Origin of the sequence: Metabacillus halosaccharovorans (assembly GCF_002019635.1) — a bacterium.
Taxonomy (GTDB): domain Bacteria; phylum Bacillota; class Bacilli; order Bacillales; family Bacillaceae; genus Metabacillus; species Metabacillus halosaccharovorans.
In genome coordinates this window covers 160,780-218,450 of the sequence record NZ_KV917373.1, presented here as the reverse complement: position 1 = coordinate 218,450, position 57,671 = coordinate 160,780, and the positions used below count along the sequence as shown (strand labels likewise).

The window sequence follows — 57,671 nt, the reverse complement described above, 5'->3', positions numbered from 1 at the left end:
AATAAATATTCATATACATTTTCCTTATTGTACTTTACTCGACTGACAACCCAATCTAAGTAGGCGCGGCGCTTGGCTTGCTTCTTTAGCTTTGGTACATCTGTAAACAAATTAGCCAGCTTGTAAAATGATTGTTTTTTCCCTTCTTCACTCGCAATTAATGGCTCCCACTTTAACGCCTTTTTCTTTGCTGCATTTGAAAAATAGGCATCGTATCCAGCCATAACGACAAATAAAATTGCCACAAATATATATGTTTGAGAAAAGATGAAAAAGATGACACACATATTGATTGCTAAGCGAACAAGGATATCTGCCCATTTTGCTGATGCTTCTGTAAAGTAACTGATTCTCCAGCTTACCCTTAAATTCCAAAATTTGACCAAAAGTAATAAAACAAGACTAATGAGCAATATGCGTCCATTTGCATTTGTTGCTTTAAAAAACAGAGGTGTAAAAAGGATTAACGGCACGATAACAAAAAAACTTTGAGTAATAAAGCTATACGTAAAAGCTTTTTGGAAGTATTCATTTAGCTTATATTCCATCGGAAGTAGAAACACAATATCTGCTTCTTTTAATAGTGTTCTCACACTCGAAGCGATCATAATAAATGCAAAGGTCACTGTCATAATCAAGACGGCCGGAAAATCCGGTGATAATGTTTCAAGCCATTTCTGATACGTTAAAGCCCCGCCTGCTGCAAGAAATATAAACACAAAAAGCAAATGGTCATTTAACATATATTTCAAATAGGACCTTGTTTCATTTATATGCTGATGAAGTCTTGTTTGCCAAATGTCATTAACTTTCTTCATCTTGATCTTCCTTTGTTAATTGAATATAAAGATCATCTAATGTAGCATCCCTCATACCAAACTGTTCCCTTAACTGATGCAATGTTCCTTTTGCACGTACTTTTCCATTATGTAAAATAACAAACGCATCACAATACCGTTCAGCCGTCGCTAATATATGTGTAGACATTAAAATGCCCGATCCATGGCTTTTCGCTTTATCCATCATCTCAAGCAGGGAGTTTATCGCTAATGGATCTAACCCTACAAACGGTTCATCAATGATATACAATTCAGGTTCAATTAGAAAGGCGCACATAATCATTACCTTCTGCTTCATTCCTTTTGAAAAATGAGCAGGAAACCATTTTAACCGCTTTTCCATCCTGAATTCTTTTAACAATGGTTGTAGACGCTTTTGAAATGTTTCTTTATCAAGTCCGTAGGCCATTGCCGTTAACTCAAGATGTTCATGTAATGTTAGTTCATCATAAAGAATCGGTGTTTCAGGAATAAAGCTGAATTGTGAACGATAAGCTGCTGAGTCTTGCACAAATGTATTACCATTTATGGAAACTTGTCCTTTATGTGCTTCCATCGTACCGATAATATGTTTAATCGTTGTACTTTTCCCCGCTCCATTCAAACCAATTAATCCAACAATTTGTCCTTTTTCAACTTCAAATGATATATCCTTTAAAACAGGATTTCTTGTATAACCACCTGTCAGATTTTCTATTTTTAACAATGCCATTGTTTGTGGATCTCCTTTTTCTTTTTATAGTATCAAAAAACAAAAACACATGCTCATATTGACCGTAATTTTTTTGCATATCCTGTGATCTTTCGGACATTATAATTAGTGAGGAAGGGATCCTTGTCAAAACAAAAAACCTTATAAATGAGGTGTTTGTTCCAGACAATATCTTTTAACTCAAGGGATAAAATGTATGAACCATTGCTTTATAAACAACTTACGGAATGAGGTGTTTACGGGCCGCTATTTTCTTGAAATAAACGCTCGAATGTAACATCATTTTGTAAATGAGGTGTTTGTCAAAATACAGTAATCTTTTCCATATGTTAGGTCGTTTATCACTTAACAAGGGGATGGTTGTATTGAACAATGGCGATTTCACATCAGATGACATTTAAATCTAAATGTTAAATGAGGTGTTTATCAAAGATACTTTTCCCATTATATGAGTTATTCTTCCCTTCTTCAGGAACAGAGTGAACATTCGTTTCACTCTGTTCTTTTTCATATAAAGATGCTTGTGGTAAAATATAGCTGTTCATACATAGATAATTTCTGATTGAAACAATAACATACTTACTTTACAAATGATGTTGAAACATGTTGAACATGAAAAATAATTGAAGGATGTGTGAGTTGATGAGTGACTGCATTTTTTGCAAAATTGTCAATGGAGAAATTCCAAGTGCAAAAGTATTTGAAAATGAACATGTAATAGCCTTTCTTGATATTAGCCAAGTAACAAAAGGACATACATTAGTTGTGCCGAAAGTACATAAAGAAAATATCTATGAACTTACACCTGAAATTGCCGGAAAACTATTTGAGGTTGTCCCTAAAATTGCAAATTCGATAAAAGAACAATTTCAACCAATCGGTTTAAACCTCCTGAATAATAACGGTGAAAAAGCCGGACAATCTGTTTTCCATTACCATATGCATATTATCCCAAGATATGGTAAAGGCGATGGCTTTGGTGCAGTATGGAAACCACATACAGAAGAGTATACTCCACAGGATTTACAGGAAATTGCTTCAACAATTCATAATGGTATATCTTAACTTTTCGGCCGCTTAAAGCGGCCTTTTCTTATACATCTGTATATGTAACCGTTTTATCCATTAACTTTCACAAAGATGAAAATTTTCAGTCTACATTTCCTCCTCTATTCATGATAGGATATGAGTATTATTTTACGTTCTAATCAAGGAGGGCAAGTCATGAGAGCTTATAATTTTAATGCAGGACCAGCGGCAATTCCATTACCAGTGCTTGAACGCGCACAAAAGGAACTAGTTAATTTCCAAAATACAGGCATGTCTGTTATGGAGCTTAGCCATCGCAGCAAAGATTACGAAGAAGTTCACAATCGTGCTAACTCATTACTTAGGGAACTTTTAGGGATTCCTGACAACTATGAAGTCTTATTTTTACAAGGTGGGGCAAGTCTTCAATTCTCAATGATTCCAATGAACTTCTTAAAAGCAGGGCAAACTGCTCACTTTATTATGTCAGGTGCTTGGTCTGATAAAGCGCTAAAAGAAGCAAAATTTTTCGGTGAAACAAGAATCTTAGCGTCAAGTAAAGAAGATAATTATACTCATATCCCAACAGACTATTCATTAGATGAAGTAAAGGATGGAGCTTACCTTCACATCACATCAAACAATACGATTTTCGGAACTCAGTGGCAGAATTATCCGGACAGCCCTATTCCACTAATCGCTGACATGTCCAGTGATATTTTATGTAAGGAAATTGATGTTGAGAAGTTTTCAATGATCTATGCAGGAGCTCAAAAAAACCTTGGTCCCTCTGGTGTGACAGTTGTAATTGTTAAAAAAGAATTTTTAGAATCTGCAAAAGAAGATGTTCCAACAATCTTAAACTATCGAACTCATGCTAAAAATAATTCTTTATTCAACACACCACCTACGTTTGCGATCTATATGCTATCTCTTGTGTTAGAATGGGTTAAAGAACAAGGTGGAGTAAAAAACATTCAAAAAATCAATGAAGAAAAAGCGGGCTATATTTATTCTGCCATTGATAATAGCGACGGTTTCTATAAAGCTCATGCAACAGATGATAGTCGCTCTTTAATGAATATTACGTTCACACTGCCTAGTGAAGAACTTACAAAGAAATTCCTTCAAGAAGCAAAAGAACGTCAATTCATCGGCCTGGCGGGTCATAGATCAATCGGTGGCTGCAGAGCATCTACTTATAACGCTGTACCAAAAGAAGCATGTGTGGCACTTGCTGAATTCATGACTGAATTTAAAAATCAAAATAGCTAAACTATTTTCAGAGAAAAGGATTTGATTGTCCTTTTCTTTTTTGTGTTTGTAAATAAATATTTGCTACTTTAATAGGTCATAAGTCTGATGTCTTAAAAATATTCCACAAAAACCTCTCACACAAGCTCTCACTATTTTTTGACAGCATAAATCCTCTGTACGACATGCATAAATGTTGCTATAATAATAAATAAGTTCTCTCGCAATAGGAAATGAGTTCACTATTGGGGAGAAGAGTTTAGGAGATTAGAAGAGGAGAGATGAGAAAATGAACACAAGAGTATTAGTTATTTTATCTTTATTTGCTGCAATTGGAGCTGTATTAAGTATGGTAATGCCTCCATTTTTCGGTGGTATGAAGCCCGACATGATGTTAACTATGATGTTTATCGGAATTATTATGTTTCCTGCAATTAAAAATGTTGCATTGCTAGGTATTGTGACAGGATTTTTATCTGCATTAACATCAGCATTCCCAGGTGGATTCGTTCCAAACATCATTGACAAAGTGGTAACAGCATTCGTATTTTTCGGTCTAGTTCTAGCAGTTAAGAAAATTGCACAAAAAGTTGCAACAGCAACAGTACTCACAGTGATTGGCACAATTGTATCAGGAACAGTCTTCCTAACTGCCGCATCATTAATTGTTGGCCTACCAGGCGGAGCAGCTTTTACAACATTATTCGTAACGGTTGTATTACCTGCTACATTATTGAACGGCGCTGCGATGATTATTATCCTGCCAATTGTTCAAGCTATTTTCAAACGCTCAAGAATTATAACAGTCGCTTAAGACAAATACAAAGCAAGAAAGAGGATGTTTATAGATTCATCCTCTTTCTTGCTTTTTTTATCTCTTTTTATCAATTAAAGATCATTAAAATAATCCCTATAAGCAGCATTGCTGCTCCCCCGGTAGCAAGTACCGACACCTTTTGTTTCACTATTTTTTTAGGTGGATAAGATGCTGATTGCTGCAGTAGTTTAAAGTAATGAAAAGCACCTATAAAGAGTAATAAACTAATGACAAAAAATAAAAAGATGACACCTGACATTCTCATCCCCCCTTATATTTAGTTTGGATTCTATTTGGGAAGAGCTATTTCAGGAGAGTTTACTTCGTGTTTCACTTATGAAGAACATTTCAGAGGGCTGTTCTTTTACTTTTGTCCGTCATCCCTTTTAAGAGGGACATTTCAACGGAAATCCTCACTACTTCTGTCCTTCATCCCTCTCATGAAAGACATTTCTACCGAAGTTCTCCCTTCTTCTGTCCTTCATCCCTCTCATGAAAGACATTTCATAGCGCTCCCTCATCTATCCTGTCCTTCACACCTTATAAAAACCTATTCCCCTGCTCGGTACCTTTTCATCATGAATTTCTGAACATGTCCATGAAGAGCGTGGAACACGGGACTTATAAACGACTTAATAAATAGGTATGCTATACTTTCGATATGTATGTATAATGTTTATAGAAGACATCTTTGGGTATGTTGAAAGTAAGTATGTCCAATTCATTTTACATAGTTATGGAGGGATACAGTTTGTCAAATAATAAATCATTGTTAGTTGGATTACTTGTTGGAGGTGTAATCGGCGGTATTGCCACATTACTCTCAACCCCTTCATCAGGAAAAGAGTTACGCAGTCAAATCAATCTAAACCGTAAGCAAATTGAAGATCTCGTAAACCAACTAAAAAAAGAAAGTAAAGCACTAAAGGTTCAATTAGTTCAAACGGCTAAAGAAAGTTCTGAGGTTGTAAAAGAAGTTTCCGCCGACTTAATGAAGTCCATTCAACAGTATCAACAGGACACTGAACCACATAAAGAAAATATTATGAAAGAAATCGAAGAAATCGATTCCAGAATTAAACAACTTGAAAAAACATTAAACTAGTTTTCAAAAGCGTAAGCGACTTGTTTAGCCTAAGGCAAATAAGACGATTTAGAATAGAAGGCGTTCTTTGCCTACATTCTAAATTGTCTTATGACCTCGAGGGGCTAGGCGCTGGCAGTTTAAGAACGCGACGTCCTGTCGCGAAAACTGCACTTGCACATCCTGTGCTTCGGAGCTGGATGTCGAAGCGCTTATCCGCAGGTTTTAGGAAATTTATAGTTTCCTGTGCAGCTAGAAATATTTTTGAAGTAATAAAAAAGTGTGATAGACAAGCCATGTCTTCACACTTTTTTTAATGGCTGAACCATTGATATAATAGGGTTTTTAAAAATTTTTAAAAATTTCGTAAATTTATATCTTTATTAATCTTTATTTTATTGGCATAATAGAGAATAATACATTTGGAAGATCAGGGGTGACGGCTGATGAAACATAACGAAAGGGAATATACAGTAAAAGAAGCCTTGTTATTTAGTCAACGTGTTGCGCAGCTGAGTAAAGCATTGTGGAAAACAATTGAAAAGGATTGGCAGCAGTGGATTAAGCCTTATGATTTAAATATTAATGAGCATCATATTCTGTGGATTGCTGATCATTTGAATGGTGCATCCATTTCAGAGATTGCTAAATTCGGAGTGATGCATGTTTCTACTGCTTTCAACTTTTCAAAGAAGCTTGAGGAAAGAGGATATCTTGAGTTCTCGAAAAAAGCTAATGACAAGCGAAACACGTATATTAAGTTAACAAAGCAAGGCGAAGAAGTTCTTTCGAAACTGTTAGAAGACTTTAGTCCAGACAGGAACTCTGTTTTAAAAGGGGCTTTACCACTTCAAAATTTATATGGTAAATTTCCTGAAATGATGGAAATGATGTGTATCATTCGAAATATTTATGGCGAAGACTTTATGGAAATTTTTGAACAATCATTCCATAACATTGAAGATTCATTTAATAGTGAACAAGAAAAAGAGTCTAAGTCTGAACAGCTCATTTCTTCTCCTTAATGAAAAAGAAGACTACATTAGGTCTACAAAATCATCCATTAAGGAGCTGTATAAGTTTTGTCTATGTAATGCATGGATTGTTTCATATAAATCCAACTTCGGGTTTAATTGGCCGGCAAATCGCGTAAGGAGGTCTGTAAAGATCACCAATCCTTGCGCTTTTTGTTCTTCATGTAATCTGGAAAGTTCTTCGCAAATCATCAGTACTTCTTCAATTTCTTCTTTACTTAATCCTTTCGACATCACTAAATGGTAAAAGGGGAATTTGGCAGGCTCCACTATTTTTAATAATAACGATTGGTAATATTCCAATGTTTCCAATCTTTTTTCTATCGACTTCATTCCTTACCCTCTCTCTTAACTCACATTGTTGTTCTTTATTGTATAGTATTCCTTACACGAAAGGAAGTTTTTCTCAAAATACATAGGTTGATGAGCTAAATTTCACATTTTCTTTTTTAAATCGTTTACATCTAAAATTCCTTATTGATTTTTTCCTTTCACCATCGTACAGTATGTTAGTAATTAGTTTTGTATTATGTTTGGATGGTGAGACAATGTACTGTTGGAAAACCATAAACCTTTCAAGGGATATTGGTCTACACAGAATTTTATTTATATCGATGATCACAATGATTCTTGTTTTTATTTTAACCTACTTACCTATCAACCTGCTATTTCCAAAGATTCATTTTGATGATGGACATTTCTTATTATTTATGTTTATTTTGGTCTGCATGATGCCAGTTCACAAATTACTACATGTTTTTCCGTTAATACTAACCGGATGTCGTGTATCGTTTAATATTAAATTTTATCGTGTGTTCCCTACTTTCCAACTCAAAGCTTGTGAAGGAATAAAAAAGAAACGAATGATCATTTCCTTATTAACTCCGTTTCTTACCTTCAGCATTTTATTTGTGATTGGAGGCATTTATTTTCCGGCCTATATCCATTATTTAAGTATAGCTTTTGCCTTCCATATTGGCATGTGTGTACCCGATTTCTTATTACTAAGACAACTATTATTCGCTCCAAAGGTTTGTACGATTGAGGAGTATGAGGATGGTTATGAGGTACTAGTCCAAAACAATAGATAAGAAGTGGCAATTACTCTTGTCACTTTTTTACATTTTTGTGCAAATCAGATGTCAATGCTATCTTTTTCATAAATAGTTTGGTAATCTAATATGTATAATGTGGGGAGGGGGATCTCTGGTGATCATTTTCTTTATCTTGTTTGCAGTCTTTATCTTGTTTTACATAAATAAGCTTACAAATACATTGTGTTTAGTTCGCGAGATTCCTGAAGACCGTCAAACGAAGGTTTTTAGAACAATCAATGTACTTATTACAATTCTGCTGATTTCTTCATATATTGAAGTTCTTTACACCTAAAAGCTTTATGTTTTGCCTCATACTGGTTGATCTTCGGGGCCTTATTGCTTAAATACATAGAAAAGCTAACAGGAGAACCTGTTAGCTTTTTTTGTTATCTTATAACCACGCTGCACCAACGATGATTAACAAGATGAACAATACAACGATTAACGCAAAACCACCTGCATAAGCTCCTCCGCCCATAATGACACCTCCCTTTCGTCTTGGTACAATATCCTATGATTTAACCTCTTTAATGGTATAGGCATTTATCCCGTACTAATTGATTTAATTAGTAAAGATAAGAAGCTCCAATAATAATTAACAAAATGAAAAGCACCACAATCAAAGCAAAGTTACCTGTAAAAGCGTGACCCATATCAATTACCTCCTTTATTTCTTTCAATATATCCTATGTAAATGAACCCACCATGATTGGACGATAGCCCAGTTCCAGGTATTTGTTTATATAAATGGAATATCCCTTTTTAACCCTCTGTTTTTCAGGGAAATTCACTAGAATAATTTTTCACCCCTACTAAAAGAGAGCGTTTTCCCCGAAAAAACTTTTTGATCGACACTCATTATGGTATAGTATTTCTTGTACTATCAGAAAGATAAAATTTTATGGGTGATAGTATAAGAAATACTAAGGCTTTCGCCATTAGTGCTTGGCGATAAGCCAAGTTTTTCTAATATAATCTGGCATTACATAGAAAAGCTGGATCCAGTAAAAATCTAATTTAACTAGGAGTTGTAGAAGATGATGAAAAAGTTTGCCATTGTACTAGCAACAGCAACAAGCTTACTTGCGTTAAGCGCATGTAACAATGCTGATTCAGAAGTTGTTGTTGAAACAAAAGCGGGAAATATTACGAAAGATGAATTTTATGAAGCAATGAAAGACCGTTTCGGTGGAGATGTTCTGACTGAACTTGTTCACGAAAAGGTACTTAGCGATAAATATGAAGTAACAGATGATGAAGTACAAAAAGAATTTGATAATCTTAAAACACAATATGGTGCGCAATTTGAAAGTGTCATCCAAGCACAAGGTGAAGATGTTGTGAAACAAATGGTCAAAGTTGATTTGTTAAGAAAGAAGGCTGCAGAAGCTGAAGTTGAAGTCACTGATGAGGATATCAAAGCTTATCACGAATCTTTAGAAGGACAAATTAGAGCAAGCCATATCCTTGTTGAAGATGAAGCAACTGCAAAAGAAGTAAAAGAAAAACTTGATGCCGGTGAAAAATTTGAAGACCTTGCAAAAGAACATTCAATCGATCCAGGTTCTGCTCAAAACGGAGGAGATCTCGGGTGGTTTGGTGAAGGTGCAATGGTAAAAGAATTCCAGGACGCAGCCTTTAAGTTAAAAGAAGGAGAAGTAAGTGCTCCTGTAAAATCTGAATTCGGTTACCATATCATTAAAGTGACTGAAACTGTAAAACCGTTGGATGAAATGAAAGAATCACTAACTGAAGAGGTTCGCAAACAAAAAGTTCAACAGCCAGAAACAATGCAAAGTGCTTTAGACAAAACCCTTAAAGATTCAAATGTTGATGTGAAAGATGAAGATTTAAAAGATCTATTTAAAGCTGAAGAAGCTGCTGAGGAAACTAAGGAATAAGAATTGTTCAAAGGAACAAAAGCGCAAGCGCCTTGATCAGCCCCGACAAGCATAAGACGCAAATGAATAGAAGACGTTCTTTGTCTTCAATTCATTTGTGGCTTATGACCTCGAGGGGCTAGGCGCTGGAGCTGGATGTCGAAGCGCTTTTCCACAGTTCAAGAATTTTATAATTTCCTAAACGACAAATAAGGCTCTCGTTTATTCGAGAGCCTTATTTTTACTATCAGAGCGTATAAGAAAAACTATGGCTTTCACCATAAGGTCTTGGCGACAAGCCAAATTTTCTAATTAGCTTGCAGACTGATCATCTTGTAGTGGTTGCTGTTCGAGAACGGCCTTTTTCTTTTGGCGCTCCTGCTCGATTCGATCAAGATAGACTTGACCTTCTTTTTCAATGAAATCTTCGTCAATCATTTTATCCTGACGCGATGTTTTAAATGCCATATATCCACTGACGAGTATTCCTATCACACATAAATAAATCCACCAAGGCAACATGACCATTACTGCTTCCCCCTTTAACTTGTACAAAAGACAAGCCTTTTTCTAGGAGCATATGATCACATTTCTTATATTATGCCTTTCATTATTCATTTGCATAGAAAATTATTTATGAAAAGAAGGTTTATAAAATGAACGGTTATCTAAAGCAAAAACTCTTTCTGTATACTCACCCGGCTTCACTCGCTCAAGTGCCCGATCAAGCATGTTCATTTTTGCATCAAGATTGTCAATATAATGGAGAATTTCAGCTTCTTTGATCATCGGAGGCTTTGGACTTCCCCATTCTGCCTTTCCATGATGACTTAGTACTAAATGCTGAAGAACAACAATTTCTTCCCCTTCAATTTGTAAATGCTCTGCCGCTTTGGCGATTTCATTCACCATGATCGAAATATGACCTAATAAATTCCCTTCAACCGTGTAGGTTGTACTAATTGGCCCAGACAGTTCAATGACTTTTCCTAAATCATGAAGGATTACACCAGCATAAAGCAGGTCAGTATCCAAGCTTGGATATAAAGTGGCAATGGACTTGGCCAAATCAAGCATAGAGACAACATGGTACGCCAGCCCTGATACAAACTCATGATGGTTCTTTGTTGCAGCAGGATATTCCATAAATGCTGAACCATGTTTCTTTAATAAATATCTTGTTACTCGTTGGATATTTGAATTTTTCATGTCAAATATATACTGAGTAATTTTTTCATTCATCACATCTTTAGCAATTGGTGCTGTCTCTAATAGGTCTGATATTTCAATTTTTTCTTCATCATGTTTTGGACGGATTTTTCGGATTTTCAGTTGATTACGCCCCCGATAGTGATGAATATCGCCTAATACCTTAACAATACTTTGAGGGCTATACATGGTTTCATCTTCTTGAGAAGCGTCCCAAAGCTTTGCTTCTATTTCACCTGAGGTATCTTGTAAGATTAATGTTAAGAATGCTTTTCCATTACTTGCAATTCCTTTTGTTGAAGACTTAATTAATAAGTGAACTTCTACTTGTTCCCCAATGTCATGATGCAATATTCCTTTTCCCATCCTAAGTTCTCCTCTCAATGGTTGTTTATCTGTGCTTCAGCTATTTCTTATTAAGGCTGTTTTCGTAAACTTTATTCCTTTGTACTTGTTTTAGGTTAAGTTGATTGGAGCTCCAGGATGCTCGCTTTCCGTGGGGCGTGCGGTGAGCCTCCTCGTCGCTTTAACGCCTGCGGGGTCTCACCTGCCACGCTGCTCCCACAGGAGTCTCGCACCTTCCGCTCCAATCAACTTTAAATATTTGTACTTATAGAACCTATAATATTTTTAAAATCAATAGCTTTAATCACATTAAAGATTCAAAGATCATTTGTATGGCTAGTATAGCATAATTCGGTTCTATCCTGTTTGAGGAAGTTTAGTACCTTTGTTATTTAGCTAATATTAATCGTTTTAGAGAGATTGACCATATGCTCGGGCTGTGATGATTCGGCTATGTGGTGATGACATGTAAAGAAAATGACTTGTTGATCTTTTTTTAGCTCATGTAATAACTTTAACGTATTCGATGTTCTGCGGTGGTCGAAATGAACAAAACTATCATCAATCATGACTGGCAGTTGTAGTTGCGAATTAATGTTTTTGATGACAGCCAATCGAATCGACAGGTATAGTTGCTCGGCAGTAGCTTGACTAAGCTCTTCTGCAAGAAACTTCACTCCATCTTGACGTTCCACAATAAACGATTGCTTTTCTATCGGTAGATATACCTTCTGATAGGAATTTGAAGTCAGCAATTGAAAATAATACGTGATGGAAGTCAGCAATTCCGGCAGCTTTTCTTCTCTATGTCTATGAACTGTTTTTTGAAGAAGATCCTTTGCAAGCACCCTGACAATCCATTTTTCTGCTTCATCTTTTACCATGGCTTTTTCATTTTCAAAGGCATGTCTCAACTTAGAATATGTTCCACTTTGCTCCATTTCTTTGATCTTGAAACAAATACTTGAATACTCCTGTTGCAAATGAGTTTCCTCTTTTTCCAATTGTTCCATATCATTTATTATTTCTTGTATTCTCACATCCATTGTATCGATTTTTTCATTAGCCAATTTCTCTAGGTCGATATCGCTTTCTGCAGCTAATTGCTTTTCAATCCACTGCAATTGTTTTTGTATTTCTTGACGCTCTTCATGTACTTTTGCCAGCTTTCGAAATTCATCTTCACTTTCACACTTGCTACTACAGATTAAATCATCCTGCTGTTTCTTGATAAACACAATCTCTTCTGATAATGAAGCTAGTTCTTCTACAACCTCTTCCTTTTTCTCGAATATTTTCTCTCGCTTTGCAGCTTTAGCTATTTCCACACTACTTTGTTCACCTAATATATAGATAGATTCTTTAATTGAGGACCGCTCAATTTGGCATAATTCAGCTAATTTCCTTACTTCTTCCTCAAACTCCAATTGCTCTTGGTGAAATAATCTTGCTTCTGAACTATATTTATTCTTTTCTATGATTACACTTTGAAGGTGTTGTAATGCTTCAAAAGCTTCTAAAAGAACTTCAGAAGATGCATTCGAATCAACTTGAATTTGGCTAGCAATTTCAGCAAGCTGTTCTTGTTTAAAAAATTGATCTTTTTCCCATTCTTCATACTGTTTTAACAGCCTCTCATAGACCCTTTCCTGTTGTTCAAGAGTATGCTTTTCATGGTGTAGGGATTGTTTCACCATTTGATCTTTTTCTAATGAAGTCATAATATCAGATAATTCTCTGCCTGATGAAGATTCGCTTTGATGAGCATGATAAATACGTTGCTCTAAATTCTTTAACTTCGTCTCCAAATGCTCAGCAAATGTGTCTTTTTTTGCCTGCAAATTCTTGGTCTGGAAAAGGGCTCCGATACATGCGACGAATAAAATTCCAAAGAATAGCCAATTTTGTTGAAGAAATATCCAAACAGATCCGGCTAATAAAAGAAGAGAAAGTAAGATAAAAAGAAGGGATTGTTGTTTCTTTTCTTCTTTATATTCCTGCTTACGCTTTTTCAGCTCTGTTGATACCTGCTTATGTTCCTCCTTAAGTACCGGAAGATTAGCATCCTTTCTTGAAGCTAGCTCTTGCTCTAAAGAAGACCTATCTTCATCAGTCAAAACATCATTCGTTAATTTCCCTATCTTCCATTCCGCTTCTTCAAGAGAGCTTTGAACCTGTTCAAACTGCTCATCCAGCATTTGTTTTCTGTGTTTTAACTTTACTTCATCCTCAACCAATCTCTTAAGTTTGTCTTTCATCATCATTGTCGCTTGAATAGTTAAGATGTCATCCTCCGTTAAATAAGGATACAATCGTTGCTTTAATACCTCATATTCATGTTGAAGCTGATCAATTTTTTTCTCCACAACTTGCTTGTTCTTTCCTTTTTCTTCATATAATGACATCTGCTCACGAACATATTCAATCTCGCTTTTATGTACAATAAATGCATCGTTTATATGAATCTCTGCTACTTCTTCCTCAAGTTGGGATTTTCGTGCTTGCAAAGCATGTAGCTGCATATTCAGCGGCTGAAGTGTTACATGAAGATGGTCCAACTTCTTAAGTCCAGCTTCAGGAAAATGTTCTGTTGCAGGCAATTGTTTTAACTGGTCCATACACCAATTTTTTTCTTTTGCTAAAGGAAGAACTGTTTTTGCTTTTTCCAAATACCTATGCTCTAACAGTTTATTTCGTTTTGTTTCAATAATGGATGTTAGTCGTGACTGAAGTGACGCTTTTTCATTTTGAAATTGCTCATAAAGATGATTATTACGCTTTGCTTCCTGCAGATCTGCAGCCTGTTCTTTTAGCTTCACAAGCCCTTCATTTACTGTCGGTCTTTTTCCATTTGGTTTATATAAAAGGTCCATTTGCTTTGTTAATTGATCATCAATTGTAAAAAGTGCATCAGCCCCGTAGATACTTGAAAGAAATAGATATTTTCCGATTTGATTGGCATCAAGTTTTTGAATTTGCTGTAGACCATGGACATCAAAGGAAAATATGGAGCGATAGGATTCCTTATCCACCCCACCTAAAAGTGTTTGTAAAAACTCTTCATTCTCTATTGTTCCATCTTCATATTCAATCTTAACATCACCGCCAAATTTACCAGGCAATCGTTCAATTTTCAGACGCTGTCCACTTTCTAATCGGGCGACTACACAGCCGCCATAGCTTGTCGCTCTTTTAGGTTCATAACGGTTTTCCGATTGCTGCTTTGTTGGGAAGCCAAACAGGATACTGTGTATAAATGACATAATCGTTGATTTACCTGCTTCATTTTCTCCATAAATAACGGAAAAATTTGCTTGTCCGAGCATAATATGTTGATTTTCAAATTTCCCATATCCGTAGATCTTCAGTTCTTCTATTCTCAATCTTTTCACCTCACTTATGCTCGTGATGTTGCAGTAATTCACGATGTAGTAGTTGCTCCGCTTTTTTTAGAAGCTGTTTTTGTTCCTCAAGTGTATAACTGCCAATATGCTTACGGAATAATGGATTTTTTTTCAATGGTTCAATTACTTCATCAAATTCGTCATAGCTCTCGATTGTGTTTTCCAGGTCTTGATAAAAAGTCGATAGTTTTTGTGAGGTTGTTCGAGGTTTGATGGTACGATCAATGATTTTAACCACCCAAACAAAATTCTCCTGATCATTATGTTGCTCATTCAAAACATCAAGAAGATCCTCAACAAGATCCTGAGAGTTGAGTTCATTTGCTAATTCACCTGAGTCCACAAATGAGATTGTTAAACAAATCGATTTGTTTTGTCTTTTTAAGTTCTCAATCGATCTTTCACAGGCTTGAATTAAATCGGACAGGTTTTGACATTTGTGGATTGAAACGTCAATCTCTTCCCATCTTATTACTTCTGTTGAAACAAATGTATTTGTTACTTTTCCTTCTTCCATTTCAACTAAGTAACAGCCTTTTCTGCCTGATTCCTTCCGATGACGGCCTTGTATATTACCCGGATATGCAATAACAGGGTGAGTTTCATGTAGTACCTGACGTTTATGAATATGACCTAACGCCCAATAGTCAAAGTCTTTACTTAATAAATCATTTACTTTAAATGGGCAATAAACGTCATGCTCTTTGTTTCCTTCTGCAGAACCATGCAACATTCCGATGTGGAATACATTAGGATATTCTATTTTTATGTATTGTGACGTGATATTCTCATGTACAGCACGCTCAGGATAGCTATAACCGTATATATAGGCTGTCGGTATTTTATTTTTTATATATTCTTTTACTTCAACTTTGTGACTTGAAAACACATGAACATTTTCCGGCCATACTAGATCAAGCCACTTCCCGCCCATATGATCGTGATTTCCATGAATAATATAGACTTGAATATCCTTTTCTGCCAACCGTTCGAATTCTTTTTTTATTTTTAATTGGGCTTTTAAGCTTCTTTCATCTTCATCGTATAAGTCACCTGATAGTAAGATAAAATCCACCTTTTCTTTAATGGCATATGTGATGATGTTTGAAAAGGATGTAAACGTGCTTTCTCTTACTTTTTCAAAGAGCTTTGCGGGCATATGTTTTAGTCCTAGAAAAGGGCTGTCTAAATGCAGGTCTGCAGCATGGATAAATTTAATGGCACTCATATATACCTCTTTCTTTGTTTTCCTTTGTTTACCTATTATTTTACCATCTATGAAATACGAATGCACGTTCTGTTGATTAACATTAGTTATAAACTTTCAACTCGAAAATTGCAGTTTTCTTGTACTTGTTGTTATAAATTAGTTCGTTCCATTGCGCTCCAGACACTATAAGGTTAAGATTCATAAGCAATAATCTTTTGAAAACACCATTAATTAGAGAAGACCATTAAAAAAGAGAATAGCTTTCAAAGCCATTCTCCTTCTATTTTATTTATTCTTAGAAAGCATAAGTGCTCTTTTTAGATCTTTAAAGGATGAGGATTTCCCGTAGATGAGGACTCCACCTTTGTAGACTCTTGCTCCAAACACGGCTAATACGATAATTGATCCGAGCAGGATGGCGATTGATAGTGCAATTTCCCAAAATGGGATATTTAACATTCCTACACGGAGGAACATGATCATTGGTGTAAAGAACGGAATGTACGATGTAACCGTGATGAATGGTGCTTCAGGGTTTGTTAATCCAAACATCGCAATCATAAATGCGCCAACAATGATAAAGATCATAGGTGATATTAATTGTTGGACATCTTCAATCCGGCTGACGAGTGAGCCTAAGAATGCTGCAAGTGTTGCAAAAAGGAAATATCCTAATAAAAAGTAAATTCCTGCATAAATGAATGTTGAGGTTGGAATATCGGAAAACCCAAACATTCCTCCCGTCATTGCCGATAGATCATCCATTTTTGCCTGTATAGAAGCATATCCTACAATTAAAATAACAAGCATTTGCGTTATGCTTAATAACCCGATTCCGATCAGCTTTGCAAACATCTGCTTGACCGGTGAGACACTGGAGATTAAAATTTCCATCACTCTTGAAGATTTTTCTGTTGCGACCTCTGTCGCAATCATGCTCGCATAAAAAATAACAGAGAAATAAATAACAAATAAGAGAACATATACTAAGCCTCTTGCTTGATTTAATTCTTCTTCTGTTTTCGCATTGTCCTCCAGGGCGACTTTTTGAACTTCCACAGGTGTGAATAATTGGTCTAATTCATTTGTTTGCAGCCCGAGCTTTTCTCTTCCTATTTCAAGTTTTGTTTGCTGCAATACTTGTTCGACCTGTGTAAAAACCTGACTATCAGTGATTGAGCTTGTTTTTACAGTAGCTTGCGGAAGTTGATTAGCATCATTGGTTAAAACAATAATTCCATCTAACTCTCCAGCCAGAACACTTTTTTCTAATTCTTTTTCTTCCTTGTCTGACGTTTCAATTGTAAGCGGGAAGCCCGAAGCAGCCAAATTTGCCTCAAATTGATCATAATATCCTTCCGATTGGTCAATTACAGTAAACTCTTTCGTTTGTTCACTGTTATCAAACATATCAATGATTGTTGTAATATTAGATATTCCATACAAAATGAGTGCTGTAATGATAGTTGTGATAATAAATGATTTTGTCTTAAGTTTATTCAAATAAGTATGAGCAACCATAATCCAGAATTTATTCATATGAAGCACCTACTTTTTCTATAAAAATATCATTTAGTGACGGTTCTTCAAGTGCAAATTTCCGGACAAAGCCTTTGTGTTGAAGTTCATGAAAGATTCTTTGTGAAACCTCTTCATTTTCAATTTGCAATTCAACACCCTCGGTAAGCGGCTTACTCTTGATGACACCGGATATTTTCTCTAAAAAGCCCATATCAAAGTCTCCATGAATAAAGAGATTTTTCTTTCCAAATGATCTCTTAATTTCACGTAAAGAACCATGTACCACCGGTTTTCCTTTATGCATGATGCAGAGATGCTGACATAGTTCCTCTACGTGCTCCATCCTGTGACTCGCAAAAACGATCGATGTACCGGCTTCCTTCAAATCAACAACAGCCTTTTTTAACAGTTCAACATTAATAGGATCCAGCCCACTAAATGGTTCATCTAAAATTAAAAGTTTTGGTTTATGTAAAACTGCTGCAATAAATTGTATTTTCTGTTGATTTCCTTTTGATAGCTCTTCAACTTTTTTATTTGCATACTCTGTCACATTAAATCGCTGCAGCCAGTGGTCCATCTCGGTTACCACCTGTTGCTTGGACATCCCTTTTAATCTACCTAAATACATGAGCTGATCTTTGACCTTTAATTTCGGATAAAGACCTCTCTCCTCTGGTAAATAGCCAATTTTGTCGCTTTCTTCATAAGATATTCTATTTCCATTCCATGTAATGGTGCCGTCTGAAGGATTTAACAACCCTAAAATCATCCGAAAAGTTGTCGTTTTCCCCGCTCCGTTCGCACCAAGGAAACCAAAAATTTCATTTTCCGGTATTGTGATCGAAAGTTGATCTACCGCAAGATATGAACCGAATCGCTTTGTGACAGTATCAATCGTTAAACTCATATTTCCCCTCCTCTATATGTACTACGAAAATGGTAACAGAAGGTTTCATCTTTATGCAGGAAAACTCGCGTTCATTAAGAATACTATGAAAGTATAGATCTACAACATGGGAGGAATGGGAAATGGCTATCTATTACTTAACGGTTTTTGAAAAAAACGGAGAAAAATTATTAGATGAAACCTTTGAAGCACAAAGTGAAAAAGAAGCAAAAGAAATCGGCCAACAAAAATTAGAAGAAAATAACTTTACAAATAAAACCCATCGTTGCACATCATCATCGGGTAATCTCGTATTATTTGCACGTTAATCACAAAAGTAGGGGGAGTCATATTTGTGACTCCCCCTTATCTATTGGCCTTTATTTTCCTGTAAACTGTGGTGCTCGTTTTTCTAAAAATGCTGCTACACCTTCACGATGATCTTCTGTTCGTCTCATTTCAAGCTGACTGATTGTTTCAAACTCCAAGGTTTGAATTAACTCTTGTTTTTCTTGTGAGCTAAAGAGTATCTTGGATGCAATCATTGCCTTGATTGGCCTTGCTCCTAATCTTCTTTTCATCAATTCTATTTGTTCTTCGGTGTCACCTCTATAAATTTCATCGATCAATCCCATTTCCAATGCCTTATCACTATCCATGGATTCACCTTTCCAAATTACCTGTTTTGCCAAGTGCTCACCTAAGCGTTTCTTTAAGAAAAAATGTCCTCCTCCATCTGGTACAAGGCCTATGTTGATAAAATTCATAGCTATTTTTGACTTCCTTTCGGCTAACACAGAATCACAAGCTAGCGCAAAGCTTAGACCTAACCCGGCAGCAGGTCCATTGATTAGGCTTACTGTAATCGCAGGCATTGTATAGAGGGTGACAATGATGTTTTTTATGTTGTCCATCACTTCTTTAAATCCATCTTCACTTGGACTTGATAGCATCGATTTTAAGTCTCCCCCAGCTGAAAATGCACGACCTCGGCCTGTAATAAATAATAGAGTGATGTTTGATGTGGATATTTCGCTTAGACATTCCGAGAGATCTCTTAGCATTTGAACGTCCATTGCGTTTAATGAATCTACTCTGTTTAAGTATAGTGTTGCAATGTTCCCCTCTTTGACCAGTTCAAGTGTTTGATAAGACATTTCTTCCACCCCTTATTTTTATTTCAATATATTAATTCTAAAGAATGTGGGCGATATCCTGCTTATTTCGTCTCCAGTCTTAAAAGAAGTCTGTTTTTGCATACTTTTTTGTTAGTTAATGTAGTTTATGATAAAAATAGTTCGTTCTATTACGCTCCAGAAACTCGCTTTCCGCGGGGAGGAAGCTTCGCCTGTGGGGTCTCAGCCTTTCCTCTACTTCCCGCAGGAGTCAAGTTTCTTCCGCTCCATTTCACTATAGAGTTACAATATTATTGAAGTGCAACAATCTCTGCCAAATAAGATAAAACAAAAGCAGTAGAAACTCTACTATGTAAAATTTCTACTGCTCCAGCTATTATTTAGAAAACAATTCCTCTAAAATCTTAATTTTTTCATTGGTGTAGTGTTCAAATCCGTCGTTGTAGGATTTTGGGTCTTTTGGGTTGGCGAAGTGAGTGATTTTTCTTGTTGTTGGGTCGACAAATTTACTTGCTGCTCCACATCCGATTCCAATGATGGTTTGCTGCTCTTCCATGATCATGATGTTATAAATACTATCTTGGCCTTTAAGCGCGTAGCCGACATTTTCTAAGTTACCCAGGATATTTTTTTGACGGTATAAATAATAAGGTGCATAGCCATGGTCTTTCGTCCAAGTGACAGCATGATCCATCATGGTTGTGATTTCTTCACGACTTGCTACCTTGTACTTATGCTTGTTTTGTGTCATTTCTGATGCACGTTTAAATGAAAGAGTATGAACAGTTAATGATTCAGGCATTAGTTTCGCTGATTCAGACAGGGAGTAATCAAATTCCTCCACTCCTTCACCAGGTAAGCCAATGATTAGATCCATATTAATATTGTTCATGCCCTTTTGTCTTGCTAAATGGAATTTTTCAATCGTTTCTTCCACTGTGTGGTGACGTCCGATTGCTTTTAGTGTTCCTTGAGTATATGACTGCGGATTAATACTAATGCGATCGATTTTCCATTTATTTAACACGTTAAGTTTTTCTTCTGTAATCGTATCAGGTCTACCGGCTTCAACTGTTATTTCACGAATATTTTTCACATCTGGAAATGATTCAACCATTTCCTCGTAAAGCATGTCCATTTCTTCTGCTGTAATACTAGTTGGAGTACCTCCGCCGTAATAAACCGTTGTAATCTTGATATCATTTTCTTTTAGCCATTGACCAATTGCTCTCATCTCATGGTGAAGTCCGCCTAAAAAGGATGTGACAGACCCTTGCCTTCCGTTAATTGCATAAGCCGGGAATGTACAGTAAGCACACTTTGTCGGACAAAAAGGAATCCCTACATATATACTGACTTCATTTGCCAGAGAATCAAGGTCTGGTACCACCTCAAGTTGACGCTCAACAATTTGTTGCATAAGATTGATTTTTTCATCTGACAATAGGTATTCTTCTTTAAACATTTTATGAATATCAGATGTTTTCATACCTTCTTGTCTCTTTTTATGGTAAAGCTTTGTTGGACGAATTCCTGTTAGGATACCCCATTTTTGAATCATGCCTGTGTAGTCTTGAAGTAAGGTTAAATAAACATAGGAAAGGGTGTTTTTCACATATCTTAAACGATCTTTCCCAACGAAATGGGAGGGAATTTCCCTTTCCTTGCTTGCTGTAAATTGCTTCCCATCTTCAGAGAGCAATGTTCCTTTAATAGAAACCTTTTCACTTTCTTCTTCAATAAAAAACTCTGCTTCTAGAGAATGATCGTCTTCTGTAAAGCAAGTTTTAGTTTCTTCAAAAAACAAGTTACCAATTAACGTTAGCGGTCGATGGAAACGTTCATCTTCAATGCCTTTTATATAAATTTTCATTATAATCACCTTAACTTTTTTTGTGAAAACTTATTTAAGTGTACAAAATAACTGGTTCACTGGTCAATGTAAACTTATTCTTAGTTTACTAATTATAAATTAGACATGAGAATTCAATTCGTTCCCTTGCGTTCCAATCACTACGAAAAGAGCCTAATATAAAATCATTTAGAATACGACATCTAAAAAGACATAAAATAATCATAATAATTTCCATAAGTAACTTCATAGAATAATAGTACAAGTAAGACAAGGATTAGAATAGGAGGCAGTATTCGTTGAAAAAATTTGCTCCTTTATTATTGGTTGCAATCGCCATAGTTGTAATAGGTTACTTTGATTCTCCTAAATTTGCTGAAAAAGAACAAGCCATTTCAGCTTTTCCTGTACCTGAGGAAGAAACATCCTCAGCTACTGCTGCAGAGGAGGAAGAAATAATGGGAATTCCTGAGCTAGAAAGCAGACTCGTTGATATGTATCTGGAAGACGGATATTCGGTTGAAGTGTATCAGGAGTATGAGGTATATAAGGACGAGCAAGGGAATGTTATTGAGAGGGTTGCAACAGAAAATTATAATTATTTGAGGTATAAGCAATAACAAGCATACGAGATTTCTCTTATGCTTGTTTGCTTTTGAACAGATGAGGGATTAGAAAATAGTTCGTTCCATTACGCTCCAGACACTCGCTTTCCTCTACATCCCGCAGGAGTCGAGTGTTTTCCTTTCCCGTTTCACTATAGAGTAAAAATAATATCACAAGCAACAATGTTTGCGAAAACAGCTTTTTATGAATTACACATTTAGTAAAACTCCAAATATAGTCTAACGTTTTGATAATTTAATCAATTATTATGTTTTTATTAATAGTCTTTTTTACTTGTATGTAAAGGTTTAGTCATGCATTTATTATTAATGAAATTAAATTTCGCATAAAAATCATGTGCATCTGATGTGGCCAGTGCAAATGCAGTATATTTGATGTCTGGATGTTCAAATATACAATTCATAAACCATTTTCCCAGCCCTTTTCCTCTATAATTTTCATCTATTACCACATCTAAAACCCAAGAAAATACAGCTTTATCTGTAACTACCCTTGCAAATCCAATTTGTCTGTCCAAATAATACAATCCAAAAGATAAAGAATTACTAATGCTCTTTTCAATGGTAGCTTTACTTCTGTTGGAAGCCCAATAAGTTGACGACAGCATTTCTGTAACAATATCTAAATTAATTAGATCATCGTTAGTACTAATTAGAAAATCTCCGTTTTCCCATTCCATTGCTCAACCTCCAAAGCACATACATACAATCATTTTTTTCTTTCAAATAAATAAGTAAGTGTATTTTTATTAAAACAACCGCTTTACAAATCCTGTGCTTTTTACGCTATACCCCATTTTTTTATAAAATTTATGTGCATTTTCCCGCTCAGCACGGTTTCCACTATTTAAGCCAATTCCATCTGCACCTAGGTTCTTTGCATATTTTTCAGCTTCACTTAATAGTCGTCGTCCGATCCCTTTATTACGATAATTTGAATCCACCACGAAAGCTATTACACGAGCATATATACCATCACTGTTGTAAAGTACCCCCGTATGAAAACCAATCATTCCTACAACTTTACCATCATATTCAGCGACCAGAGTATAATGATTTGGTGCTTCTTCAATATGTTTAAATCTGATCCTCATTTGCTCAACAGATGTTGGATAACCTAGTTGTTCCATTAGCGACGTTAAATCGTTTATATCTTTTGCACTCGCTCTTCGGATCACCATCTATTCCTCTCCTTAAAAGGATTCCTAATAACAGACAAGACCTCCTACTTTTCTTAGAAAGTCTTCCATTTTGGTCATTGCCTTTTCTTCTTCGTTAAAACCCCGTTCTTTGCAATAACCTAATCTCTCAAATCCTGTATTAGTTTACCTTCTTCATTAAAAAATTTATAATTTCGAAATGTATAATCACTTTTATTTGATTGTGGCAAATCCACCCAAGTTACTGACGCATTGTTTGGAGGGAATTTTTGTTCTACTATTTGTTTATTTACATCTACTTGTATTTTTGCAACTTTATTTCCATAGCTAGATACAAACATAAGCTTTGGTCTTATGTTGTTAGGTAGAATAGGAATAAATGAACTTAACGTTTCATCGTTTCTAACTTCTATGCTTCTCCATTTGTAATTACCCATACTATTTTTATTAAATTCAATATAAGCCGGTTTACCGTCAAAAAGAAAACCAACTACTCTTATATTATTAAAATCCTTAATTTCTAAAATCTCTATTGGCTTATCATCATATCCTTCTATTGATTTTATAACTTTAACAATAGACTCTTTAACATTACCATATAAAGTATTGTTAAAATGGTAGAGTGAAAATCCTCCAAACAAAATGAATACAAGAATAAAGAAAGTTAAGTTCTTCTTTTTCAAAAATTTTTATCCCTCCCTGATACGTCATCATAAATGAATCAAGCCAAAATTGTCATTTCTTGTATCGATAACTCATCACATTACCGCAGACTTCTTCTCTATTTTCAATTCACGAACTATGTAAGAAATTAATGTATCAAGTGGGTTTATTATAGGCTTTGAGGTCTTGAGCTCAACTGCCTTGGATGCATCGACCATTGATAATTGGGCAACAGAGATAGCTTTATCTTCTTTAATAAGTTTGTGCAAGTACGTGGCTATTTCTTGATCGTATTCTTGTTTTAAATCTTGCATGATTAATTCAAACGTATTGTTAATGACTGTTACTTCTATGTCTAAGGATTTTTGGCGATAATTAGCATATTGTTGGAGACGCTCCATTGTCCCGTTAACAGTAGCAGGATTTGTGAATAGAATTGTCTGAGGTTGTTGTATATGACAGATGTATTCAAAGTAAGGTTCATCAATTTTAATAATTGGAATTGATATGGAAAGTTGTTCTTCTTGTAAAATAGCAATATAGTTTGTGCAGGTAATAAGAATTGCATCCACATGACATTGTGCAATCCATTCTATTTGTTCTTTCACTTTCATCTGGGCATCTGCAGCATTAAATGTTTCATCAGATGTAACCCGATACATTAAGGCCGGGTCAACAAAATGGACTAATTCAATTTCATATGAAGAAAGTGCGTTTTCGATATATTCGATATTTGAATAATGTGCGTGTAAGCATCCCAGCTTTTTTTTCAATTCAATTCCACTCCACCTCTTGTTTATTTCAGATTATTCTATCAATATATTTAATAATGTGTCTATCAAAATATGGATAAGTAGCATATTGCTATTTCAATAAACCTAGCAAAAAAACTAAACTTCAAACAAACTGTATTCCTACTTCAATTCTATCCCTCCTTCTAATTCCATATAATGGTATAGTGAGAAACAATTAAGAAAGGAGCAAAAAAATCCATGGGTTTTGTTACATTCCTAGTAGTAATACTTGTCGCATCAATTGTTGACTTTCTTTGGCTTGATACGGAGAGTAAGCGCTGGAACTGGTTAAAAAACCGCTCCAAGCGACAACAATTATTATTTTTCCTTTTCTTTATTGGGGCTTCTTCGATTCTATATATTCTGTTTGGGATTAAATTCTTGAATTCGTAACTTAACAATGATTCAACTTAGAACTTACATAACAAAATGCAAGGATATGGGGGATTTATTTATTTGTTAGCCTTCCACGGTAAGGTAATGAGACACGCAACTCCCTCCATATTCCCTTAAACTTTTATAAACCCTATAATTGAAATCGATCTTTAATAATCTTAGCTACTTCTTCTGCACTCAAGTTCGTATTGTTTATTTTTATATATTCTTCTCTGACAATTTCATCCTTATGGGAATTCAACCTGTATGTTTTTAGTGACTCCTTTAATTCTCTTTCCGACCATTCTACATTTCTTTTTGTTGGCTTATGCTCAAGCCTATTAGGACTTTTATTTCTCTCAAGTCTTTCTTCCAGGTCAGCCTCAAGTTCTACAAAGTAAACAGTCCCTCCTTTTGACTCGAAAATCCGGCAGACTTTATCAACATAATCCCAATCTGATTGGTGATCAAATGCCCACACATATGTAAAAATCATTCCATACAAGCTGCTTTTTGATACTTCTTCAAATAGTTCTTGTCGAAACAAATTGACTAATCTTTTTCCTTCCTGTGTTCCGTAGTTAAAAAACGGATTGACCAAATCAATCGTCATATGATTATGAAACAGCTTTAGCCCAGTCAATTTAGCTAGTTCCTGACCAACTGTCATTTTCCCAACTGCCTGCGGACCAAAAATTAAAACAAATTTCATAAGGTCCCCCCCTTAAAACCATTAGTAAATTAAAGGTATTCTCTTTATCGCCAATAATTCCTCCTTAAACTTCTTTCAATTTCCCCATAAAAAGAAGGCGTTACCCTAGATCAGGATAAACGCCTAGTATGCGGATCAATCCGCTTTTTACATAAAATCAAAAAAATAACGAATCACATGAAAAAACACAGGTGATGTATAAGCTAAACTATCAACACGAGTTAAATAGCTTTTGTGCAGCATTTTTAACTTCTCTTGATCCCCAATTAATAAATCTCTTCGTAAAACAGAAATCGTCAAGCTTCCGAAGAAACCACTTAAACTTATTAAAAGACCTGAAAATAATGCAAATGTACTATCAAATGGTGTTAAGTACGGATAGATGAAATATGCTGCAGCGATTGTGATTATTGTTGCTCCTATATATCCCTCCCACGTGATGGTCGGATTTGCTGAAGGAACAACCTTTCTTTTTCCTAGATAAGTAGAGATTAAATAATGAGCAATATCATTGAGTTGTGTTAAAACAACTAAAAATAAGACAAGATTCGCTCCGTATTCAGGTGTAGCAAATTGAAAGTGAGCTAAATGACTAAGTCCGAAAACCATCAGCATTAAGCCCCATTGAGTTGAACTGACAGATCGAAGAAAACCACTGGTTCCCTTACCTAATAAACGTGGTAACGGCAAAAATAAAAAGACATAAACTGGTATAAAGACAATAAACATACCGTACCATCCGATAAATATCCAATAAAACTGAACAGGAATGGCCAAATATGACCAAAGAAATAACCGTCGATCTGCTTTCCTTGTTTTCATCATTGAAAAATATTCCTTTAATGCAAAAAAGCATAACAGCATCAAGGAAAACAACGAAACAATGGGATTAAATAACGTAGCGATACAAAAGACTGCAAACATACCCCACCATGTTTTGACACGCATAAAAACACCCGAGAAATCTTTTTTCGGTTGCTTTTTGCTCGTAAAGATAAAAATGAGATGTACACAACTTAAACTAAGAAAAATAATACCTAATGTCCAAAGGGTTGATATCACCTTTATTCCTCCAACTTTGTATTTCTATTGTATAATTAAGGATAGAATATTATGGAAGAATTTAAAAGAGGGAAACAAAATGACTTCAAAAACGTTTATTTATATTTTACTAACTGACACGGGGACATTATTTACTAAGTCTATTAAAAAATATACAAAAGCTCCTTATAATCATGCTTCCATTGCATTTGATGCAAATTTAACTGAAATGTACAGCTTTGGAAGAAAAAATCCCAATAACCCTATTAACGGGGGATTTGTGAAAGAAGATATCCATACAGGAACATATAGTAAATATCCTGAAACAACCTGTGTTATCTATAAACTGGATGTAACAAGCCGGGATGTGGAAAAAATGAGAAGGGTATTGAATGTTTTTATTAAGAATCAAAGAAGATTCCTTTATAACTTAATTGGTGTTTTAGGTGTTTCCTTAAATGAACCTGTAGAATTCAGCAATTCGTATTTTTGCTCACAATTCGTTGCTGAAATGCTTCATCGGTCCGGTATTAAGTTATGGGATAAACTCCCCGCCTTGGTAACCCCTGATGACTTTCGCAAAAATCCACATTTCCAGCTCGTATATGAAGGAAAGCTAACGGATTATCCACTAATAAAAAAATAGAAGAAGGGAAAGAATAAACTCCCCCTTCTTCTTATTGATCAATTTTAATTTTGCGTAAAAAATCCTGTCTTTGTTGCTTGCGAAAATGCTCTTTGACCATATAGTCCACACCTTGCTGATTATTAGATCTTGTCACCCAATCAGCAGCACGCTTTACTTCAAACGGTGCATTCCACATCGCAACACCTAATCCTGCTGAAGAAATCATCCCGATATCATCCTCAGCATCACCAATTGCCACCGTTTGATCTAAAGGAATGTTCAAATGACTTGCTAAAGCTCGCAACCCATTCTCCTTGGATACTCCCTTTCTAACGATGTCAAAGCTAGTTGATGAATGACTTCGAATATCGACCATATCAAAAGCTTCCTTTACAACGGTCTCAGCTTCCTGTTTTTCATCTTCATGTTTAAAATGAACATCTATTCTTGTTGCAGAAACCGGTTCATCACGAAGAGTATCTCCTAGGGAATCCACAAACTGAACAGGATAAAACATCGAATCTGATGTATTGAGGATCGATTTGCTTAATAAGTTCGGTGATACTTTTTTTCGATTTCCAATTGAAAATCTTTCATGTGTAAGACGAATATTACAATTGAAATTTTCTAATACTTGCACAACATTGAATGTTGTTTCCTCTGAAATTCGCTTTTCAAATAATGGCTTATCTAAATTTTCCGAGATGAACGCACCACCATGTGTAACAAGTAAAGAATCCAGCTTTAATGCTTTTGCCAGCTTTCTCGCAGATTGAAAATGTCTATTTGTTACAAGCGTCACATACACTTCTTTACCCTTCACAAATTCAATTGCCTCTTTCGTGGATGGCTGAAGACGACCATTTGATCGAAGCAATGTTCCATCAATATTCAAAGCAAGTAATCGATAAGCAGTCACAACAGGTCCCCCTTCTACAGATGTCAAAACCTATTATGAAGTTATGTCCCTTTTAGGAAAAATAGAACAATAGATGGGACATGATAAATTTTCCTCAACAAAAAAACAGAACGGACCCTAGTCCATTCTGCATCAAATTTACAAATGTATATGTATATAGGGTCGTCTTACTGACTTCCGTACATTTCCTCAAGCGGCTTCATAATGATTTTGTTTAATTCTGTTACAACCATACTTAATCGTTGTTCTGCAGCCATTAATTGAGAGATTAATTCATGCTGTTGAACAAGCTGCACAGATTTTTGTGCCTGATCGATTTCATCCTGCGTAATTTCTTCACCTTGCATTTGTTTTTGCTGCAGGTTTAATTGAATATTACGGAAGTTTTCAAACATTCTGCTTGCAGATTCATCTGCATTCACTTCTTCATAAAGTCTTTTTAGGTTTTTGAAATCATCACTTTCACGTAGTGCTTTTTCTAAGTTGTATGCAACATCATATAAATTCTCTGACATATGATGAGCCTCCTTTCTAGTTTTAACCTATGTAGGCTCTTCTTTCACTATAACAAACTCTTTTCAAAATTGCATTTGATGTGAGGAATTTACTGAATAAACATGACAATGATTGCTTGTAATCCTCCAATAATTCCTCCAAGCAGTGCCCCAAGATAGGTAATCATCTTAAACTCTCTCCGGGATATAGAGAGTATAATGTCCTCCAGCCGGTCCACTGCAAATGTTTCCACCTGTTCACGCACAACTTCTTCCAGCTTTAATTTCTTAAGCATTTCTTCAAGATGTGAGGTCAGATATTGAATGGAGAGAGTCACTATCTTCGGAAGCCATTCCTGAATGATTTTATCTTCATTTGGTTTTAAATATGCCGAGATTGGCTTTGATAGCAAATCCTGAACGTTTAATGTCTCAACAACTGTATTAACTAAAGTTGAGCCCTTCTCAAAGATGCCCCATTTTTGATCCAGTTCATCAAGAGTCATGTCTTGAATCTGATTCCATTCCCGACCAATTAATGTTGTGATGAGTACATGTGTTTCTTTGTTTTTCAAAAATTTCAGGACTTCGGGTTGAACCTTGTCTACAAGACTTTCATTTCCTAAAAACATCCCGATCATATTTCCGAGCATTCCTCTAGTCGCCAAAAAGTCTTCGATCATTTTTTTGAGCTTTTGCTTGCCTTCACTACTTTCAAAATAGGAAATACCTTTATCAATAATAAATTGTCCAATTTTCGGGATGGCGACATATGCCTCATCTAACAGGTTTTTTGGAAGCAGTTCTTGAAGAGGTTTGCTTTTATTCTCGTGAACCAGCTCTTCATATTTTCCCTGTAGAAACGTTTTGAGCAGCACATCAGTCTTTTGTGATGGTTCATTTACATTAAAAGACTCCAAAATTTGCTCGACTGTTTTTTCTGAGTTCGTCACCTTTTTTACTTGTGTTTCTCCCCATGAAATGAGCTGATCTTGAAACTGTGCTTGCAGAAATTTGCGCTTAATACCTTCAGCTGTTAACAAATGCTCCACAACCATTTTCCCTAACTGAGTTGCAAGCTCATCTCTTCTTTTTGGAATCAATCCAGGTGTAAAAGGTACTCTTTTCCCTAAAAAATAGATTGCATTATAGGGGCGAAATAACATTTTAATAGCCAGGGAGTTTGTCACTCCTCCAATTGCTGCCCCAACAATTATCATGATTAATGCTGTTATCATTTGATCCATTATCATCTACCTTCCACAACATCACCGATTTTTTTTAGTCACATACGATGTTATATCAACATCTGCCTAAGAACATTATAGAGGTTGGCTTCATCTCGAGCAAATGAGGGAATTACATGATTCGAAAAACGATTGAAATTACAGAAAATGTAACTTCTAAACTTGATATATGTGAAATAAGCGTTGGCCTAAGAGAACATCTAGGTCTCTCCAAAAATATTCATTCCTTGAAAATTAGTTGCGGGATGCATACTGTGTTCTGTCCAATCGTATTTATAGATGAAGAGGATCTTAGTTTGTCCTTACCTGCCCATATCTTTGATGAGCTGCATCTGCCACATCAAACACTGTCACTTCAAGGGCAATTAGTTAACCCAAGAAATCTTAAGCTTGGTCCCATCATCGGTCTTTTAACTGAAATCAAAGAAAAAGATCACCATGTACACTTTGGGTCCATCCATGAGTTTTGCAAAGAGCTTGCTGCATATTGTTATACCAATGGTTGCTTACTCTATATTTTTTCCTTTTCATCTTATAACAAAGAAATGATGCAAGGTTATTGTTTTCTTCAAGATAAGTGGATAAAAACAACTGTGCCGTATCCTGACGTTGTACACAACCGAATTCATTCTCGAACCCTGGAAAAATCAAAGAAGTTTTTGGATCTTACGTCAGATTTAATCGAAAATAAAATTCCGTATTTTAATGATCGCTTTTTAAACAAATGGGAAGTGCATCAAATTCTTTCAGCAAATGAACATCTCCTACCCTATCTACCTGAAAGTCAATTGCTAGAATCGAAGAACATGTTGAAAAGTATGCTCACTGAGAAAAAGGATCTTTTTATAAAGCCGATCAATGGTAGTCAGGGAAAAAGAATCTTTCGGGTAAAACAAACTGAAGAAAACCAATACTATCTTGATTACACAACATTTTCCGGAGATATCAACAAAGAATATCAAAGCTTTGAAGAACTATTCAAAACATTGTATCCCAGATTAAAAAAGGAAGGCTTTCTTTTACAAGAAACAATTCCACTTAAATCCTATAAAAATCGCACCCTTGATTTCCGGTTTTTATGTCATAAAAAAGACCGTCACCAATGGAAGGTTACTTCCGCTGTTGCAAGAGTATCAGCAGAACAACAGTTTGTTGCAAATTTAGCAAGAGGCGGCGAGATATACAAACCAAAAGAAATACTGCAAGAACTTTTCGGAGAGAAAGAAGCAGGTCATTTACGGAAGTTATTAGCTGAGCTTTCCATAGAAATAGTAGAAGTCATCTGCATTCAAGCTGGTGGAGAATTTGGGGAATTTGGTATTGACCTTTCACTAGATGAAGATAGCCACCCTTGGATCATTGAGGTTAATACTAAACCATCAAAATCAGAAGATGATCTTAAATCTGGAAAAGTCCGGCCGTCAGCCAAATCTATCATTCAATATTGTCTATTTTTATACGAACAAAAATAGCCGGCATTTAGACAAAAGGAGTGTTGTGCTTGGAACGGATATCATTAGGAATAATGGCAGTTCACTTATCACATGAACATGGATACGTGACAGAGATTGCCAAACGAAGTACTTCATACGGGATGAATTGTGTTCGATTTGTCCCTGCTTCTATTGACCCTATAGACTTAACGATTACAGGTGAAACGTTTGATCCGCAAACGCAATCCTGGATAAGTGATACATTTTCGATTCCTCCATTTATTTATGACCGCTGCTTTTACAATCAAAGTAAAGCTTCAAAGAGATGTAAACCTATTGTCGAGTGGTTGAAAAAAAATCCCGCTACCACGTTTTTAGGATATGGGTTACCTGATAAATGGAAGGTATATCATACCATTCAAAAAAATAACCATCTTAATTCATACTTACCTGACACTGAGCTGATTTCTACACCTATGCAAATTTTAAATCGCTTAAGAAATGATTCAAGCTGTTTATTAAAGCCTGTTGTTGGATCAAGAGGTATCGGCATTGTTGCCATTCACCAAACTCAAAAAGAAATAACGATCACATACCATAACGGTCCTGATAAAAAAACGAAATCGTTTGAACAAGTAGACCGATTTATGAACTGGTGTGAACGTCTACTAAAGCAACAAAGCTATCTTCTTCAACCTCTCCTTCCACTTGTCGATGGTGAAGGCTATCCATTTGATATACGCATTCTTCTCCAAAAGGATGCTGACGGTAACTGGTCGCTAGTTGAAAAAGGTGTAAGAAAAGGGTACCAAGGGTCATTTTTATCAAATCTAACAACTGGTGGAGAGCCCATTACCTATAAGCAGTGGTCTGAGAAGCTCACACCCAGACAAAGATTTCTTCTTGAAGATGAGCTATCCACGATTACTTCACATCTTCCAACCCTACTTGAAGACAGCTTTGGTCGGCTATTCGAACTTGGAATTGATATCGGCTATGCCAAAGATGGCTCAATCTGGGTATTGGATGTAAATTCAAAGCCCGGGAGAAAAACATTCATTGAAACAAAGCCTGAGTTAAAACACACACTTTATGATTCACCATTAGCCTACTGTAAATATTTGAGCTCGAAAAATAACCAAAAAGGAGCTACGATCATTGACTAAGATATACTTAATCCAACAAACGGATTCACAGGACTTTATCATTCATCTACCAAAACATTCACCGCTGGATGAAGAGATTCACTCTGTATCATTTGGTACGTTCATCATGCCTTGTGAAATTGTTTATGAAGATCACTTACAAGATACGATTCTTGTTTCACAGGAAGTAGCCAAACAGCTTCTTCTTCCGATTGGTGGAAGTACCACTCTTATTACACATGAAAACATTTTATATTTAGGACCTATTATCGGTATTTTCACAGCAGGATTTACCGAGTCACTATTACGACCAATTGGTGAGCGTTCTCTCTTTTTTGCCAAGTTCTTATCAATTGATCATTCACTTGGAATACACTCTTATGTGTTCGGAGCCCATCATATTAATTGGGAGGAAGGAACAATTGAGGGATACACATATGGAAAGTCGGGCTGGAAGAAAGAACTCTTTCCATTCCCTAATGTTGTGTACGACCGTCTTCCTAATCGACGGATCGAAAACCACAACGCACTTAAACTAGTCAAAAAACGGCTCATAGAAGAATACTCTATACCTTGGTATAATCCCGGTTTTTTCAATAAATGGTCCATTCATCAGCTTCTCATTCATGACCATAATGCTTCCTTATATTTACCTGAAACCATTCATACACCAACAATAAGCCAAATGGAAGAGATGCTTGCAAAATACCAAAGCATTTACTTAAAACCTGCAAATGGCAGCTTAGGTTTAGGCGTATATCATCTCATGTATTCTCGTGACGATAATATGTATTACTCCAGATATCGTGACGATCATGAAATCAATCGGCTCAGGAAATATGCTTCACTTGAAAGCTTTCTAAAAGCATGCTTTAAAGACAAACGGCTCTCAAGCTATTTAGCCCAACAAGGAATAAAACTAGCCCGAATAGATGGGAAACCAATTGATTTTCGCATTCATACCAATAAAGATGAACATGAAGAATGGAAGGTTACCGCCCTTGCGGCAAAGGTTGCAGGCAGAGGAAGTGTGACAACCCACTTAAATAATGGCGGTGTTGTGAAAAGCCTGGAGGAAATTTACGATGATCCACAAGAGAGAGTGAAAGCCCTCCATCATTTAACAGAGGCTGCAATCAAATTAAGCGAAAGAATTGATGAACAGATTACAGGCTTTATTGGAGAAATTGGCTTTGATTTAGGAATTGATGTAGAGGGAAGAGTATGGATGTTTGAGGCAAATTCTAAGCCTGGAAGATCCATCTTTTCACACCCTGAGCTAAAAGATGCTGACCTATTAACCCGCAAAGCATCCTTGCAGTATGGCCTTTATTTATCAAAAAAAGCAATCCTTCAACCTGAGGAACTTGTAAATGGAGACCTATAACCAACCACTTGTTGGCATATTTGCAAGTAAAGGACAAAAAAAGGATACGTTCCGTGGAGACATCTCTGTTTTTAAAGCCATTCAGAAGGAATTAAAAGAACAAGGCGTTCTATCATTTGTTTTTACAACAGCCGGCATTCACGAAACAGGCATAACAGGATATGTTTATTTTGAAGGTTACAACAGATGGGGAAAGATCTCTTTCCCTTTTCCAGATCTAATTTATAATAAAATTTCGACAAGATCTGAAGAATTATCTTTTGAATTTAAACATCTATATGAACTGTATCAGCAAACAGAAAAGCCATTCTTTAATCCCTGCTTTTTTAACAAATGGGATTGTCACTTGATCCTTTCCCAAGAGAAAAACCTGCAATCTTACTTACCTGCTTCCTGGAAATACACAATACAATCAGATCTGGTTAAACTCCTTCATACATATCCTTCACTCTACGTAAAACCAGTAAATGGTTATAAAGGCAGCGGAATCATTAAAGTTATGAAAAACGAACATCACTTTACAGTTCAAACAACATTTGAAAAAAGTATACTTTCAAATGAAGAATTTTCAAATTGGCTGGAGAACTCTCTTAAACCTGATTTGTATATAATGCAGGAGGAAGTTCAAACGGACAAGTTTGATGCGTGTAAATATGATTTACGGGTTCTTTGTATGTATACAGAAGGAAGATATACATCTGTTGGCATTGGGGTCCGTAAGGCTAAGAAAGACTCCATTGTTACACATGTGCCTAATGGAGGAGAGATTCTTCCCTTTCATAAAGTCCAAGACCGCTGTTCCCTTAAGGATATTGACTGGTTAGCCAATGAGGTCGGAAACACGTTAACGAAGAGTATTGGGTTCATTGGAGAATTTTCAATGGATATAGGTTTAACATCAACCGGTTCCCCTATTCTTTTTGAAGTGAATTCAAAACCGATGATTTTTGACGAAAAGGATATTCAACTTAAACGGATTGTTCTGTTAGCTAAACTTTTTCTTTCCCTAACCAAAAATTCCAGTATTAGGTAAGAGGAATTTCCCTCTTTTCGCCGTATAGTTTGAATATAACAGGAAAGGAGCGGTTAAGTTGATTACACATTTTCAATACAAACCAATGTTCAAACAAGCAAATTTGCCTGGTTGGCGAATTTCCTTTTACTTTCGGGGAGCACACTATGATGGGGTGTATCATAAAAATGGACAAATTGAGTGGGGATCCCAAAAGCCTCCTAAAGAAGCGGAAACAGACCTCCAATCACAAATTCAAGAATTAATGCTGTTTCATGTTTATGAATGAACATATCTCCTTCCGCACAAACTATATGCAAAAGGAGGGTTAAAAAAATGTCCGATAAAGAATTAGGTGTAAAGCAAGATCTTAATTATGAAGGTAAAGACAAGGCATATTTAGATATAGATCGTATGATTAATGAAGGGTTATCAGGAGGCTCTGTCCACATGAGAGAGGATTCTACAAATATTGAAGAAGCCCGCGATCTTATAGAAGAAGATCCTCCCTATTTAGCTGATAAGTAGACAGTTCATATCGAACTGTCTTTTTCCTTTTATACATGTTGTTTCTTACTTATAATAGAGTTATGGACAACGGATAAAAAGGAGTAATTTCATGTTAGATAACTTGATGAAACATTATAAAAACGCAATGACAACGACATATATTCCACATGATACGACCTATGACTGGTTTCAGACAGATGCAGGTCAAGTTTTTGGAATTTCAAAAACGGCTATACACGCTAATGAAAAAGAATTACTCTCCTCCCTCTTTCAACCATTAGAAAATATTAGTGAAGATTCATTTACAATCAGTCAACAAAAATGGTATACATTTTTATTTTCAGAAGAGATGGGACAATCTCCATTGCCTACTGAAAACACATCTGTTCGTTTTTATTATTTTTTCTTAAAACAACCAATTGATGATAAACAAAACTTTGAAGAAGCTGTAAAAGGAATCATAAACTCCGAGCTTGTTATTTGGTTAAGTTTTTCACACGGTATCATTGTAGAAGACAAACCTCAGGTTACACTTGAAATAGATATGTTAAAAGACTTTAGTGATACACTGACCACTGACTTTTATGTTGAACCGTTTATTTATATAGGGCAGCTTCAAAAAAATGATGAAGATCTAAAGAAAAAGTTTTTATTAGAACAAAGCTGTTTTCATACTTTACATCGAACTAGTAATCGCGAAAAAGTGATGAACTTTTATGAGGCACTTCCGATTCTCATCATGAAAACCCCTACTGCGAGTAAAAAAGACATACTCTCAAATCACTTACTAGAGGCAATAGAGGACAAAGAACTCCACCATACGATTGAAGCATTTTTCCACTCCAATTTGAATGCATCATCTACAGCGAAAAGATTATTTATTCACAGAAATAGTCTTCAATATCGACTGGAGAAATTACTAGAAAAAACAGGATTGGATATTCGTACATTTTCAAATGCAGCCTTTATCTTTCTAGCAAGTATTTTGGTTCATTACGAGAACTAGGATAGCGTTTACAAATTGCACAAAAGAGCCTAGTATTTTTCGTGCAACTTGTACGTTTACTTCTTTAAGTGAAATCCCTTACAATAAAACCAAGTTAAAACGCTTTCAAATAAGGGGAGGAATTAAGAAATGGCTGAGTTAAAATTAGATAATATTTATAAAATTTATGACAATAAAGTAACAGCGGTAGAAGATTTCAATCTTCATATCCAAGATAAAGAATTTATCGTATTCGTAGGTCCATCTGGTTGTGGTAAATCTACTACACTTCGTATGGTTGCAGGTTTAGAGGAAATTTCAAAAGGTGATTTCTACATCGATGGAAAACGTATGAATGATGTTGCACCAAAAGACCGTGACATCGCGATGGTATTCCAAAACTACGCTCTTTACCCACATATGAATGTATATGATAACATGGCATTCGGTCTAAAACTTCGTAAATTACCAAAAGACGAAATCGAACGTCGTGTAAACGAAGCAGCGAAAATCCTTGGTCTTGAGCAATACCTACAACGTAAACCAAAAGCTTTATCAGGTGGTCAGCGTCAACGTGTTGCCTTAGGTCGTGCGATCGTTCGTGATGCAAAGGTATTCTTAATGGATGAACCTTTATCAAACCTTGATGCGAAACTTCGTGTACAAATGCGTGCTGAAATTACTAAGCTTCACCAACGCTTACAAACAACAACTATTTACGTAACACATGACCAAACAGAAGCGATGACAATGGCTACTCGTCTTGTTGTATTAAAAGATGGTCTAATTCAACAAGTAGGTTCTCCTAAAGAAGTGTATGACAAGCCTGAAAATGCATTCGTTGGCGGATTCATCGGCTCACCTGCAATGAACTTCTTCAAAGGTACTTTAACAGATGGCAAATTCTCATTTGGAAAAACATCTGTAGCTGTACCAGAAGGAAAAATGAAATACCTTCGTGAGCAAGGCTATGTGAATAAAGAAATCTTAATGGGTGTTCGTCCTGAAGAAATCCATGATGAGCCTGTTTTCATTGATGCTTCCCACGGTACTAAAATCACAGCAAAAATTGAAGTTGCCGAGTTAATGGGTGCTGAAACAATGCTTTACTCTGAAATCGATGGTCAATCTTTCGTAGCTCGTGTTGACTCTCGTACTGACGTAAAACCAGGTCAATCACTTGACTTAGCATTAGATATGAACAAAGCTCACTTCTTCGATAACGAAACAGAATTAAGAATTCGCCCAGCAGGTGAGAAATAAATCAAAAGCGCAAGCGCCTTGGTCAGCCTTGGGCAAATAAGACGATTAAGAATAGAAGGCGTTCTTTGCCTTCAATTCTTAATTGGCTTATGACCTCGAGGGGCTAGGCGCTGGCAGTCTAAGAACGCGACGTCCTGTCGCAACAACTGCACTTGCACGTCCTGTGCTTCGGAGCTGGATGTCAAAGCGCTAGCCACAATTTAAACTTTATATGATTTACTAGTAAACATTGAGAGAGGTCCATTCCGGCCCTCTCTTTCTTATTCCTGAATAGAAGTAGTTTCTTGATGCTGACAACTTGGACAGTAAAAATAATGTAAGCATAGATGATTTTCCAGTGAAGCAGGTTGACCATCATAGAGTTTCATAATGTCAATATCCATATATGCACTGTAATCATCAAAATAATCCGTTATCTTTCCCTGATCTTCCATAATCGTATGACAATTTGGACATTGAAACGTTCTCTGCTCAAGCCCGTTACACAAAGGACATAAATGCATCATGTCATCCCCTTTATTACTCTCATAGCTATAGAATCCCATAATAAATCATCATTTATGTAAGTTCTCTCGTAAATTGCACCTTTATATATAAACGTATATTTTCTAAAGCATTGACTCATAATACAAACAATCAACCAGATGTTTTTGAATTTCTTTTAAACAAGCAAAGATGAAAAAATTACCATAAAAAAGATGAATATAATAAAAGAAAAAATCCATAATACTTAGTAACAACAGCGCAACACACAACCAACTACCTTTTATCAATGGGTTACGCCGAGTTAGGCTATGAAGGACAACATCCTCCATATGTTGGTGCAATCCCAGCTAACCCAACCATTAAAAACCTTTTATGAGGAGATGAATATAAGATGGCACAAAATAGTTCAAACAGCAATTCGTCAAATCAATTAGTAGTACCAGGAGCAGCACAAGCAATTGATCAAATGAAGTATGAAATCGCTTCTGAGTTTGGTGTTAACCTTGGTGGAGAAACTACTTCACGTGCTAACGGTTCTGTAGGTGGAGAAATCACTAAGCGTTTAGTATCAATGGCTCAACAATCTATGAGCGGTTATTCTCAACAATAACAATTCCATATAATTGGCTAGAGACCAACACATTGTGTTGGTCTCTTTCAGTTGAATGAAAATGTATCAAACAAGTTCTTTCGACCATATAGTATAAGTAAACCCTCAAATGATCTTTATATGATTTCACCATCATTCCTCGTAAAGAAAATGACTTCCCTATTCACATACCTTTTTTGAAAAGGAGCTGAATGATATGTTTGATGCGATTGATTGGAAGCAAGTTGGGTTTGTTGGTTATACATTATTTCATGAATATATGATATATGTTCGTTTTCCACAAATATACTATTGGGATCTAGTAAAGAAGAAGTCAGATTAACAGTCACCCCTCTAATAGGCATGTTTATTTCCATTATTAACGGATATACGTTACATTAATGAAAACACAGCATAATTAAGAGGTGAGTTTTAGTAATGAATATCGCATTATTTGGAGCAACAGGTCGTGTGGGGAAAGAACTTTTGTCTTATCTTTTACGTGATGGGCATTTCGTAACAGCACTTGTTCGCTCTCCTGAGAAAGTGGATGTAGCATCACCCAACTTAAACGTCATAGCAGGTGATGCAGCACAGTATGAGGATGTTTTAAAAACAATCAAAAACCAGGAAGCTGTCATTAGCGCATTAAGCACAGATGGTCAACAGCTTCTCTCAACAGCTACACCTCATATCATCAAGGCGATGGAGTCCAATCAAATCAAGAGGGTTGTAACAATTGGAACGGCAGGTATCCTCCAATCCCGATCTCAACCGGATCTTTATCGATATCAATCAAATGAATCTAGAAGAAAAACTACAAGAGCCGCTGAAGAACATGTAACAGCCTATCAATACCTTCAATCCAGTTCTTTAATGTGGACAATTGTATGCCCAACTTATCTTCCAGATGGAACTTTAACGAAAAATTACCGTTTTACTCCTGACTTTCTTCCCTCAAACGGAAAGGAAATCTCTGTCCAAGATACAGCACATTTTGCCTATCATGAACTTTTAAACAATAAATTTATCTATAAACGAGTTGGGATTTGCTACTAAAAAAAGGGCTGGCTGCCCTTTTTTCTTTTCCATTATTCTTCTACTATAACTGCCGTTCCATAAGCGATGATTTCTGATGCATTTTGCATGACCGCGGATGATTCAAGTCTCATACATACAATGGCATTAGCACCCTTTTCTTTCGCATCCTCAACCATACGAAAGATCGCTTTTTGACGAGCTTCTTCCATCATCTCTGTGTACTCTTTTAGTTCGCCGCCAACAATTGTTTTTAACCCGGCCATTAAATCTTTTCCAATATGTTTAGATTGAACAGTACTGCCTCTAACAAAGCCCTTATATTCCTTTGTTTCTTTACCTGGAACTGTCTCAGTAGTCACGATAATCATTTTTGTCGTCCTCCTTTTTTTCATCTATTCTAATCTTAATAAAAGTTATAACTAAAACAAGCAATGAAAGAAAATAAACAAAAAATAATCCAATGGCAATTTTTATGTTAATAAATAAAAAAATAATTCCAACAATCTGTGTAACAACGGCAGAAAGCATGCTTATGTACTTTAGTTTTTCCATCCCCATCTTCCTTCCTCTCTCACCTTCTACTATACCTTGTTTCCCTTAAAAGATGAATGTTTTTCATCCGACATTATACGTCGTATAGGTACCAAGTACTATCGCAGGACTATTGAAGTATTTTTCTTCAAATAGGTTTCCCACCATACAAGAGGAGGTAAGTAAAGAGAAAACAAACATACAACATTTTTTATGGAGGAATTCATATGAATAAACCCATTACATTACAATTCACATTTAAAAATCATTTACGAATTGATCAAGTGATAAAAATTAGTCAATTAGCAAAATCCTATAACGGAAGTATTTACTTAGTAACAAGAAATAAAAGCGTTATCAACGCTGAAAATTTCACTACCTTTATTACCTATTTATTAACTGTTAAAAACGGACAAGAAATAACGTTCATTATTAACGGAGAATATTCACATTTAAAATTAAACGATTTAAAGAAGATCATTTCTTCAGAAGCAACACTAGCGAAAAAACCAATGTTACAACCAGCTATGAAAGCAAACATGGAATAAGCAAACTAGGAGGAATCATTCATGGTACGAACTATTTTAATGGTCGTTGGAGCAATTGTCGTCATCAGCATTTTACTTAATTTCATTTTTTAATTTGGTCTTATCAAAATCCAATTTGAAAGGATGATTTTACATGAAAGAACTTAACCATTTAATTGTTGCATTTGACGGGACAGACGATAGTAAAGAAGCACTTGAATTAGGAATTAATATGAGTAAAAAAATGAACACTCAGTTATCAGTCGTATATATAAGTAAAGAAAAATCCCTAAATCCCTTAACAGACCAGGAGCAAACACCTTTAATTTCACCCGTTCACTCTTATCCGGTTGGAGAAATGAGAAACTATCCTGCAATACCTGTACCACAGGAACAGGAACTAAACCCTGAATCTTCAGAAGTTTTTCCAGACAAAAGTCAAGAAGAAATCACTCTGGAAACAGAGGCAAATCGTATACTACAACATCACCATGCGAAAGCAAATGTCTCTGTATCCTACGGTGAACCTTCTGACGCAATCGTCTCCTACGCCCAAGAAAACGAAGGTGATTTGATCATCATCGGTAACCGGAATATTAGCGGCTTAAAAAAATTAATTTTTGGCAGTGTCAGTGAAAAGGTCTCACAATTATCAACCATTCCAGTCTTAATTGCAAAATAATTTACTTTTCAAAAGGTAGAATTTAGTTTCTGCCTTTTTTATTTTTGGTAAAAACTAAATACTCTGATCTTCCATGCCGATATACCTAGTAAGTATATATTTACGAAATGGGGAATTATTTTCATGGGTATCTTATCGTTTAGAAAAGAGAAGAAAGCCGTTAATTCAGTACAAAACGAAGATTACGAAGCACTTTTATCAAAAGTTGTTTTACAAATAGACGAACCGGAATTACTCTCACAAATCAACATGCTCGACATCACAAAACACGACCTGGCGATTGCATTGAAAGTTAAACCTTATATTGAAGAAAACATTCAAGAAATTGTTCAAACTTTTTATGCATCATTTGAAGCCGGACAAGGTCTTATTGATATTATTAACAATCACAGCTCTGTTGACCGCTTAAAAGAAACGCTTAAAGCACATGTATTGAAAATGTTTAATGGACAAATGGATGCTGAAGATGTTAAACGAATGAGAAGAATTGCACATATCCATGTAAAAATCGGCCTTGAGGCAAAATGGTATATGGCTGGATTTCAGCAGCTTCTTGCTTCTGTCATTCATACAATTGAGCCACATTTCCACTCAAAAAGTGAAATCATACAAGCCATTCAGAGCATCAGTAAATTATTTAGCCTGGAACAACAGATTGTTTTAGAAGCATATGAAAGTGAATATGCTTCTGTCCGCGCGGAAAGCGAGCATGAAAAACAGCAAATTCGTGCGGAAGTAAACCATCTGGCTGCACAATTAGCAGAGACAACTGATCATACAAAGGCTTTTATTCAGGAAATTCTCGCTCAATCACAAGAAATCGCTTCTTATTCAGTTGACCGTTCGGAAGCTGCCGCAACCGCGGAAGAACAAGCTCACCACGGAAAAAGTGATTTAGAAAAGCAAAGTAAACTAATGACATTCATTGAACAAAGCAATGTTGAAATCCTTGAAAAAATGAAGTCTCTTGAACAAACATCCGAGAAAATTAATCAAGTTGTTTCTATTGTTACATCCATTGCCGAACAAACAAACTTATTAGCATTAAATGCAGCGATTGAATCAGCTCGTGCCGGGGAATATGGAAAAGGCTTTGCTGTTGTAGCAAGTGAGGTTCGCAAGCTTGCAGAAGAAACAAAAAGTTCTGTACAGGGTGTATCTAGCTTAATCACAAATATACACACTCAAATTGACAGTATTTCTGACTCGATTAACAAAGTGGCAGATTTAACAACAAAGGGATCTGATCAAATGGATGATATGAGCTCATTCTTTGATACGATACTTGATATTATGAACAAAAACAAACAACAAAGTGAGCAAGCAAAAACAGACCTGACAAACTTTACAGATGTTATAAATGACGTCTCAAATGCGATCCATTCAATTGCCGACACTTCGGACCAATTAAAAGATATGGCGAAAACAATTTAAAAAAGACTCTAAAAATCAGTGAACTTTTTCACTGATTTTTCTTTTTGTAAATTATTATACCAACAAAACATTCATCAAATTTAGAACATTCAAAATACTGTTTTAAATTGACACAAAAAACTAGACTGGTATAATACTTTTGTACGAAAAAGCGTAAAAGCGTTTAAGTTATAAAGGAGTTTTTCATGAGTAAAGAAAAAGGAACGTTTCATTTTAAAGAAGCTGTCGGGCTTCTCCTTCTTATATTAGCTGTTATTTTTTTAAGTTTATTTTTATTAAAAACTGAACCACATATAGCACTACTCAATTGCTTATTGGTCATATTACTAATTGGATTGTTACGAGGATTTGGATGGAAAAAGTTAGAAGAAGGCTTAATAAAAGGAATCCAAAGTGGTATCCAGCCAATTGTTATATTAGGATTAATCGGTATGTTAATAGGTGCCTGGATGAGCAGTGGGACCATTCCAACGATCATGACGTATGCCTTAACGATCATCAACCCCGATTACTTGCTTATCACATCACTATTTTCTTGTATGGTCATTTCAAGTTTAGTTGGAAGCTCTTTTACAACAGTGAGCACAATCGGAGTTGCTCTAATGGGGGCAGGCATTGCAATCGGTTTACCAATCGAATGGGTTGCCGGAGCTATTATCTCAGGAGCTTGTTTTGGGGACAAAATGTCTCCTATGTCAGACACAACAAATTTTGCATCAGGTGTTGCAAAGGTTGATTTATTTACTCATATAAGACATATGTCTTTAACAACGATTCCTAGTATACTCATTACAACCGTTATTTTCTTTATTTTGGGAAGAATGGCTCCTATCGATGTTACATCACTTAGTGAAATGAAAATCATGGTCTTGGCAATTGAATCACAGGTTCAGGTAAGCAGCTTAACCTTGTTATCTCCTATTATTGTAATCATTTTGGCCATTAAACGTATACCCGTTATCCCTTCATTAATTATCGGTATAGTGACGGCAGCAATAACGGCAGTCAGCATACAAGGAATTTCATTTAGTCAGTTTCTACATGTCTTACAAAACGGGACAACCTTTTCAATTGAAAATGAACAAATAAGCAATATGTTAAATCGTGGCGGTTTACAATCCATGATGTGGTCGATTTCACTTATTCTAATCGCATTTGCTTTTGGAGGATTGTTGGATTCTCTCAAAATCATTCCGACATTACTAAACGGGTTAATAGGTCGAATTCATTCAAAAGGACAGTTGATTCTTTCAACAGCTTCTTCTTCATTAGGTGTCAATTTACTTACTGGTGAGCAATACTTGTCTATTTTAATACCAGGGCAATCATTTAAGTCCCTATATGAAGACATGGAGCTGGATCGAAAATATTTATCTAGAACGCTGGAAGATGCAGGAACGTTAATTAACCCGCTTATCCCTTGGGGAGTTAGTGGTGCGTTCTTTGCTCAAACTCTAGGTGTACCTGTTTTGGCATTCTTACCTTTCGCGTTTTTCTTATACCTTTCCCCTGTTTTTACTATTTTTTATGGATTTTTAAAAGATCGTAGAACCGTCTCTTAATGAGGCGGTTTTTTTGTAATTTCAAAAAGAATTACAGTTAAAAATTAACATTTATATTAAGATGAGTTAACATGAAGGTATAACTAGTATGGAGGCGGTAATAATGCTGGAACGTCCTAATATGAATGAATATCATCCGTATTTTGAGAGATACTTGGAGCTTGTTCCTGACAAAGGCTTACAAGATATTCTAAAGAAGCAGCAAAAAACAACTATTAATCTTCTAAGTAATATAACCAGTGAACAAGCAGAATACCAATATGAGGAGAAAAAATGGAGATTGAAAGAAGTAGTCGGACATATGGCAGATGTAGAACGTGTGCTGAGTTATCACCTTCTTGTCATTGCTCGTGGCGATACGGTCTCATTTACTCCCTTTGATAAAGATTTATTTATGACTAATGCAAATTTCAGACAGCTTGATTTCAAGGACATACTTTCAGATTTTACGATTGTAAGACAGTGTACCTCTTCATTGATCTCCAGCCTTCTTGAGGATTCATGGATCCGTACTGGAACAGTATTAAACCACCCTATTACTGCACGTGCACTGGCATACATTATTGCCGGTCATGAACTGCATCATCAAACGATTATCAAGGAAAGATATTTGATAAATAACAACTTAGATTCCATGGAAAAAGGAAATTAATATAATCCTTTTTCCTTCCATAAAGCTGAAAAATCCAAGGCAGAAATTTCCTCACTTTAAATTTATCCATTCACATGCATACTTTGTTGTTTTTTAATTTAGTGTTAAAGGGAAAAAATAGTCCGTTCCATTGCGCTCCACTATAAATTCTTAAGCAACAACCTTTGCGAAAACAACCTAAATTATGATAACTGGTTTTGTGACAATTTTTTCAATTATATATTATCCATTAATCACTTCATTTTTCATCAAATTCCCATTTACAAAAAAGTCCATACAAATAAGCTATGTTGTGCATAGGTTATATCAGCTTCTAACTATTTATAGGTAAAGGAGAGTTAAATATGTATCAACATTATCATACCATTACTACCGGAGCACATCCGGGACAGCCGGGGGCATGTACAGCAGAGTACAATCACCATACTCTTTATAACCACCACAATCCTACAACTAACAACCATTACAATCATAACAACAATTATACGCCTTATTATAATTACCACTTCATCCCTACTTGGTGGCAGCAAGTTCCATCATTTCCCCGATATTGTTCAGGTAAATGAGTACAGGATTCAACTAAACTTTGAGCGAAGAGTACATTAAACCAACACATAAAAGAAGCTGATCTACAAAATAGCGTATATCAGCTTCTTACCCTTATTCAATTATTTCCACACGTACGTTTTTTCGCCCCCATTGCAGAGCATCATCATGGTTAGGAATGAACACATCGATTGAATTCCCGTTCACACCGCCACCTGTGTCAGCTGCTATGGCAATACCATGACCATCTACTTTTACAATGGAACCAAGTGGAATGACGTTGGGGTCTACCGCGATTACTTTCGCATCGGGATATTTTTTCAAATCAAGACCCATTCTCGTCACACCTGAACAACCGTTACAACTTGCCGTATATGCTGTGCTTTCCACCGTTAATGTTTTACCTGCAGCTGAACCACGCTCAGCCTTACGATCTAACGCCGACCTTGTATTTGGTCCTGCAATTCCATCAACCGCAAGTCCTTGTTGCTTTTGAAAGCTCTTGACCGCACTTACTGTGCCGTCTCCATATATACCATCTACACTTGATTTATAGTGACCTGTTTGCTTTAACTGATACTGAATATGTATAACTTGCTTCCCAATGTTTCCATTTCGCAACACTTTTAACGCATGGTTTGTTTGCGGCCCGGCAATTCCATCATCCTTCAGGTTGCGTTTACGCTGAAAGTCCTTGACGGCCTCTACAGTGATATCACCATAGTATCCAGTAGATGTATGATACGGGAATACTCCTTTTGTCATCAAATAATCCTGTAGTTCGGCAACATCCTTACCTGATGACCCCTTCGTGAGTATCCTTTCCCCTAGCGCTGAAGCTGTAAAAGTAGGCCCTACAATCACAAGGACGCCAACAGCGAAAACTATAAACATGTCTCTATACCTTTTAAACATAAAAAATCCTCCCTAAATTCTTTTTACATTACAGAATTCGGGAGGAACTTACATTATTCGTATATAGAAACAAGATTCACATCGTTAGGCCCTCAATCATCCACTATTTTGAAATTAACTGTTCTATTTGGTACATATAAAAATGAAGTCTATATTACACAGCCCCCCAGCAGGCTAATCTACTTACTACAGTCAAGATGATTGAATACTACTAACTTGAATAGACTAGTCCTTATTCAGACTTTGCTTCTTTTTATATCCAAAGTTCGGTATATCATTCCAGCGTTTCCGCAATTCGTGAGCAGCAGCTTTTGGCTTACGTTCCCGTGTAAAGATCCCTTTCTTATTCCCCTGAACACGGACTATGCCCTGACTTGTTGCAAAATCAGCAAAATTCCAAACCTGTTCACCAATAAATTCCTCATACTCTTCAAAAATCTCATGATTTACACGATAATATTCCACTTGATATTCTTCTGTAAACATCACAGGATCAACATCATGAAAACCCGCCACAGTATCAGCACCATACTCAGTAAACATAATAGGTTTTCCTGGGCATCGTTTTTTCCATTTATCGAACTCTCCGCGTAATTTCAATCGTATTTTATCCCATTCTCCTCCCTCTGAATACCAACCATAGTAACGATTAAGTGCAAGGACGTCTATTATTTCAGCAATTTTATCTGTATCTGGATTGGCTCCTCCATGTGTTACGATTGTGACTGGACGTTTCTGCGGATCAAGTTCTCTTGTTAGTTTGACTAGCGGCTCAAAATATTCCAGTGCCCCTTCTTCTTCCGATGCCGGTTCATTTGCCACTGACCACATAACGACGCATGCATGATTTTTATCACGAGTAACTAGTTCTTCAATAACCTGCTTATGTGCTTCAAATGTATCCGTTTCTTTCCATGTGTCACGGTATGGTGCACCAAACATTGTAGCAGCAAAATTCAAATGAATCCCGACAGCGGGTGTTTCATCAATAACAACAATTCCTTCTCGATCCGCTAGTCGCATGATTTCTTCAGAATATGGATAATGAGCAGTTCTGAATGAATTAGCTCCAATCCATTTTAATAGATTAAAATCAAGAACATTTGCTGCTTCATTAAAGCCACGTCCATTAATATAGGTATCTTCATGCTTGCCAAACCCTTTAAAATAAAATGGTTTATTATTGATCAAAAATTGACTATCTTTCACTTCAACTTTACGAACTCCAAAAGGTTGTTCATATACATCTAGTACTCTATTATTTTCATTTAGTTCTATTTTTAAGGTATATAAATATGCGTTTAATGGCTCCCACAAAGTAACAGAAGGAATAAAAACTTTACCTTCACTCCCTGATTCTTCAGCAACAACTTTTCCTTCTTCATCTATCACCTTGATATTTATCTCAGCTGGATTAGACGTTTCAACATTATAAGACACATTTCCAGTGATATCCGGGACAATTGTGACATCTTTAATAAATAGTTTTGGCGTTGTATAGATCTTAACAGGGCGATGAATACCTGCATAATTAAAAAAGTCAAAATTTGGTGTGTTCTTTTCAACTTTCCCAATATCTTCAATGTTTTCTAAACTATAATTGCCGACTGGTAAAGTGGTTTCATTCACAATATTATTAACGGCTACTGTGAGCCGGTTTTTTCCAGGTTTCAAAAATTTATTGAGTTCTGCTTCAAACGGAGTGAATCCTCCAGTGTGCTCTGTGACAAGACTCCCATTTACATAAACCTTTGCTTGATGTGTTGCAGAACCAAAACGCAACATGATCCTCTCTGCTGATAACATCCCTGGTATAGTAAATTCTCTTTCATACCACACCCAGCCAATGTGATTTCTTATTTTGGAGAACACACCTACATCATTGTAGGATGAAGGAACAGACATACTTATCGTGTCTTGAAGTTCGTTTGCATACCATTCTTCTTCCAAGCCCAAACCTTCATCAAGCTTAAATGACCATATACCGTTTAAATCAATAATTGTTCGTGAATCTGTAATAATTGGATATAACATAAAAAGCACCTCTTTATTTTTAAAAAATACATTGATTTGGTTAACAAAAAGTAAAAAATAGTTAATTTTCTATTTATTTTTTGGCAAAGAAATTTCATTTTTATCAACGAGAATTTGTTTTACACTAGCAATCTCATCTTGAATTTCTGCCATTCGCTTATCATCAAGTTCATAAAATTTCATTGCAATGATAGATGCAATCCATCCAAGCATTGGTATACCGAACATAAAGAATAATCCCATCCAGTACAGACTGGTCGTCAATGGTGTATCGACTTCAGGAAAAGCATTTTTAAAACCGATCATGGCCAGAAGTATTCCCACGATGGTAACTCCAAAGGAAGAAATGACCTTATCAACAAAAGAGAAGATTGTTCCAAGCATACCTGGAATATATCTACCGGTAATATGAAGTTCATAGTCAGTAGCATCTGCAATCATTGGGATGACCATGTTACCGGTTACACCCATAAATGCGTTTCCTAATGTATAAAGGACAAGAAATGCAACCGTCATATACCCTAGGTTTGAAAGAGAGATCTCTTGTGGTGCTCCAGTAATGATGATTATTAAAAGCAGGGCATAAGTAATAACTGCACCCCATGTAGCTGCTACAAATGACATTTTCAGGCCACTTTTTCGAGCAAGTCCTATCCCTATAAATGTTAACAGAAGGGTCGGGAGAACAGTAACGAGGGAAATTGTCCCACTTAACGCATAATCACCTATAATGAGCCCAAAAAACATAACAGGTACAACCGGTTGTCGTATAACTGCCGCCGCCAATTTATCTGTTGATGCAGCTACAATAAGCATTTGTAACGGACGATTTCTTTTAATCACCGGCCAGTAATCCTTAATAGATACCTTTACATTCTTTTCTGCAAATCCAAAGAATTCCAAACGGTCCTTTTGCCAAATCCCAATAACGGCTAATAGTGTGAAAATGGCAGAAGAAACAATAACAATTGTATTTAATTCTGTGAAAAATCCACTATTAAAGCCACCGTGCTTTGGAACAAGAATAGATGCAATAAAATATTGTCCACCAACGAATAAAATAGTATTATACGAAGCATCAAAAGCAACAAATAGAGGTCTTTGTTTCGGATCATTTGTTAGTACTGTTTGTGCTGCTTTAGTACACGCTGTTTGAAATGTATAACCAATAATATAAATAGCATTTATTGCAATAAAGAATGGAAGACGCCATTCTGATGATAGTAGATGTGTAATATTAAACATTAATAACACGGTTATCGCTAGAATGATGTTACCCAAAATCATAAAAGGTCTGAATTTACCTATTTTTGATTCTGTTTTATCTATCACATAGCCAATAATCGGATCTGTAATTCCATCGAATATCCGCGTAGCAGTCAATAGAGTACTAATGACAACAACTAACAACCCAGCTATCCCAGTTGCATAATATGAGACAAACCCCATAGCAAATGCATAGAGATTTGTTGCGGTATTGTTTAGAGCAAATAAGCCAATTTGCCATAGTTTCGAACGATTAACAAAATTATTTTCAGATGGTAATGAATTGTTTGTTAAAGTATCCGATGTAGCATTCATGAAATCGCCTCTTTCTAAAAAAATGTATTTGATGCAAATTTGATCATGTCAGTGTTTATCTGTAATGAATGATCCCTTTATAAAGATGTATTATTTTTTGAGCACACATTCTCCCTTCTACAAGAATTTGAAAACGATTACTTAATTGAATTATAGTTACTACATCTCAATAAATATGGTATGTTATTCAGAAAAAGTGTAAGAATTACACATTATTTAACCGTTTAGAAAGTAAGGTGATAAACATGCAATACTCTAGACAGGACATAGAATACATTTGTAAATTAATATTTAATTTGTACAAAACCCCCATTTACCTTTTTGATTCCAATGAAAAATTGATATATGAAGAATCTTCAGGTACTATTTCTAATCCTGCGTATACATCAGATACCGCTTTATTGATTCAACTATTTTCCGAATCGAAACATTATCATTTCCCAATTCTTAAGGAAACCGTCTACCTTGAAAAATTCTTCTCTATAAATTTATTTACCGACAACCAATATGAGGGAAAGATTATTGTTGGTCCTATTTTAAACTTTAGAATGACAACAGAAACGATTAATGGAATTTTTAAAGACCTTGATATAAAAGCAAGTAAGGAAAATATGGTGCAATATTATAACCAACTTACGATTTTAAGTAATTTTGATTATATTAATATGAGCATGGTTCTGCATTTCATGGTTTATCACCAAAAACTGAACATGGTGGAAATCTTGGAAAAAAATGAACAACTAGATAAGAGAAGAATTGAGCTAGAAAATGTAGCCAGTCACATAACGGAACAACGCCAAAATAAACTGGTTCATACCGACATTGCAATTGAAAAGAAACTCAATGATTATGTAAAGTTTGGGCAGAGTGAGGCAATAAGAGAAACATTCCATACTATTTTTAAACAAGGGAAAATAGGAATATTATCAAAGACCAGTTATTTGCGTAGTCAAAAAAACTTGGGAATTGTTGCTATTTCGCTAGCAACTAGAGCTGCAGTTGAAGGGGGACTTTATCAAGAGGTCGCATATAATCTTAGCGATTTATATATACAAAGGTTAGAGGAATTAGACGAAATTAAAGCTGTCGTATTATTAACCGAGCATGTTCTAGTAGATTTTGCTAAACGAGTTGCAAATAGCAAAAGGCATAAATTTTCTAAACCAATTAACATTTGCATAAATTATATTTTTACCAATCTCTACGAGGAAATAACTTTATCAGATTTAGCTGAATTAACTTCATTGAATCCAAATTATCTGTCCGTTCTTTTCACAAAAGAAGTTGGAATCTCAATTCGGCAATACATTCACCAAACTAAAGTAGACGAAGCAAAAAACCTATTAAATTATACTAACTATACAATGAAGGAAATCTCAAGCCTATTAAATTTCCATGATCAAAGTCACTTTATAAAGGTATTCAAGAAATTTGAAGGAGTAACACCAGCACAATTTAGAAAAGGGAAATTTTAAATGATCAAAACCGTAATTTACTCCAAAACATACTAAAAGCTGCAAACACCGAACTTCGATGCATGCAGCTTTTAGTTTACTTTCCTACTAATATAAAATGCTCTCATTGCTTGTAAAGTCACTTTATTTCGTATTAGTCATTGTCATTTTGTTTTCTGCGTGATTCTCCGCCTTTTTCACCAATTTCTTGATAAAACTCTTTATCATGATTTTTTGAAGTGGCTTCTCCGCCTTTTTGCCCTATTTCTTGATAGAATTCCTTATCCTGATTTTCAGAAGTCGCTTCTCCGCCTTTTTGTCCTATTTCTTGATAGAATTCCTTATCATGATTTTCAGAAGTCGCTTCTCCGCCTTTTTGTCCTATTTCTTGATAGAATTCCTTATCATGATTTTCAGAAGTCGCTTCTCCACCTTTTTGTCCTATTTCTTGATAGAATTCCTTATCATGATTTTCTGAAGTGGCTTCTCCGCCCTTACGTCCAATCTCTTGATAGAACTCTTTATCATGATTTTTTGAAGTAGCTTCTCCCCCTTTACGTCCTGCTTCCTCTAATGTCATTTTCTTATTATTATCTTTACTCATTTTGTACATCCTCCTTTAAGTTTTTCTTCTTATTTGCTTACGCTAATCTTGTACCACCTTATTTTCCCAATAAAACCTACTTTTTCACGTTTAATCGTTTTGTAATATTTTTAATCAAATCATTATGTTTTATCTGTTATCTATCGGGTAAAAAATACAAAAGTAGAATGAACGATTCTACATCTAAAGGAGGTATTGTTATGAAACGAGCATTAATGATTGTTGGTATAGGAGCATCCGCATCTATATGGTTATCTTCAAAGTCAAATAGAATGAAGCTGGAAAACTTACTAAGAGATTGGAAACGAATGATAAAACCTTCTTGTTATGTAAAAAATAAAAATCTCCCAATAGAAAAGGGAGGAAATCCACATCCCTATGATCTGGAAGACAATAAAATGGTCAGCGAAGGTGCGATGTATTCGGTAAACTTCTACAATGAAAAATTACAGTAGAAAACATTATTACTTATTACCAAGCCTAAAAGTTTCTTTTTCTATCAAAATAAAAAATGAATAGTTTGCGATAGTTTAATGAAGCGGCGGTAACTAAGTACCCCGCTCATTTCTTTGTTTTAAGAAGTAGTGTGTAAAAATTGATTATTATCTTGGTGAGGTGGAAAAATGGCTTTATTTTTTCTATTAATTTACTTCATCGTTATTGCAACTGTCATTGAAATTCATGTGATTTTATTTCGGTTAACAGATCTTAAGCTGGAAGTTTCAAGATTCCAAGTCATATCACTTATGACAGGTACAGGCTTTACAACCGGTGAATCCGAGCTTATTTTAGGCCACCCCATCCGCAGAAAACTGGCTATCTTTCTTATTTCGTTTGGTGCTGTCTCACTTGCAGTGATTATATCGTCTATTAGTAATTTCCTTTCTAATAGTATTAATACAAAAGAAGTTTTATATATCGCCGGTGGAGCAATACTCATTCTTGGTTTGGTAAAACTGCCATACGTTCAGAAATTATTATCAAAACTCTTTGCTAATAGACTGAAAAAAAATATAGAAATAGCTGACTTACCGATACGGGATATATTTTTAACAGAGGAAGAAGATGATCTCCTCAATCTCCATATTTATAAGGAATCATCACTCTTTTCTAAAAAAATCAGCCAAGTGTTAAAAGAGCATGAGCAGTTGGAATTTGTTGTTTTGTTTATCAAAAGAGGTGAAATGAAGATTAGAAAGAAGATTTATGATACAAAAATTCAGGAAGGCGACCAAATTCTACTATTTGGTAAAAAGGCGGTTATAAGTGAAAACTTTAAAGAGGATGTAAAAATCATGGAAGAGAAACTTAAAAAGCAGAACCATACTCCAATAGAAGAGCATTCGGTAAAGCACGAAAAAAGCCCTTAATGGGCTTTGGGGCTTTAAGTTTATACTAAATATTGTTCCAAACTCGCTCAAGATTTAATGGAACATAGACTTTATCTCCATGAATCTCTCTATGGATGATACACTCTTCCATATCTTGGCTTTCACGAACGACTATATTTTTACGTTTGGCTCTTGTGTTTTTTCCTAATAGATTATCTAAGCTTACTTTACTAGATTTCATTTTCCATTCTCCTTTTCTTATAAATTAGTAGTTTTCTTTATGGAGCTTTTACCCATATATATGAATGACGAAACAACAAATTTGACTTTTTTAGAACTATATTCAATTTAATAATTTTAAGAGAAAAGCTTTTATTTTGAATTCGCTACATTTTCCTGTTATCTTTGTTCTTGTATCATTACTATGATTGTCCAATTCTATGAATCTTTGTTTACTGCGAAAAATTATATTGCTTATTTTATCCAACTGCATTATGATGGAACTATACTAAAAATCAACTATATATTGATTTTTATTTACACACAAAAACTACATATTGTATATCTACAAGAAATAGGCGCTTAGCTTAAAAGGGAATCTGGTGAAAATCCAGAACTGTCCCCGCAACTGTAAATGTGACGAATTGAGAAAACCACTGTACCTCATGTATGGGAAGGACTCATAGTAGGAAGACCATAAGTCAGGAGACCTACCTATACCTTGTGAAAGTTTCAATTTCTTCGGGGACTGAGAAGATGAAACGATAGTAAACCTCTTGAGCTATTCAACTTCCTTGGAACTTGCTCTCTTTCTGTCGTTTTATCTCCTTACCCCGCCTAATAAACGACAAGACGGAGGAATATTCATGAGCAAGACTACCTTATCTCCAATGATCAATGGACAAGAAGCATTTGATCTTACAAAACTAACTGCATTTATCAAAAATATCCATCAACACTTTCCAACACTAAATATTGATGAATACCTGAACAGAATTGAAAATACGATTCTTCAAAGAGATTCCTATACATCTGATCAATTAACAAATCTGCTTATTTTAGAAGGACTATCAAATATCCATGAACTAGAACCTGAGTGGACTTATTTTTGTGCGCATATTTATTTAGCCAAGCTATATAAAGAAGCCGCGCAAAACCGCGGATATAATAAAGAACAAAAATACGGTGATTTTTACGCACTACTTACAACACTTGTATCAAAAGGGCTTTACAGCACAAGTCTAGTAGAAAATTATACGAAGGACGAAATTGATCAAATTGGTTCCTTTTTAAACCCTGAAAACGACTACCTATTTACATATATTGGCCTTCGCACATTAGCTGACCGCTATTTAACAAAGGATTTCTCAAAACAGGTGTACGAACTGCCACAAGAACGATTTTTAGTGATCGCAATGACGTTAATGGCTCGCGAAAATAAAGAGAACCGTCTTGCACTTATTAAGCAAGCCTACTGGGCTATGAGTAATCTTTATATGACAGTAGCAACACCAACTCTTTCAAATGCAGGAAAGCCTGTTGGACAGCTTTCAAGCTGTTTTATAGATACGATTGATGACAGTCTTCAAGGAATTTTTGACAGCAACACAGACATTGCCAATCTATCAAAATCCGGTGGCGGTGTTGGTGCTTATCTTGGTAAAATCCGTAGTCGTGGAAGTGATATCCGCGGATTCAAAGGTGTTTCTTCCGGCATTATTCCATGGATGAAACAATTGAACAATACAGCTGTCAGTGTTGATCAGCTGGGACAACGTAAAGGAGCGATCGCAGTCTATCTTGATGTATGGCATAAAGATATCTACTCCTTCCTTGATGCCAAGCTCAATAACGGTGATGAAAGAATGCGGACACATGATATCTTTACAGGCGTCTGTATCCCAGACCTTTTCATGGAACAAGTTGAAGCACGAGCTGACTGGTATTTATTTGATCCACATGAAGTCCGTACTGTTATGGGCTTTAGCATAGAAGATTTTTACGACGAGCAAAAAGGAAATGGAAGTTTTAGAGAGCGTTATTGGGCATGTGTTCAAAATGAACAGCTTTCAAAGGAAAAGGTCCCTGCTATTGAGATTATGAAGCGAATTATGATCAGTCAATTAGAAGCAGGAACACCATATATGTTCTATCGGGATGAGGTAAACCGTAAAAACGCAAACTATCATCAAGGAATGATCTATTGCAGTAATCTTTGCACGGAAATTACGCAAAACCAAAGTCCAACAACTGTGGAAGAGCAATATACGGAAGATGGAAAAATCATTACAATTAAAACACCGGGTGATTTTGTCGTATGTAATCTATCATCTATAAACCTTGCGAAAGCTGTAACTGATGATGTATTGGAAAAATTGGTTCCTATCCAAGTAAGAATGTTGGACAATGTGATCGATTTAAATACTATTCCTGTCCTTCAAGCAAGATTAACAAATGAAAAATACCGAGCAATTGGATTAGGAACCTTTGGTTGGCACCACCTATTAGCTCTAAAACAGCTTAAATGGGAGCATGAAGAAGCGATTCAATTTGCTGATGAATTATACGAAAAGATCTCTTTCTTGACAATTTCAGCAAGCATGGAACTTGCGAAGGAAAAAGGTACCTACTCTGTGTTTAAAGGCTCCGATTGGGAAACAGGTGCTTATTTTGACAAACGTGGGTATCACACAAAAGAAAGTAGCTTTGATTGGAACGCACTAAAAAGTAAAGTGGCAAATTACGGAGTAAGAAATGGATATTTAATGGCCGTTGCACCTAATGCTTCGACCTCTATTATTGCAGGGAGTACAGCTAGTATTGATCCAATCTTCCAGAAGGTTTATTCAGAAGAAAAGAAAGATTATAAAATTCCGGTAACTGTTCCGGATCTTAATTCAACAACAACTTGGTATTATAAATCTGCTTATTTTATTGATCAGCATTGGAGCATTAAACAAAATGCAGCACGACAACGCCATATAGATCAATCAATCTCGTTCAATCTTTACGTACAAAATACAATTAAAGCCAAGGATCTGCTTGACCTTCATTTATCAGCATGGAGAGAAGGATTAAAGACAACTTATTATTTACGATCTACCTCCAGTACGATAGAAGAATGTGATTCTTGCGCTAGTTAACTAAGAAAAGCGAAAGCGCCTTGATCATCGCCGTACAAACTGGAGAAGCATCGACTAAAGATTTAGGAAACACGGTAAGCGTAAGCGAAACGATGTTGACTTATCGTAGGGAGATGATTTGAAGTTTGATAGGCGATAGGCGCTGCAGCTAGACACCAAAACTAAGTACAGATCTTATTTTCAAACACGGTCAAAAGGAGTCTTCATATGGAACTAACGAAACGAAAAATCATGGATGCAGCTGCACCAAACCGCTCAACAGCTATTATAAATGGTGAAAGCTCAAACGTATTAAACTGGGATGATATTTCATTTCCTTGGGCATATCCCCGCTATAAAAAAATGCTGGCAAATTTTTGGACACCCTTTGAAATCAATATGGCTCAAGATATTAAGCAATACCCCAATTTAACAGAAGATGAAAAAGAAGCCTTCTTGAAGATTATCGGTTTGCTGGCACTATTAGATAGCATCCAAACCGATTATGCCGGTAAGGTTTCTGATTATATAACAGATTCAAGTATCAATGCATTAATGATCATGCTTGCACAGCAGGAAGTCATTCATAACCATTCCTACTCCTATGTTCTATCAAGCCTGGTACCTAAGCATGTACAGGATGAGGTGTTTGAATACTGGAGAAGTGAACCGATTTTAAGAAAGCGAAATGAGTTTGTTACAAATGGATATGAAGCATTTGCTGAACAACCTAATGTTGAGAACCTACTAAAGTCGATCGTATATGATGTGATATTAGAGGGCCTTTTCTTTTACTCCGGATTTGCATTCTTTTACAATTTGGCCCGCAATCAAAAAATGGTCGCAACAAGTACAATGATTAATTATATTAACC

63 protein-coding genes and 1 riboswitch (2 of these 64 only partly in view) are annotated in these 57,671 nt (G+C 35.7%); of the genes, 32 read left to right on the top strand and 31 right to left on the bottom strand.

What is annotated here, in order from left to right:
• Both BK577_RS25445 and BK577_RS25440 read right to left on the bottom strand, forming a co-directional pair.
• Positions 1-818, bottom strand: the 5' portion of a protein-coding gene (locus BK577_RS25445; RefSeq protein WP_078435606.1) for an ABC transporter permease. It extends 409 nt beyond the left edge of the window; only the first 818 of its 1,227 coding nucleotides appear in the window; it begins with the start codon at positions 816-818; its stop codon lies beyond the left edge, outside the window.
• Positions 805-1,551 carry an ABC transporter ATP-binding protein gene (locus tag BK577_RS25440; protein ID WP_078435605.1) on the bottom strand — a complete coding sequence of 249 codons (747 nt, stop codon included), beginning with the start codon at positions 1,549-1,551 and terminating at the stop codon, positions 805-807. The genes BK577_RS25445 and BK577_RS25440 overlap by 14 nt, the downstream gene beginning before the upstream one ends.
• Before the next feature lie 642 nt (positions 1,552-2,193).
• Between BK577_RS25440 and BK577_RS25435 the strand changes: the two genes are divergently transcribed.
• From BK577_RS25435 to BK577_RS25425, 3 genes are all read left to right on the top strand, one after another.
• Positions 2,194-2,616, top strand: coding sequence for an HIT family protein (locus BK577_RS25435; RefSeq protein WP_078435604.1), 423 nt, complete (start codon positions 2,194-2,196; stop codon positions 2,614-2,616).
• 159 nt (positions 2,617-2,775) lie between these two features.
• Positions 2,776-3,855 (top strand): 3-phosphoserine/phosphohydroxythreonine transaminase, encoded by a 1,080-nt coding sequence (gene serC / locus BK577_RS25430; protein WP_245823612.1) that lies wholly within the window; start codon positions 2,776-2,778, stop codon positions 3,853-3,855.
• A 268-nt stretch (positions 3,856-4,123) separates the two neighbouring features.
• A complete protein-coding gene (locus BK577_RS25425; RefSeq protein ID WP_078435602.1) occupies positions 4,124-4,648 on the top strand; it encodes a tryptophan transporter in 525 nt (174 codons plus the stop codon).
• 70 nt (positions 4,649-4,718) lie between these two features.
• Here BK577_RS25425 and yhzF read toward each other — a convergent pair whose 3' ends face one another.
• On the bottom strand, positions 4,719-4,910 hold the full coding sequence (yhzF, locus tag BK577_RS25420; RefSeq protein WP_026560317.1) for a membrane protein YhzF: 192 nt from the start codon (positions 4,908-4,910) through the stop codon (positions 4,719-4,721).
• 492 nt (positions 4,911-5,402) lie between these two features.
• On the opposite strand from yhzF, the gene BK577_RS25415 reads away from it, so the two are divergent.
• Positions 5,403-5,756, top strand: a complete 354-nt coding sequence (locus BK577_RS25415) for a YtxH domain-containing protein (protein WP_078435601.1) — start codon at positions 5,403-5,405, stop codon at positions 5,754-5,756.
• Positions 5,757-6,181: 425 nt separating this feature from the next.
• Positions 6,182-6,760: an HTH-type transcriptional regulator Hpr gene (locus BK577_RS25410; protein WP_026560319.1), complete on the top strand. Its 579-nt coding sequence runs from the start codon at positions 6,182-6,184 to the stop codon at positions 6,758-6,760.
• A gap of 12 nt (positions 6,761-6,772) precedes the next feature.
• Here the strand turns inward: BK577_RS25410 and BK577_RS25405 are convergent, their stop codons facing one another.
• Positions 6,773-7,102, bottom strand: a complete 330-nt coding sequence (locus BK577_RS25405) for a DUF1878 family protein (protein ID WP_078435600.1) — start codon at positions 7,100-7,102, stop codon at positions 6,773-6,775.
• Positions 7,103-7,317: 215 nt separating this feature from the next.
• On the opposite strand from BK577_RS25405, the gene BK577_RS25400 reads away from it, so the two are divergent.
• Positions 7,318-7,860: a DUF3267 domain-containing protein gene (locus tag BK577_RS25400; protein WP_169908509.1), complete on the top strand. Its 543-nt coding sequence runs from the start codon at positions 7,318-7,320 to the stop codon at positions 7,858-7,860.
• A 118-nt stretch (positions 7,861-7,978) separates the two neighbouring features.
• Entirely contained in the window at positions 7,979-8,158 is a 180-nt protein-coding gene (locus BK577_RS25395) for a hypothetical protein (RefSeq protein ID WP_026560322.1), read from the top strand.
• Between the two features lie 99 nt (positions 8,159-8,257).
• Here BK577_RS25395 and BK577_RS25390 read toward each other — a convergent pair whose 3' ends face one another.
• The gene (locus BK577_RS25390) at positions 8,258-8,344 is read right to left on the bottom strand and encodes a YjcZ family sporulation protein (protein WP_078435598.1); all 87 of its coding nucleotides are present in this window, start codon (positions 8,342-8,344) and stop codon (positions 8,258-8,260) included.
• Positions 8,345-8,432: 88 nt separating this feature from the next.
• Entirely contained in the window at positions 8,433-8,519 is an 87-nt protein-coding gene (locus BK577_RS25385) for a YjcZ family sporulation protein (RefSeq protein WP_051475522.1), read from the bottom strand.
• A gap of 387 nt (positions 8,520-8,906) precedes the next feature.
• Between BK577_RS25385 and BK577_RS25380 the strand changes: the two genes are divergently transcribed.
• On the top strand, positions 8,907-9,767 hold the full coding sequence (locus BK577_RS25380; protein ID WP_078435651.1) for a peptidylprolyl isomerase: 861 nt from the start codon (positions 8,907-8,909) through the stop codon (positions 9,765-9,767).
• A gap of 291 nt (positions 9,768-10,058) precedes the next feature.
• On the opposite strand, the gene BK577_RS25375 is transcribed toward BK577_RS25380, so the two are convergent.
• The 6 genes from BK577_RS25375 to BK577_RS25350 all read right to left on the bottom strand — a co-directional run bounded on the left by BK577_RS25375 (position 10,059) and on the right by BK577_RS25350 (position 18,345).
• A complete protein-coding gene (locus tag BK577_RS25375; protein WP_078435597.1) occupies positions 10,059-10,274 on the bottom strand; it encodes a sporulation YhaL family protein in 216 nt (71 codons plus the stop codon).
• Between the two features lie 102 nt (positions 10,275-10,376).
• Positions 10,377-11,321, bottom strand: a complete 945-nt coding sequence (gene yhaM, locus BK577_RS25370) for a 3'-5' exoribonuclease YhaM (RefSeq protein ID WP_078435596.1) — start codon at positions 11,319-11,321, stop codon at positions 10,377-10,379.
• 371 nt (positions 11,322-11,692) lie between these two features.
• Entirely contained in the window at positions 11,693-14,683 is a 2,991-nt protein-coding gene (locus BK577_RS25365; protein WP_169908507.1) for an ATP-binding protein, read from the bottom strand.
• Positions 14,684-14,693: 10 nt separating this feature from the next.
• Positions 14,694-15,932 carry a metallophosphoesterase family protein gene (locus tag BK577_RS25360; protein ID WP_078435594.1) on the bottom strand — a complete coding sequence of 413 codons (1,239 nt, stop codon included), beginning with the start codon at positions 15,930-15,932 and terminating at the stop codon, positions 14,694-14,696.
• A 267-nt stretch (positions 15,933-16,199) separates the two neighbouring features.
• A complete protein-coding gene (locus BK577_RS25355) occupies positions 16,200-17,453 on the bottom strand; it encodes an ABC transporter permease (RefSeq protein WP_078435593.1) in 1,254 nt (417 codons plus the stop codon).
• Positions 17,446-18,345, bottom strand: a complete 900-nt coding sequence (locus BK577_RS25350; RefSeq protein WP_078435592.1) for an ABC transporter ATP-binding protein — start codon at positions 18,343-18,345, stop codon at positions 17,446-17,448. The genes BK577_RS25355 and BK577_RS25350 overlap by 8 nt, the downstream gene beginning before the upstream one ends.
• A gap of 122 nt (positions 18,346-18,467) precedes the next feature.
• Between BK577_RS25350 and BK577_RS25345 the strand changes: the two genes are divergently transcribed.
• Positions 18,468-18,653 (top strand): YhzD family protein, encoded by a 186-nt coding sequence (locus BK577_RS25345; protein WP_078435591.1) that lies wholly within the window; start codon positions 18,468-18,470, stop codon positions 18,651-18,653.
• A gap of 51 nt (positions 18,654-18,704) precedes the next feature.
• On the opposite strand, the gene BK577_RS25340 is transcribed toward BK577_RS25345, so the two are convergent.
• Both BK577_RS25340 and BK577_RS25335 read right to left on the bottom strand, forming a co-directional pair.
• Positions 18,705-19,481, bottom strand: coding sequence for an enoyl-CoA hydratase (locus BK577_RS25340; RefSeq protein WP_078435590.1), 777 nt, complete (start codon positions 19,479-19,481; stop codon positions 18,705-18,707).
• Between the two features lie 355 nt (positions 19,482-19,836).
• Positions 19,837-21,333, bottom strand: coding sequence for a coproporphyrinogen III oxidase (locus BK577_RS25335; RefSeq protein WP_078435589.1), 1,497 nt, complete (start codon positions 21,331-21,333; stop codon positions 19,837-19,839).
• 278 nt (positions 21,334-21,611) lie between these two features.
• Here BK577_RS25335 and BK577_RS25330 point away from each other — a divergent pair, with 278 nt between their 5' ends.
• Positions 21,612-21,932 (top strand): hypothetical protein, encoded by a 321-nt coding sequence (locus BK577_RS25330; protein WP_078435588.1) that lies wholly within the window; start codon positions 21,612-21,614, stop codon positions 21,930-21,932.
• Positions 21,933-22,195: 263 nt separating this feature from the next.
• Here BK577_RS25330 and BK577_RS25325 read toward each other — a convergent pair whose 3' ends face one another.
• The 6 genes from BK577_RS25325 to BK577_RS25295 form a co-directional block, all read right to left on the bottom strand.
• Positions 22,196-22,618 (bottom strand): GNAT family N-acetyltransferase, encoded by a 423-nt coding sequence (locus tag BK577_RS25325; protein ID WP_078435587.1) that lies wholly within the window; start codon positions 22,616-22,618, stop codon positions 22,196-22,198.
• A 69-nt stretch (positions 22,619-22,687) separates the two neighbouring features.
• Positions 22,688-23,119, bottom strand: coding sequence for a GNAT family N-acetyltransferase (locus tag BK577_RS25320; protein WP_078435586.1), 432 nt, complete (start codon positions 23,117-23,119; stop codon positions 22,688-22,690).
• 119 nt (positions 23,120-23,238) lie between these two features.
• Positions 23,239-23,781, bottom strand: a complete 543-nt coding sequence (locus tag BK577_RS25315) for a hypothetical protein (RefSeq protein WP_078435585.1) — start codon at positions 23,779-23,781, stop codon at positions 23,239-23,241.
• A 75-nt stretch (positions 23,782-23,856) separates the two neighbouring features.
• Entirely contained in the window at positions 23,857-24,540 is a 684-nt protein-coding gene (locus BK577_RS25310) for a hypothetical protein (protein WP_078435584.1), read from the bottom strand.
• 541 nt (positions 24,541-25,081) lie between these two features.
• Positions 25,082-25,642, bottom strand: coding sequence for an AAA family ATPase (locus BK577_RS25300; protein WP_078435582.1), 561 nt, complete (start codon positions 25,640-25,642; stop codon positions 25,082-25,084).
• Between the two features lie 147 nt (positions 25,643-25,789).
• A complete protein-coding gene (locus BK577_RS25295; protein WP_078435581.1) occupies positions 25,790-26,704 on the bottom strand; it encodes a phosphatidate cytidylyltransferase in 915 nt (304 codons plus the stop codon).
• Between the two features lie 79 nt (positions 26,705-26,783).
• On the opposite strand from BK577_RS25295, the gene BK577_RS25290 reads away from it, so the two are divergent.
• Positions 26,784-27,329 carry a hypothetical protein gene (locus BK577_RS25290; protein ID WP_078435580.1) on the top strand — a complete coding sequence of 182 codons (546 nt, stop codon included), beginning with the start codon at positions 26,784-26,786 and terminating at the stop codon, positions 27,327-27,329.
• A gap of 31 nt (positions 27,330-27,360) precedes the next feature.
• Here the strand turns inward: BK577_RS25290 and BK577_RS25285 are convergent, their stop codons facing one another.
• The 3 genes from BK577_RS25285 to BK577_RS25275 all read right to left on the bottom strand — a co-directional run bounded on the left by BK577_RS25285 (position 27,361) and on the right by BK577_RS25275 (position 29,971).
• Positions 27,361-28,230, bottom strand: a complete 870-nt coding sequence (locus BK577_RS25285; RefSeq protein ID WP_078435579.1) for a Cof-type HAD-IIB family hydrolase — start codon at positions 28,228-28,230, stop codon at positions 27,361-27,363.
• 167 nt (positions 28,231-28,397) lie between these two features.
• Positions 28,398-28,745, bottom strand: a complete 348-nt coding sequence (locus BK577_RS25280) for a YlbF/YmcA family competence regulator (RefSeq protein ID WP_026560343.1) — start codon at positions 28,743-28,745, stop codon at positions 28,398-28,400.
• An 89-nt stretch (positions 28,746-28,834) separates the two neighbouring features.
• Entirely contained in the window at positions 28,835-29,971 is a 1,137-nt protein-coding gene (locus BK577_RS25275) for a DUF445 domain-containing protein (protein WP_169908505.1), read from the bottom strand.
• A 116-nt stretch (positions 29,972-30,087) separates the two neighbouring features.
• On the opposite strand from BK577_RS25275, the gene BK577_RS25270 reads away from it, so the two are divergent.
• The 8 genes from BK577_RS25270 (at position 30,088) to BK577_RS25235 (ending at position 37,706) form a co-directional block, all read left to right on the top strand.
• Positions 30,088-31,443 (top strand): YheC/YheD family endospore coat-associated protein, encoded by a 1,356-nt coding sequence (locus BK577_RS25270; protein ID WP_078435577.1) that lies wholly within the window; start codon positions 30,088-30,090, stop codon positions 31,441-31,443.
• 29 nt (positions 31,444-31,472) lie between these two features.
• Complete coding sequence (locus BK577_RS25265; protein ID WP_078435576.1) at positions 31,473-32,570, top strand: YheC/YheD family endospore coat-associated protein; 1,098 nt, start codon at positions 31,473-31,475, stop codon at positions 32,568-32,570.
• Positions 32,563-33,936: a YheC/YheD family endospore coat-associated protein gene (locus BK577_RS25260; protein WP_245823611.1), complete on the top strand. Its 1,374-nt coding sequence runs from the start codon at positions 32,563-32,565 to the stop codon at positions 33,934-33,936. Before BK577_RS25265 ends, BK577_RS25260 begins: the two co-directional genes overlap by 8 nt.
• Positions 33,923-34,969 (top strand): YheC/YheD family endospore coat-associated protein, encoded by a 1,047-nt coding sequence (locus tag BK577_RS25255; protein ID WP_078435574.1) that lies wholly within the window; start codon positions 33,923-33,925, stop codon positions 34,967-34,969. The genes BK577_RS25260 and BK577_RS25255 overlap by 14 nt, the downstream gene beginning before the upstream one ends.
• Positions 34,970-35,027: 58 nt before the next feature.
• Entirely contained in the window at positions 35,028-35,237 is a 210-nt protein-coding gene (locus BK577_RS25250; protein ID WP_078435573.1) for a YheE family protein, read from the top strand.
• Positions 35,238-35,284: 47 nt separating this feature from the next.
• Positions 35,285-35,476 carry a hypothetical protein gene (locus BK577_RS25245; RefSeq protein WP_078435572.1) on the top strand — a complete coding sequence of 64 codons (192 nt, stop codon included), beginning with the start codon at positions 35,285-35,287 and terminating at the stop codon, positions 35,474-35,476.
• Between the two features lie 91 nt (positions 35,477-35,567).
• The gene (locus BK577_RS25240) at positions 35,568-36,464 is read left to right on the top strand and encodes a PucR family transcriptional regulator (RefSeq protein ID WP_078435571.1); all 897 of its coding nucleotides are present in this window, start codon (positions 35,568-35,570) and stop codon (positions 36,462-36,464) included.
• Positions 36,465-36,593: 129 nt separating this feature from the next.
• Positions 36,594-37,706, top strand: a complete 1,113-nt coding sequence (locus tag BK577_RS25235; protein WP_078435570.1) for an ABC transporter ATP-binding protein — start codon at positions 36,594-36,596, stop codon at positions 37,704-37,706.
• A gap of 260 nt (positions 37,707-37,966) precedes the next feature.
• Here the strand turns inward: BK577_RS25235 and BK577_RS25230 are convergent, their stop codons facing one another.
• Positions 37,967-38,209 (bottom strand): hypothetical protein, encoded by a 243-nt coding sequence (locus tag BK577_RS25230; protein WP_078435569.1) that lies wholly within the window; start codon positions 38,207-38,209, stop codon positions 37,967-37,969.
• Between the two features lie 374 nt (positions 38,210-38,583).
• Between BK577_RS25230 and BK577_RS25225 the strand changes: the two genes are divergently transcribed.
• From BK577_RS25225 to BK577_RS25220, 3 genes are all read left to right on the top strand, one after another.
• Positions 38,584-38,802 (top strand): alpha/beta-type small acid-soluble spore protein, encoded by a 219-nt coding sequence (locus BK577_RS25225; protein ID WP_078435568.1) that lies wholly within the window; start codon positions 38,584-38,586, stop codon positions 38,800-38,802.
• Positions 38,803-38,998: 196 nt separating this feature from the next.
• The gene (locus BK577_RS26710) at positions 38,999-39,124 is read left to right on the top strand and encodes a hypothetical protein (RefSeq protein WP_264143627.1); all 126 of its coding nucleotides are present in this window, start codon (positions 38,999-39,001) and stop codon (positions 39,122-39,124) included.
• 95 nt (positions 39,125-39,219) lie between these two features.
• Positions 39,220-39,840, top strand: coding sequence for an NAD(P)-dependent oxidoreductase (locus tag BK577_RS25220; protein ID WP_078435567.1), 621 nt, complete (start codon positions 39,220-39,222; stop codon positions 39,838-39,840).
• A gap of 32 nt (positions 39,841-39,872) precedes the next feature.
• Here BK577_RS25220 and BK577_RS25215 read toward each other — a convergent pair whose 3' ends face one another.
• Together BK577_RS25215 and BK577_RS25210 are read right to left on the bottom strand one after the other, a co-directional pair.
• Complete coding sequence (locus BK577_RS25215; protein ID WP_078435566.1) at positions 39,873-40,190, bottom strand: YbjQ family protein; 318 nt, start codon at positions 40,188-40,190, stop codon at positions 39,873-39,875.
• Positions 40,171-40,374 (bottom strand): hypothetical protein, encoded by a 204-nt coding sequence (locus BK577_RS25210; RefSeq protein WP_139367461.1) that lies wholly within the window; start codon positions 40,372-40,374, stop codon positions 40,171-40,173. Before BK577_RS25210 ends, BK577_RS25215 begins: the two co-directional genes overlap by 20 nt.
• Before the next feature lie 206 nt (positions 40,375-40,580).
• On the opposite strand from BK577_RS25210, the gene BK577_RS25205 reads away from it, so the two are divergent.
• From BK577_RS25205 to BK577_RS25185, 5 genes are all read left to right on the top strand, one after another.
• Positions 40,581-40,901, top strand: coding sequence for a hypothetical protein (locus BK577_RS25205; protein ID WP_078435559.1), 321 nt, complete (start codon positions 40,581-40,583; stop codon positions 40,899-40,901).
• A 133-nt stretch (positions 40,902-41,034) separates the two neighbouring features.
• Positions 41,035-41,562, top strand: coding sequence for a universal stress protein (locus BK577_RS25200; RefSeq protein ID WP_078435557.1), 528 nt, complete (start codon positions 41,035-41,037; stop codon positions 41,560-41,562).
• Between the two features lie 123 nt (positions 41,563-41,685).
• Positions 41,686-42,996, top strand: a complete 1,311-nt coding sequence (locus BK577_RS25195; RefSeq protein WP_078435556.1) for a globin-coupled sensor protein — start codon at positions 41,686-41,688, stop codon at positions 42,994-42,996.
• Positions 42,997-43,181: 185 nt separating this feature from the next.
• Positions 43,182-44,558, top strand: a complete 1,377-nt coding sequence (gene nhaC / locus BK577_RS25190; protein ID WP_078435554.1) for a Na+/H+ antiporter NhaC — start codon at positions 43,182-43,184, stop codon at positions 44,556-44,558.
• Positions 44,559-44,661: 103 nt separating this feature from the next.
• Positions 44,662-45,210 (top strand): DinB family protein, encoded by a 549-nt coding sequence (locus tag BK577_RS25185; RefSeq protein ID WP_169908503.1) that lies wholly within the window; start codon positions 44,662-44,664, stop codon positions 45,208-45,210.
• 660 nt (positions 45,211-45,870) lie between these two features.
• Here BK577_RS25185 and BK577_RS25180 read toward each other — a convergent pair.
• The 3 genes from BK577_RS25180 to BK577_RS25170 form a co-directional block, all read right to left on the bottom strand.
• Positions 45,871-46,671, bottom strand: a complete 801-nt coding sequence (locus BK577_RS25180; protein WP_078435551.1) for a peptidoglycan-binding protein — start codon at positions 46,669-46,671, stop codon at positions 45,871-45,873.
• Between the two features lie 225 nt (positions 46,672-46,896).
• Positions 46,897-48,705: a beta-glucuronidase gene (uidA, locus tag BK577_RS25175; RefSeq protein WP_078435550.1), complete on the bottom strand. Its 1,809-nt coding sequence runs from the start codon at positions 48,703-48,705 to the stop codon at positions 46,897-46,899.
• Positions 48,706-48,774: 69 nt separating this feature from the next.
• Positions 48,775-50,286 carry an MFS transporter gene (locus BK577_RS25170; RefSeq protein WP_078435548.1) on the bottom strand — a complete coding sequence of 504 codons (1,512 nt, stop codon included), beginning with the start codon at positions 50,284-50,286 and terminating at the stop codon, positions 48,775-48,777.
• Positions 50,287-50,531: 245 nt separating this feature from the next.
• Between BK577_RS25170 and BK577_RS25165 the strand changes: the two genes are divergently transcribed.
• Entirely contained in the window at positions 50,532-51,761 is a 1,230-nt protein-coding gene (locus BK577_RS25165; protein WP_078435547.1) for a helix-turn-helix domain-containing protein, read from the top strand.
• 133 nt (positions 51,762-51,894) lie between these two features.
• Here BK577_RS25165 and gsiB read toward each other — a convergent pair whose 3' ends face one another.
• Positions 51,895-52,344: a glucose starvation-inducible protein GsiB gene (gene gsiB / locus BK577_RS25160; RefSeq protein ID WP_078435546.1), complete on the bottom strand. Its 450-nt coding sequence runs from the start codon at positions 52,342-52,344 to the stop codon at positions 51,895-51,897.
• A 200-nt stretch (positions 52,345-52,544) separates the two neighbouring features.
• On the opposite strand from gsiB, the gene BK577_RS25155 reads away from it, so the two are divergent.
• Together BK577_RS25155 and BK577_RS25150 are read left to right on the top strand one after the other, a co-directional pair.
• The gene (locus BK577_RS25155) at positions 52,545-52,799 is read left to right on the top strand and encodes a hypothetical protein (protein ID WP_078435545.1); all 255 of its coding nucleotides are present in this window, start codon (positions 52,545-52,547) and stop codon (positions 52,797-52,799) included.
• Between the two features lie 168 nt (positions 52,800-52,967).
• Positions 52,968-53,714 carry a hypothetical protein gene (locus BK577_RS25150; protein ID WP_078435543.1) on the top strand — a complete coding sequence of 249 codons (747 nt, stop codon included), beginning with the start codon at positions 52,968-52,970 and terminating at the stop codon, positions 53,712-53,714.
• A gap of 25 nt (positions 53,715-53,739) precedes the next feature.
• On the opposite strand, the gene BK577_RS26245 is transcribed toward BK577_RS25150, so the two are convergent.
• On the bottom strand, positions 53,740-53,916 hold the full coding sequence (locus BK577_RS26245) for a hypothetical protein (protein ID WP_169908500.1): 177 nt from the start codon (positions 53,914-53,916) through the stop codon (positions 53,740-53,742).
• Between the two features lie 318 nt (positions 53,917-54,234).
• Positions 54,235-54,407: riboswitch (cobalamin riboswitch) on the top strand.
• A 134-nt stretch (positions 54,408-54,541) separates the two neighbouring features.
• Here BK577_RS26245 and BK577_RS25145 point away from each other — a divergent pair.
• Positions 54,542-56,818, top strand: a complete 2,277-nt coding sequence (locus BK577_RS25145; protein ID WP_281252653.1) for a ribonucleoside-diphosphate reductase subunit alpha — start codon at positions 54,542-54,544, stop codon at positions 56,816-56,818.
• A 207-nt stretch (positions 56,819-57,025) separates the two neighbouring features.
• Positions 57,026-57,671: the 5' portion of a ribonucleotide-diphosphate reductase subunit beta gene (locus tag BK577_RS25140; protein ID WP_078435542.1), read on the top strand. 392 nt of this gene lie beyond the right edge of the window; only the first 646 of its 1,038 coding nucleotides appear in the window; the start codon lies at positions 57,026-57,028; the stop codon falls past the right edge of the window.

Bases quoted from the DNA above. Each gene is read 5' to 3' on its own strand.
- BK577_RS25440 (WP_078435605.1), bottom strand. From the start codon at position 1,551: ATGGCATTGTTAAAAATAGAAAATCTGACAGGTGGTTATACAAGAAAT.
- BK577_RS25435 (WP_078435604.1), top strand. From the start codon at position 2,194: ATGAGTGACTGCATTTTTTGCAAAATTGTCAATGGAGAAATTCCAAGT.
- serC (WP_245823612.1), top strand. From the start codon at position 2,776: ATGAGAGCTTATAATTTTAATGCAGGACCAGCGGCAATTCCATTACCA.
- BK577_RS25425 (WP_078435602.1), top strand. From the start codon at position 4,124: ATGAACACAAGAGTATTAGTTATTTTATCTTTATTTGCTGCAATTGGA.
- yhzF (WP_026560317.1), bottom strand. From the start codon at position 4,910: ATGTCAGGTGTCATCTTTTTATTTTTTGTCATTAGTTTATTACTCTTT.
- BK577_RS25410 (WP_026560319.1), top strand. From the start codon at position 6,182: ATGAAACATAACGAAAGGGAATATACAGTAAAAGAAGCCTTGTTATTT.
- BK577_RS25405 (WP_078435600.1), bottom strand. From the start codon at position 7,102: ATGAAGTCGATAGAAAAAAGATTGGAAACATTGGAATATTACCAATCG.
- BK577_RS25400 (WP_169908509.1), top strand. From the start codon at position 7,318: ATGTACTGTTGGAAAACCATAAACCTTTCAAGGGATATTGGTCTACAC.
- BK577_RS25390 (WP_078435598.1), bottom strand. From the start codon at position 8,344: ATGGGCGGAGGAGCTTATGCAGGTGGTTTTGCGTTAATCGTTGTATTG.
- BK577_RS25385 (WP_051475522.1), bottom strand. From the start codon at position 8,519: ATGGGTCACGCTTTTACAGGTAACTTTGCTTTGATTGTGGTGCTTTTC.
- BK577_RS25380 (WP_078435651.1), top strand. From the start codon at position 8,907: ATGAAAAAGTTTGCCATTGTACTAGCAACAGCAACAAGCTTACTTGCG.
- BK577_RS25375 (WP_078435597.1), bottom strand. From the start codon at position 10,274: ATGGTCATGTTGCCTTGGTGGATTTATTTATGTGTGATAGGAATACTC.
- yhaM (WP_078435596.1), bottom strand. From the start codon at position 11,321: ATGGGAAAAGGAATATTGCATCATGACATTGGGGAACAAGTAGAAGTT.
- BK577_RS25360 (WP_078435594.1), bottom strand. From the start codon at position 15,932: ATGAGTGCCATTAAATTTATCCATGCTGCAGACCTGCATTTAGACAGC.
- BK577_RS25355 (WP_078435593.1), bottom strand. From the start codon at position 17,453: ATGAATAAATTCTGGATTATGGTTGCTCATACTTATTTGAATAAACTT.
- BK577_RS25350 (WP_078435592.1), bottom strand. From the start codon at position 18,345: ATGAGTTTAACGATTGATACTGTCACAAAGCGATTCGGTTCATATCTT.
- BK577_RS25345 (WP_078435591.1), top strand. From the start codon at position 18,468: ATGGCTATCTATTACTTAACGGTTTTTGAAAAAAACGGAGAAAAATTA.
- BK577_RS25340 (WP_078435590.1), bottom strand. From the start codon at position 19,481: ATGTCTTATCAAACACTTGAACTGGTCAAAGAGGGGAACATTGCAACA.
- BK577_RS25335 (WP_078435589.1), bottom strand. From the start codon at position 21,333: ATGAAAATTTATATAAAAGGCATTGAAGATGAACGTTTCCATCGACCG.
- BK577_RS25325 (WP_078435587.1), bottom strand. From the start codon at position 22,618: ATGGAATGGGAAAACGGAGATTTTCTAATTAGTACTAACGATGATCTA.
- BK577_RS25320 (WP_078435586.1), bottom strand. From the start codon at position 23,119: ATGGTGATCCGAAGAGCGAGTGCAAAAGATATAAACGATTTAACGTCG.
- BK577_RS25300 (WP_078435582.1), bottom strand. From the start codon at position 25,642: ATGAAATTTGTTTTAATTTTTGGTCCGCAGGCAGTTGGGAAAATGACA.
- BK577_RS25290 (WP_078435580.1), top strand. From the start codon at position 26,784: ATGACTTCAAAAACGTTTATTTATATTTTACTAACTGACACGGGGACA.
- BK577_RS25280 (WP_026560343.1), bottom strand. From the start codon at position 28,745: ATGTCAGAGAATTTATATGATGTTGCATACAACTTAGAAAAAGCACTA.
- BK577_RS25275 (WP_169908505.1), bottom strand. From the start codon at position 29,971: ATGGATCAAATGATAACAGCATTAATCATGATAATTGTTGGGGCAGCA.
- BK577_RS25270 (WP_078435577.1), top strand. From the start codon at position 30,088: ATGATTCGAAAAACGATTGAAATTACAGAAAATGTAACTTCTAAACTT.
- BK577_RS25255 (WP_078435574.1), top strand. From the start codon at position 33,923: ATGGAGACCTATAACCAACCACTTGTTGGCATATTTGCAAGTAAAGGA.
- BK577_RS25245 (WP_078435572.1), top strand. From the start codon at position 35,285: ATGTCCGATAAAGAATTAGGTGTAAAGCAAGATCTTAATTATGAAGGT.
- BK577_RS25240 (WP_078435571.1), top strand. From the start codon at position 35,568: ATGTTAGATAACTTGATGAAACATTATAAAAACGCAATGACAACGACA.
- BK577_RS25235 (WP_078435570.1), top strand. From the start codon at position 36,594: ATGGCTGAGTTAAAATTAGATAATATTTATAAAATTTATGACAATAAA.
- BK577_RS25230 (WP_078435569.1), bottom strand. From the start codon at position 38,209: ATGCATTTATGTCCTTTGTGTAACGGGCTTGAGCAGAGAACGTTTCAA.
- BK577_RS25225 (WP_078435568.1), top strand. From the start codon at position 38,584: ATGGCACAAAATAGTTCAAACAGCAATTCGTCAAATCAATTAGTAGTA.
- BK577_RS26710 (WP_264143627.1), top strand. From the start codon at position 38,999: ATGTTTGATGCGATTGATTGGAAGCAAGTTGGGTTTGTTGGTTATACA.
- BK577_RS25220 (WP_078435567.1), top strand. From the start codon at position 39,220: ATGAATATCGCATTATTTGGAGCAACAGGTCGTGTGGGGAAAGAACTT.
- BK577_RS25215 (WP_078435566.1), bottom strand. From the start codon at position 40,190: ATGATTATCGTGACTACTGAGACAGTTCCAGGTAAAGAAACAAAGGAA.
- BK577_RS25210 (WP_139367461.1), bottom strand. From the start codon at position 40,374: ATGGAAAAACTAAAGTACATAAGCATGCTTTCTGCCGTTGTTACACAG.
- BK577_RS25205 (WP_078435559.1), top strand. From the start codon at position 40,581: ATGAATAAACCCATTACATTACAATTCACATTTAAAAATCATTTACGA.
- BK577_RS25200 (WP_078435557.1), top strand. From the start codon at position 41,035: ATGAAAGAACTTAACCATTTAATTGTTGCATTTGACGGGACAGACGAT.
- BK577_RS25195 (WP_078435556.1), top strand. From the start codon at position 41,686: ATGGGTATCTTATCGTTTAGAAAAGAGAAGAAAGCCGTTAATTCAGTA.
- nhaC (WP_078435554.1), top strand. From the start codon at position 43,182: ATGAGTAAAGAAAAAGGAACGTTTCATTTTAAAGAAGCTGTCGGGCTT.
- BK577_RS25185 (WP_169908503.1), top strand. From the start codon at position 44,662: ATGCTGGAACGTCCTAATATGAATGAATATCATCCGTATTTTGAGAGA.
- BK577_RS25180 (WP_078435551.1), bottom strand. From the start codon at position 46,671: ATGTTTAAAAGGTATAGAGACATGTTTATAGTTTTCGCTGTTGGCGTC.
- uidA (WP_078435550.1), bottom strand. From the start codon at position 48,705: ATGTTATATCCAATTATTACAGATTCACGAACAATTATTGATTTAAAC.
- BK577_RS25170 (WP_078435548.1), bottom strand. From the start codon at position 50,286: ATGAATGCTACATCGGATACTTTAACAAACAATTCATTACCATCTGAA.
- BK577_RS25165 (WP_078435547.1), top strand. From the start codon at position 50,532: ATGCAATACTCTAGACAGGACATAGAATACATTTGTAAATTAATATTT.
- gsiB (WP_078435546.1), bottom strand. From the start codon at position 52,344: ATGAGTAAAGATAATAATAAGAAAATGACATTAGAGGAAGCAGGACGT.
- BK577_RS25155 (WP_078435545.1), top strand. From the start codon at position 52,545: ATGAAACGAGCATTAATGATTGTTGGTATAGGAGCATCCGCATCTATA.
- BK577_RS25150 (WP_078435543.1), top strand. From the start codon at position 52,968: ATGGCTTTATTTTTTCTATTAATTTACTTCATCGTTATTGCAACTGTC.
- BK577_RS26245 (WP_169908500.1), bottom strand. From the start codon at position 53,916: ATGAAATCTAGTAAAGTAAGCTTAGATAATCTATTAGGAAAAAACACA.
- BK577_RS25145 (WP_281252653.1), top strand. From the start codon at position 54,542: ATGAGCAAGACTACCTTATCTCCAATGATCAATGGACAAGAAGCATTT.